47 protein-coding genes and 1 riboswitch (2 of these 48 cut by a window edge) are annotated in these 57,671 nt (G+C 62.8%); of the genes, 12 read left to right on the top strand and 35 right to left on the bottom strand.

Annotation, left to right across the window (positions count from 1 at the left end):
* The 3 genes from EKO19_RS22795 to EKO19_RS22785 all read right to left on the bottom strand — a co-directional run.
* Window positions 1-2,059 carry the beginning of a hybrid sensor histidine kinase/response regulator gene (locus tag EKO19_RS22795; RefSeq protein ID WP_175597159.1) on the bottom strand. It extends 2,408 nt beyond the left edge of the window, so 2,059 of the gene's 4,467 nt are visible here — the first part of the coding sequence; its start codon is at window positions 2,057-2,059; its stop codon lies beyond the left edge, outside the window.
* 99 nt (window positions 2,060-2,158) lie between these two features.
* The gene (locus EKO19_RS22790; protein ID WP_129778875.1) at window positions 2,159-3,991 is read right to left on the bottom strand and encodes a S8 family peptidase; all 1,833 of its coding nucleotides are present in this window, start codon (window positions 3,989-3,991) and stop codon (window positions 2,159-2,161) included.
* A gap of 155 nt (window positions 3,992-4,146) precedes the next feature.
* Window positions 4,147-5,709, bottom strand: coding sequence for a GGDEF domain-containing phosphodiesterase (locus EKO19_RS22785; RefSeq protein ID WP_175597158.1), 1,563 nt, complete (start codon window positions 5,707-5,709; stop codon window positions 4,147-4,149).
* Window positions 5,710-5,897: 188 nt separating this feature from the next.
* Between EKO19_RS22785 and EKO19_RS22780 the strand changes: the two genes are divergently transcribed.
* Window positions 5,898-7,583, top strand: coding sequence for an MFS transporter (locus tag EKO19_RS22780; RefSeq protein WP_129778871.1), 1,686 nt, complete (start codon window positions 5,898-5,900; stop codon window positions 7,581-7,583).
* 193 nt (window positions 7,584-7,776) lie between these two features.
* Window positions 7,777-7,955: riboswitch (yybP-ykoY riboswitch) on the top strand.
* A 5-nt stretch (window positions 7,956-7,960) separates the two neighbouring features.
* Window positions 7,961-8,548 carry a TMEM165/GDT1 family protein gene (locus tag EKO19_RS22775; RefSeq protein ID WP_129778869.1) on the top strand — a complete coding sequence of 196 codons (588 nt, stop codon included), beginning with the start codon at window positions 7,961-7,963 and terminating at the stop codon, window positions 8,546-8,548.
* A 10-nt stretch (window positions 8,549-8,558) separates the two neighbouring features.
* Here the strand turns inward: EKO19_RS22775 and EKO19_RS22770 are convergent, their stop codons facing one another.
* Both EKO19_RS22770 and sulP read right to left on the bottom strand, forming a co-directional pair.
* Entirely contained in the window at window positions 8,559-8,948 is a 390-nt protein-coding gene (locus EKO19_RS22770) for a YchJ family protein (RefSeq protein WP_129778867.1), read from the bottom strand.
* Window positions 8,945-11,077 carry a sulfate permease gene (gene sulP / locus EKO19_RS22765; protein ID WP_175597157.1) on the bottom strand — a complete coding sequence of 711 codons (2,133 nt, stop codon included), beginning with the start codon at window positions 11,075-11,077 and terminating at the stop codon, window positions 8,945-8,947. Before sulP ends, EKO19_RS22770 begins: the two co-directional genes overlap by 4 nt.
* 267 nt (window positions 11,078-11,344) lie before the next feature.
* Here sulP and EKO19_RS22760 point away from each other — a divergent pair, with 267 nt between their 5' ends.
* The gene (locus tag EKO19_RS22760) at window positions 11,345-11,656 is read left to right on the top strand and encodes an HPF/RaiA family ribosome-associated protein (RefSeq protein WP_157995400.1); all 312 of its coding nucleotides are present in this window, start codon (window positions 11,345-11,347) and stop codon (window positions 11,654-11,656) included.
* Between the two features lie 61 nt (window positions 11,657-11,717).
* Here the strand turns inward: EKO19_RS22760 and EKO19_RS22755 are convergent, their stop codons facing one another.
* The gene (locus EKO19_RS22755; protein WP_217705529.1) at window positions 11,718-12,854 is read right to left on the bottom strand and encodes a dipeptidase; all 1,137 of its coding nucleotides are present in this window, start codon (window positions 12,852-12,854) and stop codon (window positions 11,718-11,720) included.
* A gap of 103 nt (window positions 12,855-12,957) precedes the next feature.
* On the opposite strand from EKO19_RS22755, the gene arsC reads away from it, so the two are divergent.
* Window positions 12,958-13,323, top strand: coding sequence for an arsenate reductase (glutaredoxin) (gene arsC, locus EKO19_RS22750; protein ID WP_129778852.1), 366 nt, complete (start codon window positions 12,958-12,960; stop codon window positions 13,321-13,323).
* A 24-nt stretch (window positions 13,324-13,347) separates the two neighbouring features.
* Here arsC and EKO19_RS22745 read toward each other — a convergent pair whose 3' ends face one another.
* The 6 genes from EKO19_RS22745 to EKO19_RS22720 form a co-directional block, all read right to left on the bottom strand.
* Window positions 13,348-14,607, bottom strand: a complete 1,260-nt coding sequence (locus EKO19_RS22745; RefSeq protein WP_129778850.1) for an alginate export family protein — start codon at window positions 14,605-14,607, stop codon at window positions 13,348-13,350.
* Window positions 14,608-14,641: 34 nt separating this feature from the next.
* Window positions 14,642-16,318, bottom strand: coding sequence for an ABC transporter ATP-binding protein (locus EKO19_RS22740; protein ID WP_129778848.1), 1,677 nt, complete (start codon window positions 16,316-16,318; stop codon window positions 14,642-14,644).
* Between the two features lie 12 nt (window positions 16,319-16,330).
* Entirely contained in the window at window positions 16,331-17,455 is a 1,125-nt protein-coding gene (locus EKO19_RS22735) for an ABC transporter permease (RefSeq protein WP_129778846.1), read from the bottom strand.
* Window positions 17,455-18,843 carry a CmpA/NrtA family ABC transporter substrate-binding protein gene (locus EKO19_RS22730; RefSeq protein ID WP_129778844.1) on the bottom strand — a complete coding sequence of 463 codons (1,389 nt, stop codon included), beginning with the start codon at window positions 18,841-18,843 and terminating at the stop codon, window positions 17,455-17,457. The genes EKO19_RS22735 and EKO19_RS22730 overlap by 1 nt, the downstream gene beginning before the upstream one ends.
* Window positions 18,844-19,121: 278 nt before the next feature.
* A complete protein-coding gene (locus tag EKO19_RS22725) occupies window positions 19,122-20,285 on the bottom strand; it encodes a CmpA/NrtA family ABC transporter substrate-binding protein (RefSeq protein ID WP_129778842.1) in 1,164 nt (387 codons plus the stop codon).
* A complete protein-coding gene (locus EKO19_RS22720; protein WP_129778841.1) occupies window positions 20,282-20,887 on the bottom strand; it encodes an ANTAR domain-containing response regulator in 606 nt (201 codons plus the stop codon). The genes EKO19_RS22725 and EKO19_RS22720 overlap by 4 nt, the downstream gene beginning before the upstream one ends.
* 343 nt (window positions 20,888-21,230) lie before the next feature.
* Here EKO19_RS22720 and nirB point away from each other — a divergent pair, with 343 nt between their 5' ends.
* From nirB to EKO19_RS22705, 3 genes are read left to right on the top strand one after another with little or no spacing between them, the layout of a single operon-like run.
* Complete coding sequence (gene nirB / locus EKO19_RS22715) at window positions 21,231-23,765, top strand: nitrite reductase large subunit NirB (RefSeq protein WP_129778839.1); 2,535 nt, start codon at window positions 21,231-21,233, stop codon at window positions 23,763-23,765.
* Window positions 23,762-25,318 carry a nitrite reductase small subunit NirD gene (gene nirD, locus EKO19_RS22710; RefSeq protein WP_129778838.1) on the top strand — a complete coding sequence of 519 codons (1,557 nt, stop codon included), beginning with the start codon at window positions 23,762-23,764 and terminating at the stop codon, window positions 25,316-25,318. The genes nirB and nirD overlap by 4 nt, the downstream gene beginning before the upstream one ends.
* Window positions 25,315-27,960 (top strand): nitrate reductase, encoded by a 2,646-nt coding sequence (locus EKO19_RS22705; protein ID WP_246038944.1) that lies wholly within the window; start codon window positions 25,315-25,317, stop codon window positions 27,958-27,960. Before nirD ends, EKO19_RS22705 begins: the two co-directional genes overlap by 4 nt.
* Here EKO19_RS22705 and lexA read toward each other — a convergent pair.
* From lexA to EKO19_RS38895, 7 genes are all read right to left on the bottom strand, one after another.
* Complete coding sequence (gene lexA, locus EKO19_RS22700) at window positions 27,949-28,578, bottom strand: transcriptional repressor LexA (RefSeq protein WP_129778834.1); 630 nt, start codon at window positions 28,576-28,578, stop codon at window positions 27,949-27,951. The two genes, EKO19_RS22705 and lexA, sit on opposite strands and share 12 nt — an antisense overlap.
* Window positions 28,579-28,691: 113 nt before the next feature.
* Window positions 28,692-29,093: a type IV pilin protein gene (locus EKO19_RS39270; RefSeq protein ID WP_281281095.1), complete on the bottom strand. Its 402-nt coding sequence runs from the start codon at window positions 29,091-29,093 to the stop codon at window positions 28,692-28,694.
* Between the two features lie 45 nt (window positions 29,094-29,138).
* Window positions 29,139-33,593 (bottom strand): pilus assembly protein, encoded by a 4,455-nt coding sequence (locus tag EKO19_RS22690; RefSeq protein WP_157995399.1) that lies wholly within the window; start codon window positions 33,591-33,593, stop codon window positions 29,139-29,141.
* 32 nt (window positions 33,594-33,625) lie between these two features.
* Complete coding sequence (locus EKO19_RS22685) at window positions 33,626-34,192, bottom strand: pilus assembly PilX family protein (RefSeq protein ID WP_129778828.1); 567 nt, start codon at window positions 34,190-34,192, stop codon at window positions 33,626-33,628.
* 7 nt (window positions 34,193-34,199) lie between these two features.
* Window positions 34,200-35,279, bottom strand: coding sequence for a PilW family protein (locus EKO19_RS22680; RefSeq protein WP_129780220.1), 1,080 nt, complete (start codon window positions 35,277-35,279; stop codon window positions 34,200-34,202).
* A gap of 8 nt (window positions 35,280-35,287) precedes the next feature.
* On the bottom strand, window positions 35,288-35,785 hold the full coding sequence (gene pilV / locus EKO19_RS22675) for a type IV pilus modification protein PilV (protein WP_157995398.1): 498 nt from the start codon (window positions 35,783-35,785) through the stop codon (window positions 35,288-35,290).
* Window positions 35,786-35,826: 41 nt separating this feature from the next.
* Complete coding sequence (locus EKO19_RS38895) at window positions 35,827-36,408, bottom strand: GspH/FimT family pseudopilin (RefSeq protein ID WP_217705528.1); 582 nt, start codon at window positions 36,406-36,408, stop codon at window positions 35,827-35,829.
* Window positions 36,409-36,812: 404 nt separating this feature from the next.
* Here EKO19_RS38895 and EKO19_RS22665 point away from each other — a divergent pair, with 404 nt between their 5' ends.
* Window positions 36,813-37,124: an alanine-zipper protein gene (locus EKO19_RS22665; RefSeq protein WP_129647253.1), complete on the top strand. Its 312-nt coding sequence runs from the start codon at window positions 36,813-36,815 to the stop codon at window positions 37,122-37,124.
* A 205-nt stretch (window positions 37,125-37,329) separates the two neighbouring features.
* On the opposite strand, the gene EKO19_RS22660 is transcribed toward EKO19_RS22665, so the two are convergent.
* The 4 genes from EKO19_RS22660 to EKO19_RS22645 form a co-directional block, all read right to left on the bottom strand.
* Entirely contained in the window at window positions 37,330-38,319 is a 990-nt protein-coding gene (locus tag EKO19_RS22660) for a L,D-transpeptidase family protein (protein ID WP_129778822.1), read from the bottom strand.
* A gap of 123 nt (window positions 38,320-38,442) precedes the next feature.
* Complete coding sequence (plsX, locus tag EKO19_RS22655; RefSeq protein ID WP_407676663.1) at window positions 38,443-39,468, bottom strand: phosphate acyltransferase PlsX; 1,026 nt, start codon at window positions 39,466-39,468, stop codon at window positions 38,443-38,445.
* A 29-nt stretch (window positions 39,469-39,497) separates the two neighbouring features.
* Window positions 39,498-39,692, bottom strand: a complete 195-nt coding sequence (gene rpmF / locus EKO19_RS22650) for a 50S ribosomal protein L32 (RefSeq protein WP_129778818.1) — start codon at window positions 39,690-39,692, stop codon at window positions 39,498-39,500.
* 39 nt (window positions 39,693-39,731) lie between these two features.
* A complete protein-coding gene (locus tag EKO19_RS22645; RefSeq protein ID WP_157995397.1) occupies window positions 39,732-40,268 on the bottom strand; it encodes a YceD family protein in 537 nt (178 codons plus the stop codon).
* Between the two features lie 143 nt (window positions 40,269-40,411).
* Here EKO19_RS22645 and EKO19_RS22640 point away from each other — a divergent pair, with 143 nt between their 5' ends.
* The gene (locus EKO19_RS22640) at window positions 40,412-41,017 is read left to right on the top strand and encodes a Maf family protein (RefSeq protein ID WP_129778813.1); all 606 of its coding nucleotides are present in this window, start codon (window positions 40,412-40,414) and stop codon (window positions 41,015-41,017) included.
* 117 nt (window positions 41,018-41,134) lie between these two features.
* Here the strand turns inward: EKO19_RS22640 and EKO19_RS22635 are convergent, their stop codons facing one another.
* Entirely contained in the window at window positions 41,135-42,160 is a 1,026-nt protein-coding gene (locus EKO19_RS22635; RefSeq protein ID WP_129778811.1) for an RluA family pseudouridine synthase, read from the bottom strand.
* Window positions 42,161-42,648: 488 nt separating this feature from the next.
* Here EKO19_RS22635 and EKO19_RS22630 point away from each other — a divergent pair, with 488 nt between their 5' ends.
* Window positions 42,649-45,342: an Rne/Rng family ribonuclease gene (locus tag EKO19_RS22630; RefSeq protein ID WP_129778809.1), complete on the top strand. Its 2,694-nt coding sequence runs from the start codon at window positions 42,649-42,651 to the stop codon at window positions 45,340-45,342.
* A gap of 60 nt (window positions 45,343-45,402) precedes the next feature.
* Here EKO19_RS22630 and EKO19_RS22625 read toward each other — a convergent pair whose 3' ends face one another.
* Complete coding sequence (locus EKO19_RS22625; RefSeq protein WP_129778807.1) at window positions 45,403-45,900, bottom strand: low molecular weight protein-tyrosine-phosphatase; 498 nt, start codon at window positions 45,898-45,900, stop codon at window positions 45,403-45,405.
* 216 nt (window positions 45,901-46,116) lie between these two features.
* On the opposite strand from EKO19_RS22625, the gene EKO19_RS22620 reads away from it, so the two are divergent.
* Complete coding sequence (locus EKO19_RS22620; RefSeq protein ID WP_129778806.1) at window positions 46,117-46,308, top strand: hypothetical protein; 192 nt, start codon at window positions 46,117-46,119, stop codon at window positions 46,306-46,308.
* Here EKO19_RS22620 and kdsB read toward each other — a convergent pair.
* The 7 genes from kdsB to EKO19_RS22585 form a co-directional block, all read right to left on the bottom strand.
* Complete coding sequence (kdsB, locus tag EKO19_RS22615) at window positions 46,294-47,064, bottom strand: 3-deoxy-manno-octulosonate cytidylyltransferase (protein WP_129778804.1); 771 nt, start codon at window positions 47,062-47,064, stop codon at window positions 46,294-46,296. The genes EKO19_RS22620 and kdsB overlap by 15 nt on opposite strands.
* A 1-nt stretch (window position 47,065) precedes the next feature.
* Window positions 47,066-47,254, bottom strand: coding sequence for a Trm112 family protein (locus tag EKO19_RS22610; protein WP_129780218.1), 189 nt, complete (start codon window positions 47,252-47,254; stop codon window positions 47,066-47,068).
* 21 nt (window positions 47,255-47,275) lie between these two features.
* Window positions 47,276-48,298 carry a tetraacyldisaccharide 4'-kinase gene (lpxK, locus tag EKO19_RS22605; protein ID WP_129778802.1) on the bottom strand — a complete coding sequence of 341 codons (1,023 nt, stop codon included), beginning with the start codon at window positions 48,296-48,298 and terminating at the stop codon, window positions 47,276-47,278.
* 60 nt (window positions 48,299-48,358) lie between these two features.
* Complete coding sequence (gene msbA, locus EKO19_RS22600; protein WP_217705527.1) at window positions 48,359-50,113, bottom strand: lipid A export permease/ATP-binding protein MsbA; 1,755 nt, start codon at window positions 50,111-50,113, stop codon at window positions 48,359-48,361.
* A 31-nt stretch (window positions 50,114-50,144) separates the two neighbouring features.
* Complete coding sequence (locus EKO19_RS22595; RefSeq protein WP_129778800.1) at window positions 50,145-50,582, bottom strand: ExbD/TolR family protein; 438 nt, start codon at window positions 50,580-50,582, stop codon at window positions 50,145-50,147.
* Window positions 50,579-51,196 carry a MotA/TolQ/ExbB proton channel family protein gene (locus EKO19_RS22590; protein ID WP_129778798.1) on the bottom strand — a complete coding sequence of 206 codons (618 nt, stop codon included), beginning with the start codon at window positions 51,194-51,196 and terminating at the stop codon, window positions 50,579-50,581. Before EKO19_RS22590 ends, EKO19_RS22595 begins: the two co-directional genes overlap by 4 nt.
* A gap of 72 nt (window positions 51,197-51,268) precedes the next feature.
* Entirely contained in the window at window positions 51,269-53,551 is a 2,283-nt protein-coding gene (locus EKO19_RS22585; protein WP_129778796.1) for a DNA internalization-related competence protein ComEC/Rec2, read from the bottom strand.
* An 86-nt stretch (window positions 53,552-53,637) separates the two neighbouring features.
* On the opposite strand from EKO19_RS22585, the gene EKO19_RS22580 reads away from it, so the two are divergent.
* Complete coding sequence (locus EKO19_RS22580) at window positions 53,638-54,180, top strand: DUF2062 domain-containing protein (RefSeq protein WP_129778794.1); 543 nt, start codon at window positions 53,638-53,640, stop codon at window positions 54,178-54,180.
* Here EKO19_RS22580 and EKO19_RS22575 read toward each other — a convergent pair.
* The 3 genes from EKO19_RS22575 to EKO19_RS22565 form a co-directional block, all read right to left on the bottom strand.
* Window positions 54,151-56,151, bottom strand: coding sequence for a S8 family peptidase (locus EKO19_RS22575; RefSeq protein WP_129778792.1), 2,001 nt, complete (start codon window positions 56,149-56,151; stop codon window positions 54,151-54,153). The two genes, EKO19_RS22580 and EKO19_RS22575, sit on opposite strands and share 30 nt — an antisense overlap.
* A 146-nt stretch (window positions 56,152-56,297) precedes the next feature.
* A complete protein-coding gene (gene lolD, locus EKO19_RS22570) occupies window positions 56,298-56,978 on the bottom strand; it encodes a lipoprotein-releasing ABC transporter ATP-binding protein LolD (RefSeq protein WP_129778790.1) in 681 nt (226 codons plus the stop codon).
* A 16-nt stretch (window positions 56,979-56,994) separates the two neighbouring features.
* Window positions 56,995-57,671 carry the 3' portion of a lipoprotein-releasing ABC transporter permease subunit gene (locus EKO19_RS22565; RefSeq protein WP_129778788.1) on the bottom strand. It continues 571 nt past the right edge of the window, so the window shows 677 of its 1,248 coding nt (coding positions 572-1,248); the start codon falls outside the window, past its right edge; its stop codon occupies window positions 56,995-56,997.

The raw sequence follows: 57,671 nt of genomic DNA, 5'->3' as shown, positions 1-57,671 counted from the left end.
CGCTCAGCCGGGTCGGATCGAAGATGTTGAAACCACCCGGACCGCCGAAACACACGCGACCGTCGCTCAAGCGATGATAGGCACCGAATGCAAACTCTTCGCCCTGCAGACCGTGTTCGCGATGGAAGGTCTTGATCGCGCCACTCTCGGGATCCAGACGCATCAGGCCGGCATTGCCACTCAGCCACAGCGAGCCCGCGTCGTCGGCCACGACACCGTACAGCGTGTCGCTCGACAGGCCCTGCTCGCGCGTGAGGGTTTTGAAGCGAATCTGCTCCGGCGCCGCCGACGAGCCCTCGACCTGCGCCAGACCACCGCCATCCGTCGCGGCCCACACACGATCGCGTGCGTCGACGGTGACTGCATAGACGACGTTGGCCGCCAACGATGCCGTGTCGTTCGGATCGTTCTTGAAAACCCGCACGACCTGCCCATCGGCCCGCGCGAGATTCAAACCGTTCATGGTGCCGATCCACCAGTTGCCACGCGCATCCTCGGCAAGCGAGGTCACCTCGGGTGAACCGATGGCTCCAGGTTGAGCTCCAAACGGCAGCTGACGAATCGCGCCCGACGCCGGATCCAGCACGTTCGCGCCACCGCCGAAGGTGCCGATCCAGATCTGACCGCTGCGACTTTCCGCGATGCTCATGATGCCCGCGGCGCTCGTCGCACGCGGATCGCCCGCCTTCACCGGAATCGATTCGATGCGCCCGGCCGGAGTGAGTTTCTTCAGGCCACCCGACATCGTGCCGATCCACAGCGTGCCGAGATGATCGCGAAGCAGTGACATCACACGTTCGTCACGCAGCGCTTGATGATCACGCGTCAACTTGTCGAGCGGAGTCGCCTCGTTGGTTCGAGGATCGAACTGGCGCAGACCGCCATCGAGCGCCGCGATCCAGACACGCCCATCGCCAGCATCGGCAAATGCATTCACCGGCCCGCTGCCCACCCACTGTGGACGCTGACCGCCGAGTTCCCAGCTGCGCGGATTCCAGCGGCTCACACCCCCCGTGCGCGTGCCGATCCACATCACGCCGGCCTGATCTTCGTACAGCGACATGACGAACGAATCGAGCAGCGAATTCGCGTTGCTATCGTCGTGGCGGAAGTGCGTGAAGCGCCCGCTGGCGCGATCGAGCAGTTCGAGTCCGTCCGCGGTCCCTACCCACAAGCGGCCGGCCTGATCCTCGAGAACGCTGCGAACATCGTCGTTGCCGAGCGCATCGGGTGCGCGGCTCTGGCGATACGCAGCCAGCAGACGTCCTTCGCGATCCAGTCGCGTCAAGCCGACCTTGAAGCTGCCCACCCATACGGCGCCACTCTTGTCTTCGAGCACATGTGAGATTTCCTGTCCCGCCAGCGAGCCCGGCGCGCCGGCCGGCGGACCGAACGGAGTGATCGACTCGTCCTCCAGACGCCACAGGTCGAGCCCCGCCTGCGTGCCGATCCAGACATCTCCGGAACGGGCCAGAGACAGAGTGAAGATGCGGTCGCTGCTCAACGCCGCCCGGCCACGGCCGGTCGAGCGCAAGTGTCGAACACCGCCGGTCGCCGGATCGAGAATGTCGACACCCGCATCGCTGGTGCCGATCCAGACCTGTCCGCGTGTATCGACCAGGAGCGCGCGAACACTGTCGCTCGCCAGAGAGTCGGGCTTGTTGTCGTCGTGACGATAGATTGTGAATGTATCGGACTTGCGCTGCCATCGCGCCACGCCGCCGTCGCGAATGGCGATCCACAGATCGCCGCGGGCATCCTCGGCGATGTCCCAGATGTAGTTGCCCGACAGCGTGCCCGGCTCGCCGCGAACGGCGGCATAGCGATGCAGGAGGTGGCCGTCGTAACGGACCAAGCCATCCTCGGTCCCGAGCCAGACAAACCCCTGCGAATCCTGCAGGGTCGCCATGACGGTCGACTGCGGCAGACCCTCGACCGTCGTCAGATGTTCCAGAATGAGCGGAGGAGCATCGGCCGCCGTGGCGATCGCTGCTCCCGACAACAACCCTGCGATGATCAGTGACGCCCGCCAGGCGCGCGTCAGTGGATTTGCACTCACGGCCGCAGCTTGCCCGAGGTTTGATGAAGCAACCGTTGACTGGTTTGCCGAATCCATCGTCGCCGCCGAAGGACCGCACGACGCGCGTCACAATCCCAACTATTCGTTCGGCACCCAGGACGCGATCGACGCCGAGCGCGTGCCGGTGGCATAGCTCTGCGACATCGCATCCCACCACGCCAGCCCTTTGCTCCAGGTGTAGCCCTTGCTCCAGGTGAAGCCTTTCGACCAGGTAAAACCCTTGCTCCAGGTATAGCCCTTCGACCAGGTGAAGCCCTTGCTCCAGGTGTAGCCCTCGCTCCACGCGTAACCCTTGCTCCAGGTGTAGCCCTTCGACCAGGTGTAACCGTCGGCGTCGACGGTGTCGCCCCAGTCGGTGCTTTCCATGTCCATGATCACGTAATGACCGTTGTCGTCGATGTTGGCGGGGCCACCGAAGTGCGCGGAACCCTCCAGATCGGCTTGCAGATTCAGGCCGCGGTTAGCACAACCGGTCGCGGAGCTGTTGACCGCGGCGACTGCATTGATCAAGCCCGCGCCCTGCTGAAATACGCTGTAAGCCAGCTTGCCCTGAGCGGTGATCGCAGGCCGCGTCGACGCCAGCAGCCGGCACTTCACCGCGTCCGGCGTCAGGCTCGGATCGGCTTGTAACATCAGCGCCACGACGCCCGTGGTCACGGCCGCCGCTTGCGACGTACCCGACATGGTGAACAGATTGCTGGCGAGGTTCATCGAATCCTGGTCCAGCGTCGCGAGATAGCTGCTGCTCGGCATGGACGACGCGATGTGACCGCCCGGCGCCACCATCTCCGGCTTCACGAAGCCTTCGAACGTCGGACCGGCGGACGAGAACGAAGCGAGACGATCGTCGGTCGCATCGTACGGCGTGTTGTTGTCGGTCAACGCACCGACCGTGATCACGTAAGGAACATTGCCCGGCACGGAGATCGTCATCGGGCTCGGGCCTTCGTTACCCGCCGACACCACGACCACGATACCCGCCCGCCACGCGGCCATCACCGCCTGGTTCAACGGATCATCCCAGTAATACGACTGCGGAGGCGCGCCGAAGGAAAGATTCAGCACGCGGATCTTGTACTTGTCGCGATTGGCGACGATCCAGTTCACGCCGGCGATCACGTCGGTGTAACGACCCGCCCCCTCGCCATTGAAAGCGCGTACCAGCACGAGGTTCGACGACGGCGCGATACCGGAATAGCTGCCGTTGAGCGCCTGCGAGCCACTGGCTGCGATGGCAGTCACGTGCGTGCCGTGACCGTACGGATCGCCGGTGATCGGACGATTGCCGTTGGTCACATCCACCGTCGCCAGCACGCGGTTGGCGTAGTTCTGACTCACGTCCTGCCAGAAGCCTGTATCGAGCACGGCGATGGTGACGCCCTTGCCGGTGACGCCCGCGGTGTGCAGCGAATCCGCGCCGATCAGCGCCGGATAATTCGTTTCATAGAGCAGGCCCAGCGTGTTGAGGCCCTTGCCATCCTTCAGCTGCTGCTGAGCGCTCAACTGCTTCACCAGCGGCGAGGTGAGCGAGCTGGTCAGTTGGCTCTGTAACAGCGGAGCGACGATCGGTGTGGTCACCTGCTGAGTCAGCTTGATGACCGCGTTGTTGCCCAGGACACCGGCCAGCGAATCGAACAATCCGCCCCGCGGGCTCACCTCGCGGTCGTCGAACACGCGCACGCTCGCATCGGCACGCAGCGTGGCGACCTGCTCCGGCGTTAGATAAGCCGAAACTGCATTGATCACACTCAACTCACGTTCGGCCTGAACTCCCGCCGAACGCAAGCGTGTCGACGCGGCGTCGGCGGATTTGCTCTGGACGATATACAACGACCGGGCCGGCGCGTCCGCCATGGCGGTACCGGCGGCGACCAGAGCAGTCAATAACAAGGCTGTCGAGCGCATTCGCATGAGTGACTCACGAGTGCGGGACGGTGCGTGTCCCGTAATCGTTATTTCACTCGAATGCAGCTGTAACCGCGTTGGAGTAGTCGCTCGAAACCAGTCAGTACCTGTGACGCGGTTCCCATAACGTGGTGTTAAATGCCGCGCCGCTATTGGTTTTGTTATATCGCGGCAAAAACATCGCCACTGCCGTAGCGGCAGCCCATCTCCAGCAGGAGATCGCGAATTTCCTCGGTATCGACGCCGGCCGCGATCGGCGACAGATCGAGCGCATGAGCGATGCTCATGGTGGCGCGACATACCTTGCGAGCGGTCTCGTCTCTCAACAGCGCGGTCGTCCAGGAACGATCCAACTGCAGACCTGAAACAGGGGCGCTGGCCAGGGAAGGTAACGACGCAACGGCGCGCGCCGCTTCATCCACGACGATTTGCACTCCTCGCTCGTGTAGCGTGCGCAGAGGGTGGATTTCGCGAGCGACAAACGCCTTCTCGGCGATGCGCAGTTCCAGTCGTTCCGGTGGCAGTCTCGCGAGCACGCGCTCGACGTCGGCTGCGAACTCTTCGTGAAGAATGTGATCGCGCAGCGGACCGAATGAAACTCTCATATCCGGCGCGCAGTGCTGCAACTGGGCTGCGAACTCGTCCACGATGGAATCCAGAGCCATTCTGGAAAGATCCACCGCAAGCCCGGTGGCAACGGCGATGCGCAGGAACTCGGCGGGCGGAATCTCACCGCGCAACGGATGATGCCAGCTGAGATAAGCGACGGTCGCCACTTGCCGGCCGGTGGCCAGTTCGTGACGCCCCACGTAACGAAAACGAATGTCACGATTGGCGATGGCGTCGCGCAGCTCCCGACCCAGATCGAGCCGCGACAGCGAACGCACTTGCATGGCTTCGCTATAGAACGAGGGCCGCGTCGTTGCCGCCCGCCTCGCCTCCTCGACAGCGGTACGCGCATGCTCGAGCAGCGCCTCGGCTGACGATGCGTCCACCGCAGACAACGCAACGCCAATGTACGGGGTGAGTCTGAATTCAACGTCGCCCGAGGGAATCGGCGCTCGCAGATGCTTGGTCAGATCCTTGAGGCTCGCGCCGATGGCATCGCGATCGGTCGTGTTCAGCACGACCGATAGCTCATTCTCTCGGAGCTGGCCAGAGTAGTTGGTCTCGCTGGTTCCGAGCTGCTCGTTGACTCGGGCCATGACGGTGCTCATGACCTCTTCCGACACGCGCACCCCCAGAGTCCGCGCGATCTCCGATATTCCTTCCAGATGCACGACGGCGCAGGCGATGGGCATCTCCCGCAGCACCGACGTGGACAGCGAATCGTTCAAACGACGCAGGAACCCCCGCCGATCCAGACCCAGCCAGCGCGGCTCGTCGGCGATCACTTCGCCTGCGCGATCCGACTCCGACAGCACCGGACGAATCACGCCGATGGCGCGACTCGGACCCTGCGGGGAAATTCGCAGCTCGTAACCGCGCCCCTGCTCCTGAAAACGGGTTTCGACTGGAGCGCGACTGGTAATACTCCGGCGCAGCAGCCGCTTGATGAGCGCCGCCGTGGTCGGCGACCAGATCTGCTCGACCTTGTCGCCTGCATCCAGGCCATCGCGGCGAAAGTCGGGAACAGCCTGGCCTCCCGCGTGCGCCACGACCGAACCGTCGCGACGCATGAGGAACACCAGATCCGGCAGTAGATCAATGAGGACAGCGGACATTTGCAGGACGTTACCGTCCAGCACTGCTGCCCTGCCGTGAAGTGATTCCAAGCCACGCAGCGCCCGGCCGGGATCCTGTCGAAAGCGGGAACTGCGTCGCGAAGGCGGAGGTGCGGCCGGACGTGCGCCCGCCTGAAACAGCTGACATAAGCAACCGCGCGGCGGCAAGGTCGCGATATCATTGGCCGATGCTTCAGGCCACGACCTCCTCCGCCGACAGCACGCCGCCCGTGTCGGCGCTGTCGCCGTTCCGGTTTCCGGTGTTCCGCTCGATCTGGTTCGCGAGCGTGGCATCGAATCTGGGTGGATTGATCCAGACGGTGGGCGCGGCGTGGATGATGACGTCCATCGCGAAATCGGCCGACATGGTCGCCCTGGTGCAGACCTCGGTGGCGCTGCCCATCGTGTTGCTGTCGCTGTTCGCCGGGGCGATGGCGGACAACCTGGATCGCCGCAAGGTCATGCTCGGTGCGCAGATTTTCATGCTCGGCGTATCCATCATGCTGACCGTGTGCGCCTGGCAGGGATTGATCACGCCCTGGCTGCTGCTGATGTTCACATTCCTGATCGGCTGCGGGGCCGCGTTCAACGGGCCGGCGTGGCAGGCGTCGGTGGGCGACATGGTGCCCAGAGCGCATCTGGCGGGCGCGGTCGCCATCAACAGCATGGGCTTCAATATTGCTCGCAGCGTTGGCCCGGCGATCGGTGGTGCGATCGTGGCGGCTGCCGGCGCCGCAGCGGCATTTGCGGTGAACGCGGCAAGTTATATCGCGCTGATTACCGTGCTCTCGCGCTGGCGCCCGGTGCGCCCTCCCCAACTGCTGCCCAGAGAAACATTGGGAATCGCGGTCGCGGCCGGCATTCGTTACGTTGCCATGTCGCCGTCGATTCGACGCGTGCTGCTGCGAGGCTGTGTCTTCGGCATCGGCGCCAGCTCGGTGATGGCATTGTTGCCGCTGGTTGCGAAAGATTTACTCACCGGCGGCCCGCTCACCTACGGCCTGCTGTTGGGCGCGTTCGGATTCGGCGCGGTGCTCGGTGCGCTGAGCAGTGCTCGTCTGCGTCAGCGATTGTCGTCGGAAGGACTGACGCGCATCTCTTGCGTGGCCTTCGCAATTGCCGCGGCCATCGCCGGCATCAGCACCTTCTCCACACTCACCGTCGCGATGATGATGATCGCCGGCGCATCGTGGGTGCTGACGCTTTCAACATTCAACGTCTCGGTGCAGCTCTCGACGCCCCGTTGGGTCGTGGCCCGCGCATTGTCGTTGTATCAAGTGACCACATTCGGCGGCATGGCGGCCGGCAGCTGGCTGTGGGGTGTGATCTCCGAAAGCGATGGTGTGAGCCTCGCGTTGTTCGCCGCTGCGTTGGTCATGTTGATCTGCGCGGCGATTGGCCTGCGAGTGCCGCTATCGGAAACCGCCGATCTGAATCTGGATCCGCTGCGCCGATGGGAGGCGCCGGACACCGCCGTCCCGGTCGAGTCACGCACCGGTCCGGTCGTCATTACGGTCGAATACAGAATTCGCGAAGAGGACGTGCTCGAGTTTCTGGCAGTGATGGCGGAACGCCGACGCATCCGCAAGCGCGACGGCGCCATGCATTGGATGTTATTGCGCGACCTCGCCGATGCCAGCGTCTGGGTGGAGCGTTACACGACGCCGACATGGCTCGAATACATCCGGCACAACAATCGGATCACGCAGGATGACGCCACCATTCCCGAGCGCCTGCACGGGTTGCATCAAGGACCGGGCCTGCCCATCGTCAGGCGCATGATCGAGCGACAGACCGGAGCACTCCCCGCCGGCCATGTCTCGACACCGCACGACCTGGCCGAACCTCTGACCGATCCCTCGCGCGCCTCTTGAAGCATTCCGGAGAACATCTGATCAATTGCCACGACTCGACTTCATCGGCTTCGATCGGTGAAGCATTTCAATCAGTCGCAGATTTGCCGAGGCCAGGGAAGTCGATTGATCCGAGCTTCCTTAGGCCAAACCCTTAAATCGTCGACAGCAGCGCGGCGGCCCCTTGTATGTCGCCGCCCGAGTCGTTATCTTGCGCCCCGTCACTGGGGAGTAGCCGCCTTACGCAACGTAAGGAGCCGACGTCAACACACTTGGTCGAAGACCATGGCGTCGGCGGCATCAGCTGGGCGAGACCTTTGACTTTACGACCATGGCCGGGGCCGGCGGTGGGCGTGGAGTCATTGGTATTTGCGCCGCTGGCCCGGGAGTCCCGATTCGTGGAAGCTTTGCTCAGCTCGCTCGGCATGGTCGCATTCGCCGAGATGGGCGATAAGACGCAGCTGTTGTCTTTCGTTCTCGCCGCCCGGTTCCGGGGTCAGCACTGGCCCATCATCGCGGGCATTTTCATTGCCACCATCGTCAATCATGCGCTCGCCGCCCTGGCCGGCGATTGGGTCGCGATGAAAGTCAGCCCCGACGTGATGCGCTGGGTGCTCGGCCTCGCCTTCCTCGCTTTCGCCGCCTGGGCACTGGTTCCCGATACGCTCGATGAAGACGAACAAAAGACCGCCAGGCACGGCGCGTTCGTCACGACGCTGGTGATGTTCTTTCTGGCCGAGATGGGCGACAAGACCCAGCTCGCAACCGTCGCGCTCGGCGCTCAGTTCAACAACCTGCTCGCCGTCACGATGGGCACGACGCTCGGCATGATGATCGCGAACGTTCCGGCGGTACTGCTCGGTGAGACCCTGGCAAAACGCTTCCCGCTGAGCAAGATGCGCTTCGTCGCCGCGGCGCTGTTTGCGATCTTCGGCGCGCTCATCCTGCTCAAGGTGAACTTCGGCTTGGGATTGGGCGGCCTGTAGTCGCCCGAGATCAGCCGCGAATGTCGCCGTCGACATAGAACCAGCGGCCACCCTCTCTCACGAAGCGGCTGCGCTCGTGCAGCCGCGCCGCGGAGCCGCCGCCGATCCGGAATCGAGCGATGAATTCAACTTCCGCCGTGTCGGCGCCGGTGCCACGCGAGTCGACGATCTTCAGACCCAGCCACTTTTGGTTCGGATCGAACTCGATCGATTTGGGTCGCTGAGTGCCGTGCCAGGTGGCGAGCAGATACGGTTCGTTACGCATCACGAACGCCGAGTACCGTGACCGCATCAAGGATTCCGCATCGGGTGCCGGCTCGCCTGCGTGCCATCGCCCACAACAACGTTCATGGGCTTGCGACGATCCGCAGGGGCATGGAGTTTCAATGGGACGTTTCATCGCGAGGTCGTGCTCCGTTCCTGAAAGCGCCGGACCGCCGCATCGATGGTGAAAAAGAAATGATCGCCGCCGAGCGCACTGTACAGGCCGGAGCGTCGCATGACCTCTCGCACCGGCGCCTTCACGCCGGCGATATAAAAGGTGATGCCCTTCTTCTTGAACTCGTCGGACAGCTGATGCAGCGCCGTGTCCGCGGACGAATCGAGATCGTTCACCGCGCTGGCATCGAGAATCAAGGCCTGCAGCTCGCCCTCGTATCCATCGCAGATCTCGTGCAGGCGCTCCTTCAAAAAGACCACGTTCGCAAAATACAATGACGCATCGATGCGCAGAATCACCAGCCCGGGAATGGTTTCCGCTTCCGGAAAGTGCTCGACGTTGCGGAAGATGTTGGTGTTCGGCAGCCGGCCAAGAATCGCCGTGTAGGGTCGCGTGTTCAACGTGATGAACAGCAGGATCGAGGCGACGATGCCCAACAACAGCCCCGGCATCACGCCGATCACCAGAGTCGCGACGAACGTCAACACCAGCAACAATCCTTCCGTGATCTTCACATTGAACAGATAACGGATCTCCCGCGTATCGATCAGCCGCAGCGACGAGACGACCAGGATGGCGGCCAAGGCCACGTTGGGCAGATAGCTGAACAACGGCGTCAGGAACAAAGCGATCAGCAGCATGCACAGCGCCGTCACGATGGCGGCGATCGGCGTCCTCGCCCCTGCCGTTGCATTCAGCGCCGAGCGCCCCAGACTGCCCGAGACGGCATACCCCTGCGACACGCTCGCGCTGATGTTCGCCAGACCCAGCGCCGACAGCTCGCGATTCGCATCGATGTCGTAGCCGTATTTATTGCCGAGCGACTTCCCCACCGAAACGGTTTGCGCGAACCCCACGAGTGCCATCGTCAGCGCCAGCGGCAGCAGCTGTTTGATCTGCGCCCACTCGAAATCGGGAAGGCTGAAATGCGGCAATCCTCGCGGCACGTCACCGAGCACCGCGACGCCGTGCTGATCGAGCCGGAACACGAACGACAGCAGCGTGCACGCCACGACCATGGTGAGCGGGCCTGGCGCCTTCGGCGACAGTTTCGTGAATCCCAGCAACAGCAGAATGCAGCTGACGCCGATGGCGAGCGTCGCGAGGCTCGTCTGATCGGCACGCGACGCTACATCGATCACGGCTTCATACAGATAAGGGAACTGATGCTGAGGAATGCCGAGGATGTGATGCAGCTGACCCAGCACCGTGATGATCGCGATGCCCGACGTGAAGCCGGCCAGCACCGGATAGGAAAGAAAGTTCACCAGAAAGCCGAGCCGTAGCGCGCCCATCAACACCTGCGAAATGCCGATGACCGCGGTGAGCAGGACGGCGAGCGCGATGTAGGCAGCGGTGCCCGCCGTGGCAATCGTGCTCAGCCCGAGCACCAACATCAGCGAATCGACCGTCACCGGTCCCGTCGACGTTTGTCTGCCGCTCCCCGTGAGCGCATACATGATCATTGGCAGGATGGCCGCATACAAACCCATCACGGGCGGCAAACCTGCGAGCAGCGCGTAAGCAATGCCCTGTGGCACCAGCAACGCCGCGACAGTGATGCCCGCAACGACTTCGGTGCGCAGCTGAAAGTCGCCGTACAGCGCCTTCCCGCCCATGATCGGAAACAAACGTTTCGTCAACGTACGCCAGTCACGGGCTTCGATGCCCGGTTTCGCCGCGACACCGGTCTTCTCGATCGCGGCTTGCACGCTCGCGTCCTGCTCTTGTTCGTGGCGCTGAACGTAATGATCGGCGGCGGCGAACAAGGTTCGCTCGCTGGCGGAATTGGGCGACGGCACCTGGGCGGTTTGCAGCATCAACTCGTATGGACCGATCTTGATCCGCTCGCCAGGATGCACGACATGTCGCTGGACCCGATGCGCGCCGACGAAGGTGCCGTTGGAGCTGCCCAGGTCTTCGATGATGCAGCCACTCGCGTCGCTGATGAGCACGGCGTGCTTCCAGCTGACCTGCGAGTCTTTCAAGTGAATGGCGCTGGCCGGATCGCGGCCGATGGCCACAGTGCCGGCGGTCAGTCCATAGTCGCGGTGGGAGCCATCGACGCCTCGCACGCTGACCTTGTTCACACCCGCTCTCGTTATTTTCACCCAGCCCGGAATCATACGCCGGGGCTCGGAACGGCGCCTATGACCCTTTTATACAGCCAACGGCCGGCACCGCCTTGCGGCTTCGCCTTATTGAATCGTGACAGGGCCCACTTGCGTAATGTCCGCAACGGCCCCATCGTCCACCTGTGGGGCCGCTGTGGAGTTTTCACCGACAGGAACAACTCGACAGCCGCCTGAGTACTTTAAATAGGCCAATTAATGGCTTATGGGTCGAAGGAAGCTCGCATGCAGATACAAGTGAATCATGACAACCACGTCCGCCTCACCGGGGAAATCGCCGACCGGCTATCCCAGGCGGTCGAAAGCTCTCTAGCCAAGTTCGCCGACCGGATCACAAGAGTGGAAATGCACCTGGGGGACATCAACGGCGGCAAGGGCGGCCCCGATAAGCGCTGCATGCTGGAAGCGCGCATGTCGAATCTGCAACCCATCGCAGTGACTCATCATGCCGAGACCCTGCAACTCGCCATCGACGGCGCGTTGGAGCGGCTGGATCACGCCATCAGCCACGCCATCGGCAAACGCGAAGCGCACTGAGCGCGTCCGATATCGGCCGTGCGAGAGCCCCAGCTCTCGCACGGCATGACCTGATCGGCGCTCAGATCCAGGTCGATCCGAGCAACCGGCGGAAGTTGCCGCCGAGCACGGCGAGGACGTTCTGTTCGGAATAACCGCGACGGTACAGCGCTTCGGTCAGATCGAAGATTTTCTTCGGATGATCGAAGCCTTCGATGTCGATCTTGTCGCGGAAACCGTAGCTCGCCTTGTACGAGCCGCGCAGCATCTTGAGCTGGTCGGGCGGCATGTCGTCGTAGCCGTTGAGGTCGGCGTCCGAGCCGATGCCGACGTGCTCGATGCCCACCAGCTTCGCCACATGGTCGATGTGATCGACGATGTGATCGATGGTGGTCGGCTCCCGGTCCCGCACGAACATGCGCACGCCGGTGATGCCCATCACCCCGCCCTTCGCCGCCAGCTTCTGGATCGCCTCGTCGGTCTTCAGGCGCGGATGATTGAAAATGGCGCGGCAGTTCGAATGCGTGATGGCGATGGGCTTCGGCGATACCTCGATGGCGTCGAGCGTCGTCTTGTCGCCGCAGTGTGAAACGTCGACCAGCATGCCCACTTCGTTCATGGCGTTGACGATCTCCACGCCGAAATCGCTCAAGCCGCCGTCGACACGCTCGGTGCCGCCGCTGCCCAGCAGATTCTGGGTGTTGTAAGTGAGCTGCGAGCAACGCTGGCCGAGCTGATAATACGCCTTCACATCTTCCTTCTTGCGGAAGTGCTCGGAGTTCTGCAGGCCCGTGATCACGGCGATCTTGCGATCGGCTTTGGCGCGATCGATATCGACGGCGGTATTCACCTGCGTGAACACGTGCGAATTGCGTCCAACGTAACCCTGCCAGGCCGCGATGAAGGACAGCGTGTCTTCAACTGCGCTTGGACCGCCAGTGCCGATGGAATTGTGGAAGGCGGTGATGCCGCAGGTCCGAAACATCTCGGCCTCTTCATCGGTCATGCGTCCCGCATAAGCCTCGGGAGCGAAATTGATCTTCAAGGGCCCGAGCATGTCGATCACGATGGCGCGTTCCACCGTCTTCATGGTCTTCGCCGAGTATTTCTTGGGCGAATCCGCGAACGCCTGGTATTGACCCATGTTGATCATGGGCAAGCCCGTGCTGAGCACGGTGGCGGCAGCGGCGGACTTCAATACGGAGCGGCGAGTGATCACTGCAGGGTTCCCCAGGATATTTGTGGTGGCCCGAGCCTACCGCACGCCGGATCGCGACAGTGGCGAAATCGCGATCCTTGCGACTCGATGTTAGACTGCCGGCATGAGCTCCACCGACGTGACCCTCTATCACAACCCCGCTTGTGGGAACTCTCGTAACACCCTGGCGCTGATCCGCGAGCGCGGCATCGAGCCCACGGTCATCGAGTACCTGAAAACGCCGCCGGACCGGAAAACGCTGCTGGACCTGCTGAAAAAAACCGGGCTGACGCCTCGCGAGCTGTTGCGCGAGAAGGAAGTCGAGAAGTTGAATCTGGGCGACTCCTCGCAGTGGAGCGACGATCAGATCGTCGAGCGGATGCTCGAGCATCCCATCCTGATGAACCGCCCTGTCGTGATCACGCCGCTCGGCGCCGTGCTGAGCCGTCCGCCGGAAACGGTGCTGAAGATCCTGCCGCCGAAACAATAGCGACAGGATCCCGCGCTCGACGCGTTACCAGACGTACTCGAGCTGCACCCAGAACTTGGTCGTGTCCTGATACGCCGCCGGCGTGCGACCTTCGTGCGCCTCATAGAGCGCAACTTTCGCCAGCCCGATGAAGCGCTGATACTTGCCCTGGATCTGCAGATCGACCTCGTCGCCCAGATCCTGCGACAGCCGCTGCGATTCGAAGTCGCGATACACGACCGTCGCGGACAACGTATCGAGCATCGCGACGCCCTTCGCGAGATAACCCACGCTCACATATTTATCGTCGATGCCATTGGCCGGCGTGGTCAGGAACTTGTCGGCCCAGCCGTGAAAGCGATGCATGGTCGCAAGCGGCGTCGAGAAGCCGACGGTGCCATTGCCCTCCATCACTTCCTGACCCAGCGTCACGCTGTATTGGCGATACGTGCCGGTCAGTTCGACCGAATAATAATCGAGGTCGAAGTTGAGTGGATTGTTGCCATAGTCGCTCTGCTGGGCGTATGTGGCCGCGTACGCCAGCTTGATCCTGCTCAGCGGGCGCTCGCCCGCCAACCGGGCGCCAAAGGTTTCGCTGGACACCCGGATCGGGTCCATCGCCACCGGCACGCCATCCAGGTGATCGAAGTCCAGCCAGTAACCAAAGGCACTGAGCTTGCCGAAGCCGAACTGATACGCCGCGTTGGCGAGCACGCCATCGCCGTGATAACGGCCTTGCGGCGAGTCGCGACCGAAGATGCGATTGACCTGGGTCAAGTACGTCGCGTCCAGGGTGAGCGATGATGTCGGCTTGTTGACGATGCGGACCGCATCGAATGTTTGTTCGTTCTGTCGCCAGCCGACATTGCCCACGAAGCGCTGATCGTCGAGGTTGATGCGCTGTCGCCCCAACGTCACCGTCGTGCCGGGCAGCGAGGTATTCACCAGCTGCAGCCGATTGATCTCCTCGCCGGCCGGATCGGGAATCAGGGGATAGGCCGCGTTGCGGGGACGAGAGGCATCGTCACGGTAGTCGCCAGCGAGATCGACGATTGCTTCGCCTTCGGCCAGGAACGTCGTGTTCCACGCTTTGCCGGTTTCGAAGCCAAGCCGCACGCGCAACGTTTCCGCGTCCGATTCCTCCGCCAACGGCGTTTGATCCACATTCTCGTAGCGCAAGCGCGTATCGAAGATCGGCTTCGACTCCATGAGCGCGCCACCGATCACGCCAAAGTCCGCCGCCCCGGCAATGCATGGCACCGCCATGGCCACCGCCAGGCTCAACCGTCGACTCCAGGATTTCATCGTCCGCTCTCCCAGTGCATTCGCTTTTTTTCACTCATGCCGCATGAGTATGCTGACGCTCGCACGACTCCAGGAATGCGAGCAACTCATTACGATATCCGTAGTATCTCGGATGCTCGAGCAACTGCTTTCGAGTCCGCGGCCGGGGCAGATCGATATTCATGACGCGACCGATGCGCGCCTGCGGACCGTTGGTCATCATCACCACTCGATCGGCGAGCAGAATGGCCTCGTCGACGTCGTGCGTGACACAGATCGCGGTCACTTGATTGCGCTTCCACACTTCCATGAGCACTTCCTGCAGCTCCCAGCGAGTCAGCGCGTCGAGCATGCCGAATGGCTCATCCAGCAACAGCAGCTTGGGTGAGAGCGCGAACGCGCGGGCCAGTCCGACGCGTTGCTTCATGCCGTTCGACAACTCAGCCGCCTTTTTCTCCAGCACATCGCCCAAGCCGACCCGAGTCAGGTAGTACTCGACGATGTCGCGTCGTTCCTGTTCGGTCGCATGGGGGTAGACCTGGTTGACACCGAGCGCCACGTTCTCGCGGGCGGTCAACCAAGGCAGCAGGCTCGGCGCTTGAAACACGACACCACGATCCGGGCCAGCGGATGTGACTTCGCGTGCATCCAGAGTGATGCCGCCACTGGAAACTTCGCTGAGCCCGGCGACCATCGACAGCACCGTCGACTTGCCGCAGCCCGAGTGCCCGATCAAGGAAATGAACTCCCCTTTTCGAATGTCGAGCTGGAACCGGTCGACGACCGTCAGCGGCCCTTTCGGCGTCGGAAACACTTTGCTCACATCGTAGAACTCGACGAACTTGTCCAGATTCTCCGCGGGCTTCGGCCGCGTCGCCTTACGTAAGGTCTTCGGCACCGGCGGCTCGATGGGAACCACCGACGGCAGCGCTCGTGTGGAGCTCGCGGCCCCGCTGCGTTGCATGCTCAGGCTCATCAAGTATTGAGAGATCTGCGCACGCAGCCGTCGATAGGAATCATCTTCGTTGACCGCCCTGCGATCGCGCGGCCGGGGCAGATCCACTTTGAATTCACGACCCAGCGTGGCCCGCGGACCTGGCTTCAGGGCAATGATGCGATCCGCCAACAATAGTGCTTCATCCACATCGTTGGTCACGAGGATGACGGTCTTGCGCTGGCGCTCCCAGATCGCCTCGATCTCATCCTGCAAGCGGGCACGGGTGAGCGCATCCAATGCGGAGAGCGGTTCATCCAGCAGCAAGACCTTCGGATCCATCGCCAGGGCTCTCGCCACCGCCACACGCTGACGCATGCCGCCGGATAACTCCGCGGGACGCCGGTCGATCGCATGCGTCAAGCCGACCATCTCGATGTATTTGCGAACGTGTGCCCGCCGCTGCGCGGCCGGCCATTTTGGAAAGACACTGTCGACGGCCAGAGCGACGTTACTCTGGACCGTCAACCAGGGCAGCAAGGAATAGTTTTGAAATACCACGCCCCGATCCGGCGCCGGTCCGGTGACCGGCTGGCCCTGGAACAGCACCTCGCCCGAGTCCGGCGGAATCAAGCCGGCGATGGTCGAGATCAACGTGGTTTTGCCGCTGCCGGAAAAGCCGACGATGGCGACGAACTCGCCCTCTTCGATGCTCAAGTTAACGTCGCTGAGCACCTCGGCCTGTTGCTCCCCCGAGCCGTAACTCTTGCTGATACAGTTGAGCTGTAAAAAGGTCATAAGACTTCTCTTTCAACGACGCACGCCGAAGTCGAGCAGGCTCTGCACCGTGTGCATGATCCGATCGAGCAGGAAGCCGATGATGCCGATGGTCAAGACCGCCACCATCAGTCGCGCCAATGAATCGGAGCTGCCGTTCTGGAACTCATCCCACACGAACTTTCCGAGGCCGGGATTCTGCGCGAGCATCTCCGCCGCGATCAGCACCATCCAGCCCACGCCCAGCGACAGTCGCATGCCGGTGAAGATCAGCGGCAGCGACGACGGCAACACCAGCTTGAACAGCTTGGTGGTCCACTTCAGTTGCAACACTCGCGAGACGTTGAGCAGATCGCGGTCGATGGAGTTCACGCCGACGCCCGTATTGATCAGCGTCGGCCACAGTGAGCACAGCGTGACTGTGATCGAGGAGATCAGAAACGACTTCTCGAACATCGGGTCCGCCGTCACGTAGACCGCGCTCACGATGATGGTCACGAGCGGCAGCCACGCGAGCGGCGACACCGGTTTGAAGATCTGGATCAGCAGGTTCAGCGATGAGTTGATGGTGGCGCTGAGTCCGCACAGGATGCCGAGCGGCACAGCGATCAGTGTCGCCAGCAAGAAGCCGGTGAACACGGTCTTCAGGCTGGTGAGGATCTGATCGATGTACGTCGGCTTGCCGGTGTACTTCACGAACTTGATCCCGGCGTTGGGATCCTTCGCGAGTCTGGCGGCGTTGCGCTTTTCCTGCCGCTCATAGAATGCCGCCGCTTTCGCGCGCTCGGCTTTGTGGTCCGCCCACAAGCTCCGCGCCTGCCCGGCAACCGCAATCGGCCCCGGGATCTGGCCCAGGCTGGTTTGAATACGACTGGACGCCTGGCTCCAGGCGAACAGGAAGACTGCGACAGCCAGCAGTGGAACGCCGAGCTGGCGCCACAGCTCACGCATCTGCTGCTGTGGATTTTCGCCACGACACAGACGCACGATGGGATTGATGAAGCCCAGTCCGACCGTCGCGAACAGGCGCAGTAGGCGCTCGAGCCACAGCGGCGACTCTTTCAACTTCCGAGCTGGTGGCGACACTGCCGCGGGCGTACTCGATGTCGGCGCGGGCGGAGTCTGCTCGCGTGCGATAGCCAAGGTCGATGTGGGCATCAGGTGGCTCCCTGTTTGGTCGCGACATTGCCGCTCTCGACGATCTGACCCTGCTTCAAGCCGATCGTGAGCTTCTGCAAATAATCATTGGGCTTGCGGCCGTCGTACTCGACGCCGTCGATGAATTCCCTGGTCGGCGGGCGGTAGCCGTCGCTGTTCCAGGGGAAGTCTTCCTGCTTCGCCTTCTTCTCTTCGATCAGCAATTTTGCCGCGCGCAGATAGGGCGCGGTGAGATAAACCTTCTTCGCGGTGTCGTGGTACCACTGATCTGTCTGAGTCTGCGGAATCTGTCCCCAGCGGCGCATCTGAGTGAGGAACCACACCGCATCGCTGTAGTACGGATACGTCGCGTAGTAGCGGAAGAACACGTTGAAGTCCGGCACGCTGCGTTTGTCGCCGCGACCAAACTCGAACGTACCCGTCATGCTATTGGCAATCACGCGGTAGTCGGCGCCGACATACTCGGAGCGCGAAAGAATCTGCGCTGCCTCCTTGCGATTCGCGCCATTGTTTTCATCGAGCCATTTGCCGGCGCGAATCAGCGCTTTCAGCAGCGCCACATAGGTATTCGGATATTTCTCAGCCCAGGCCCGCGTGACACCGAGCACCTTCTCTGGATTGTTCTTCCAGATCTCCAGATCCGTGACGATAGGAACGCCGACGCCTTTGAAGATGGCTTGCTGATTCCACGGCTCGCCGACACAGTAGCCATTGACCGTGCCCGCCTCCAACGCCGCCGGCATCTGCGGTGGCGGTGTCACGGAAAGAAACACATCGGCCTTGATCTGGCCGGACACATCGGTGGGCGAATAGAACCCCGGATGCAGCCCGCCCGCGGCGAGCCAATACCGCAGCTCATAGTTGTGCGTGGACACAGGGAACACCATGGCCATCCTGAATGGCTTGCCCGCCGCTTTGAACGCGTCGATCGCGGGCTTGAGTGCGTCCGCTTTGATTGGATGAATCGGCTTGCCCTGCGCATCCGTCGCCAGCTTTGGCTTGATCAGATTCCAGACTTCATTCGAGACCGTGGTCGCGTTGCCATTCAAATCCATGCTGAACGACGTAATGATGTCGGCCTTCGTGCCGAAGCCCACCGCCGCGCCGAGCGGCTGTCCCGCGAGCATATGCGCGCCATCCAGCTCGCCGGTGATGACGCGATCGAGGACGACTTTCCAGTTCGCCTGCGGCTCCAGCGTCACATACAGCCCTTCGTCCTCGAAAAAGCCTTTCTCGTAGGCGATGGCCAGCGGCGCCATGTCGGTCAGCTTGATGAAGCCGAGCTTGAGTTGTTCCTTCTCCAGCGCGAGCTCCGCAGCCGGGGCGTGAGTGGCACTCAACGCGGCGACCGCAATCAGCCAGCAAGCCCGGAACGTTTTCTTCAGCATGGACCCGGTCACTCCCCAGACGATCTCCAGACCAAAAAAAAACGCCGCCGACTTCATTGCACGCGCATGGCATGCAGTGGAGTCGGCGGCGTTGCCCGGCCAGCCCGCTATTGGGCCGGCCCGATGGTTGGAGCGACGAATCGCCCCGTTGCCCTCAGAGTTGCAACGACCGTGCCAGCATCAATGCAGCCAGCCACCTCTCGACAGGACAACGACTTGCGTGTCTGGAGCCAATGGATGCGAGCCGCAATTGAGCCGCAACGGAGCAAACATCCGGTTCAGCTGCACGAAGGTAGCGCAGCGAGATAGCCCGGCAGATCGTCCGAATCGAAGCGAACGCCATCGAAGAGCTCATCGAGCTTGGTATCCGCCGAGGGAACGTTTGTTGTTTTGTCCAACGCGAGACGATACAGATCGGGCCGATAAGTCGCCCGCACCTGTGCAACGTGCTCGGGATCGAATGCGACCTGTCCCCAGCGCACCATTTGCGAATAGAACCACAGCGCATGGCTCACCCAGGGGAACGTGGCGGCGTGCGAAGCTGGCAAATAGAACCCATCCAGGCGCTCCACTTCCTCGCCTCGTTGCAAACAGAGCCGATTCGACAGGCCCCGCAAAAGGATTTCCGCCGGCGCACCGACGAAGCGCGGCTCAGCCAGCAAGCGGGCCAGCTCCGAGTGATTCTCCGGCTGCTCACACCACAGCGCTGCCTTATATAGGGAGCGCACCAGCGCCTGCACCCGGTCCGGATAGCGCTGTGTCCACTCCAGACGACAGCCGAGCACCTTCTCCGGACTCTGTTTCCAGATCGCGGTGGTCGGCAACGCGATGCAGCCGACACCGACCGAGACCGCGACACTATTCCAAGGCTCGCCGACACAGAAACCATCGATCTGGCCTTCACGCATGGCATCGACGAGCAAGGGCGGCGGAATCACGACCAGTCGTACATCCCGATCCGGATCGATACCCGATGCAGCCAACCAATACCGCAGCTCATAGTTGTGCGCGGAGAACGGATAGACCATCGCGAACGTGAACGGCGGCTTGTTCGCTCGTTCACGCGCGCGCACGACCTTGCGAAGGGCCTCACCGAGCGCACGTGGACCCGCGGACAAGGCAGCACCTTCCGCCATCATCAAATCCCACACCCGCAACGAAACAGTGATGGCATTGCCGCCCAACCCCAACGACAGGGGCGCGGCCATGGGCACTTTGAGATGACCGATCCCGAGCGTCGAGGCGATGGCCATGGGACCGAGCATGTGGGCGGCATCGAAATGACCGACGACCACGCGGTCACGAATGTTGGCCCACGACGTCTCGCGCACCAGACGCAGGTCGAGGCCTTCCCCGGCGGCAAAGCCTTTTTCGACCGCGACCGCCAGCGGCGCGCAGTCCATCAATGGAATGAATCCGACGACGGTGGTCACATCACTCATTTGAACAGACTCGACGCAGTCACGACGCTTTGCGCCACCTCACTGATCCGGCGATTCTCATTCATCGCGGCCTTCCGCAGCAGTGCATAAGCGGCCTCCTCGCTCATGCCCCGCTGTTTCATCAGAATGCCCTTGGCCCGCTCCACGATCTTGCGTTCGTCGAGCGCCTGACGGGCGCTGTCGAGTTCCTCACGCAACTTGTTGAAGGCGTGGAACCGGCTGATCGCCATGTCGAGCACGGCCTTCACCCGCTCCTTCTTCAATCCGTCGACCACATAGGAGCCGACGCCGGCATCCACCGCCGCCACGATCATGTCGGTATCGGACCGATCGACGAACATGGCGATGGGCCTGCGCACCACGCGCGACACCTGGAACATCTGCTCCAGCACGTCGCGATTGGGATTCTCCAGGTCGATGACGATGACGTCGGGATCGATGTCGACGATGCGTCGCATGAGGTTGTGCATCTCACGCAGCACCGTCACGTTGTGATAGCCGGCCTCCCGCAATCCCTCTTCGAGAATGCTGGCTCGCATGACGTTCTGATCGACGATCAGCACGCGCAGGGAGGCTTCGGTTTTTGGCCTGACATCGGGCATCGATGGGTCACGGTTGCAATGCCTGTGCCATGCCCACGGCCCTTGCACCATCAGGAGGCGCGACCGGAATCGCACCACTTTAAGCGCGCCCTGCGGGCCGCACGCACCACATCCGCGCATTCAGACGCATGAAGGTCGCCAAAATAGCGGGCAAGTCGCCTCACAAGTCGTGGCATAGCGTTTGCAGCATTGGAAGCATCTTGGCTGCTCCAATGACGGGCGCAGCACCAGTGACTGCCGGTACTCACCTCCGCCACGCGCGGCCTGACGCAGCTCGCTGTCCCAACCACCCTCATCAAACGATCCGGATGCCCTGCTCGGGGCGGTCCGTCATGGGTGCAAGATGTCTGTTAAAAAGCTGGTCGTCATCGGCAATGGCATGGTCGGGCAACGCCTCCTCGAGCGGCTCGCGGACGCGACCGCCTCGTATGAAATCAGCGTGCTCTGCGAAGAGCCGCGCGCTGCCTACGATCGCGTGCAGCTCACGAGCTTCTTCAGCGGCAAGCGCGCGGAAGATCTTGCCCTTACGAGTGAAGACTTCTTCGAGCGCAACGACATCGCGCTTCATCTGAATGACAAAGCCATCGGGATCGATCGCGACGCGCGCTGCGTGCGAACGGCGGAGGGTCGAACCCTCCCCTACGATCAACTGGTGCTTGCCACCGGTTCATATCCTTTTGTACCTCCAATCCCGGGACGAGAACGCGCGGGGTGTTTCGTCTATCGTACGATCGAAGATCTGGAAGCCATTCGCTCGGCCGCCGCGCACAGCACAGTCGGCGTGGTCATCGGCGGTGGTTTGCTCGGCCTCGAAGCGGCCAAAGCGCTGCGCGATCTCGGTTTGAAAACACACGTGGTCGAGTTCGCGCCGCGCCTGATGGCCGTTCAGGTCGACGATAGCGGCGGTCGCGTGTTGCGACAGAAGATCGACGAGATGGGTGTCGGCATCCACACGGGCAAGAGCACGACTGGAATCGTCGACGGCGAACAGTGCCGTCATCGCTTGAACTTCGCCGACGGCAGCGCGCTCGAAGCGGACATCGTGGTCTTCTCCGCCGGCATTCGACCACGCGACGAACTGGCCCGCGCATGCGGACTGAGTGTCGGTGAGCGTGGCGGCATCGTCATCGACAGCGACTGTCGCACCTCCGATCCGGACATCTTCGCCATCGGCGAGTGCGCGCTATGGAACGGTAAGCTGTACGGCCTGGTCGCGCCCGGCTACCAGATGGCCAGCGTCTGCGCCGCGCGCTTGCAGGAGACCGCCGACCCGATTTTTACGGGCGCGGACATGAGCACGAAGCTCAAGCTCATGGGCGTCGATGTCGCGTCGATCGGCGATCCGCACTGCTCGAGTCCGGGCTCGCGCGCCTACGCCTTCGTCGATGAGCGCAAGCAGGTTTACAAAAAGCTGGTCGTGAACGACGACGGCACCCGACTGCTCGGCGGCATTCTGATCGGTGACGCGGATGACTATGGCGTGCTGCTGAACATGATGCTCGACGGCACGGCGCTGCCGTCGAATCCCGAAGAGTTGATCGTCCCGAGCTTCGGCAGCTCCGAACAACCCAAGCGCGCCGGCGTCGCAGGCCTGCCCGCCACCGCCCAGATCTGTTCCTGCAACAACGTCAGCAAAGGCATGATCTGCTCTGCCATCGATGCCGGCTGCAAGACCATCGGCGCATTGAAAAGCTCGACCAAGGCTGCAACGTCCTGCGGTGGCTGTACCGCCCTCGTCACTCAGATTCTGAAAGCGGAGCTGGCGAGCCGAGGCGTCGCGGTCAACAACCACCTTTGCGAGCATTTCCGTTACTCGCGCCAGCAATTGTTCCATCTGGTGCGCGTCGGTCAGCTGAAGAGCTTCGACGAAGTGCTCGGGAAGCACGGCCGCGGTCTGGGCTGCGACATCTGCAAACCCACTGTCGCCTCCATCCTGGCGTCGTGCTGGAACGAGTTCGTGCTGAAGCGCGACAAGGCCACGCTGCAGGACACGAACGACTACTACCTCGCCAACATGCAGAAGGACGGCACCTACTCCGTCGTCCCGCGCATCGCCGGCGGCGAAATCACGCCAGAGAAGCTGATTGTCATCGGCGAGGTGGCGAAGAAGTATGGCCTGTACACCAAGATCACCGGCGGTCAGCGCATCGACTTGTTTGGCGCGCAGGTTCACGAGTTACCACTGATCTGGCGCGAGCTGATCGATGCGGGCTTCGAATCCGGTCACGCTTACGGCAAATCCGTGCGCACCGTGAAGTCCTGCGTCGGCTCGACGTGGTGTCGTTACGGCGTTCAGGACAGCGTCGGTTTCGCCATCGACATCGAAAACCGCTACAAAGGTCTGCGCTCTCCTCACAAGCTCAAGTTCGCAGTCTCGGGCTGCACCCGTGAATGCGCCGAAGCGCAGAGCAAGGATGTCGGCATCATCGCCACCGAGAAAGGCTGGAACCTGTACGTGTGTGGCAACGGCGGCATGAAGCCTCGTCATGCCGACTTGCTCGCCGGCGATCTGGATCGCGAAACGTTGATCCGCTACATCGATCGCTTCCTGATGTTCTACATCCGCACCGCCGACCGCCTGCAGCGCACGTCGGTGTGGCTCGACAATCTGGAAGGCGGACTCGACTACCTCAAACAGGTCGTCATCGAAGACAAGCTCGGCGTCGGCGCGGAGCTGGAAGCGGACATGGCGCGCATCGTCAACACTTACGAGTGCGAATGGAAGAAGGCCGTGGAAGATCCGCAGACGTTGAAGCGCTTCCGCCACTTCGTGAACAGCGATCGTACCGATGACAACGTCGTGTTCGTGCAGGAGCGCGGGCAGATCCGCCCCGCGACCAACGAAGAGCGCGCTCAGCGCCAACGAGAGGCTGTATGAAGCACGCACACACCTGGAGCAGCGCCTGCTCGTTCGATGACTTGCTGCCCGAAAGCGGTGTCGCCGCGTTGGTCGACGGACGGCAGATCGCCGTCTTTCGGGTCGGCGACGCAATCTACGCACTCGACAACTACGATCCCCACAGTGAAGCCAACGTGCTCTCGCGGGGGCTGGTCGGCGATCTGAACGGCGAGCCCGTGGTCGCCTCCCCGGTTTACAAACATCACTTCAATCTTGCCACCGGTCGCTGCGTCGAGGACGCCGATTACTCGGTACGCGCGTGGCCGACGCGAGTGAGCGACGGCAAGATCTGGATCAAGACCCAACCGCTGCGCAAAACCTCGCGTCGCAAGCTGGTGGTGGTCGGCAACGGCATGGCCGGCATGAAGGTCGTCGAGGAATTGCTCGGCATCCCCGGTCAGCCGTATGACATCATCGTGTTCGGCGCCGAGCCCGTCCCCAATTACAACCGCATCCTGCTGTCCCCGATGCTGGCGGGCGAGAAACGATTCGACGACATCGTGCTCAATCCCATCGAATGGTATCGGGACAATGGCGTCACACTGCATCTCGGCGATCCGGCTGTAGCGATCGATCGAATCCGTCGTCGCGTACGCTCTCGGCACGGGATTGAAGCTGACTACGATCGGCTGCTGCTGGCAACGGGCTCCAATCCCATCGTGCTGCCCGTGCCCGGCAAGGACCTGCCCGGCGTCGTGACGTTCCGCGATCTGCAGGACGTCAACACGATGCTCGCGGCTGCCCGCACGCATGAGAAGGCGGTTGTCATCGGCGGCGGACTGCTGGGCCTGGAAGCCGCCAACGCACTTCTGAAGCAAGGCATGCAAGTCACTGTGGTGCACTTGCTGGAAACATTGATGGAGCGGCAACTCGACCCGGTGGCCGCACAGCTGCTGAGGCAGTCGCTCGAAAAACGCGGACTGCGATTCCACATGCCGGCCAAGACCACAGCCATCCTGGGCACCGATCGAGTCCGAGGCGTGCAGTTTGCCGATGAGACCGTCATCGACGCGGATCTGGTCGTCATGGCCGCCGGCATTCGCCCGAATACCGATCTGGCCCGCGCGGCCGGTCTGCGATGCGACCGTGGCGTGCTGGTCGACGACACCCTGCAAACCTTCGATCCTTGCATATATGCAGTCGGCGAATGCGTCCAGCATCGAAACAACACGTACGGCCTGGTCGCCCCGCTCTACGAGCAGGCCAGCGTCTGCGCGACTCATCTCTCCGAGCACGGCGTCGGTCGATATCGGGGCTCGATGTTGTCCACGCATCTGAAAGTCACCGGCATCGATCTGTTCTCGGCCGGCGATTTCATCGGAGGGCCCGGCAGCGAGGCGCTGGTGTTACGTGATGCGAAGCGCGGCGTTTATAAACGCATCGTCATCGAGGACAACAAGGTGCGCGGCGCCGTGTTGTACGGCGACACTCGCGACGGCGCCTGGTACTGCGAGCTGATGAGCGAAGGCCGCGATGTCAGTCCATTGCGTGACAAGCTGATATTTGGCGAAGCGGTGGCTCGTCGACAGTGAGCATCAGGACGACGTGTCCGTATTGCGGCGTCGGGTGTGGAGTCATCGCTCAATCCGATGCTGCGCGCGGCACGGTCACCATCAGCGGCGATACGACTCATCCCTCGAACTTCGGCAGACTGTGCTCCAAAGGGTCGGCGCTGGGTCAGACGCTCGGCATGGACGGCCGGCTGCTCCATCCGGAGATCAACGGCCAGCGAGTGAGCATGGAGGCGGCGCTGACTCACGTTGCCGCTGGATTCAATCGCATCATCGCCGAGCATGGCTCCGACGCCGTCGCGCTGTATGTCTCGGGTCAATTGTTGACCGAGGACTACTACGTCGCCAACAAGCTGATGAAAGGTTTCATCGGCACTGCGAATATCGACACCAACTCCCGGCTGTGCATGTCATCGGCCGTCGCCGGGCACAAGCGTGCCTTCGGTGAGGACGTCGTGCCGGTGTGTTACGAAGATCTGGAGCTGGCGGATCTGATCGTCCTGGTCGGCGCGAACGCCGCCTGGTGTCATCCCGTCCTGTTCCAGCGCATCGCTCAGGCGAAACAGCAGCGGCCGAAAATGAAGATCGTGGTGGTCGATCCGCGGCGAACCGTAACGTGCGAGATCGCCGACTTGCACGTGCCGGTACGCAGCGGCAGCGACGTGTGGCTCTTCAACGGTCTGCTCGCGTATCTGCACGAGCATGGCCGAGTCGCGAAGGACTTCATCGCGAACCACACGGAAGGACTCGATGAGGCGTTGAGCGTTGCCCGCGAATCCGCCGGTGACGTGAATCGACTTGCCGCCGTCTGCGGGCTCGACACCGAGCGGGTGCTCGAGTTCTATCGAATGTTTGCCGACCATGAGCGCGTCATCACCGCGTTCTCGATGGGTGTGAATCAATCCTCGGCGGGCACGGACAAGGTCAACAGCATCGTCAACTGTCATCTGCTCACCGGGCGTATCGGTCAGCCCGGCGCGGGGCCCTTCTCCATCACCGGCCAGCCGAACGCGATGGGCGGTCGGGAGGTGGGCGGCCTTGCGAACATGCTGGCCGCGCACCTGGACCTGGAAGATGCGAGCCATCGCGAGCTCGTACAAAACTTCTGGCGCAGCCCACGCATCGCCGAACGCGGCGGACTCAAGGCAGTCGAGCTGTTCGATGCCATTCATGACGGCAAAGTGAAAGCCGTCTGGATCATGGCGACCAATCCGGTGGTGAGCCTGCCCGACGCCGACAAGGTCAAGGAAGCGTTGCGACGGTGCGAGCTGGTCGTGGTGTCCGATTGTTTCGCGGGCACCGACACCAACGCGCATGCGCATGTGTTGCTGCCGGCTGCGGGCTGGGGCGAGAAAGATGGCACCGTCACCAACTCGGAACGTCGCATCTCACGTCAGCGGGCCTTCCAAGCATTGAGCGGCGAAGCGCGCCCGGACTGGTGGTTGATCTGCGAAGTCGCACGGCGCATGGGCTTCGACCACGGCTTCAACTACGACAGCGTGCACGAGATTTTCATCGAGCATGCCGCGCTGTCGACCTGGAACAACGACGGCGAGCGCGCCTTCGATATCGGCGGCCTGGCGAAAATCACCTCGACCGAATACGACGAGCTCGCGCCCATCCAATGGCCGGTGCCTGGGCGCAATCATCCCGGGACACCTCGCCTGCTCGAATCCGGGCACTTCTACAGACGCAATCGTCGCGCGCGTTTCGTTCCGACCGCGACACGCGCGCCGGAGCATCGAACCGACGCAGAGTTTCCATGGGTGTTGAACACCGGTCGTATTCGCGATCAATGGCACACGATGACCCGCACGGGTCGCGCGCCTCAACTCAGCGCGCATCTGCCCGAGCCTTACGTCGACATGCATGCGCAGGACGCATTGCTGGCGGCGGTGAGCGACGGTCAGCTCGCGCGCGTTGAAACTCAGTGGGGCGCGCTGGTCGCACGTGTGAAGACCAGCGGTGAAATGCCGAGAGGCACGATCTTCGTGCCCATTCACTGGAGTGGCGCTGTTGCATCCGATGCGCGCGTGGGCGCGCTGGTCAATCCAGTCGTCGATCCGGTGTCGGGCGAGCCGGAGTTCAAACACACGCCGGCGCGCGTCACCCCGTTCCCTGTCAATTGGCATGGATTCGTGCTCACGCGCGCGCCCATCCAAAAGCTGGATGCGGTCTGGTGGACGGCCATCCGCGGCGCGCAGTTCATGCGATATGAGATTGCCGGACGTGGCCACGCACCCGGCTCCACGTGGGCGCGCCAGGCATTACAGGCGATTCATCCCGATATGGATTGGGTGGAGTTCTCAGATCCGGCGTGCGGCGTATTTCGAGGGGCGCTGCTGGTCGAGGAACGACTCGAGGGCTGTGCGTTCATTTCGCCTCGCAGCGATCTGCCCTCACGAACCTGGCTGTCCAGTCTGTTCGCGAAAAAGCGCATCGGTAACGTGGACCGGGTGTCGTTACTCAACGGCGGACCGCCGTCCTCGGCGGAAGATCCTGGCCCGTTGGTGTGCTCGTGCTTTGGCGTGGGACGAACCACGCTGTGCAAGGCCATCGCCCAGGATCAATTGAAGACGCCGCAGGAGGTGGGCCGGAAATTGAAAGCAGGCACGAACTGCGGCTCGTGCCTGCCGGAGATCAGGCAGCTGTTACTGAAATAGCCCTTTGGACTTGCCGCCCTGGCGCAGCACGCCGACCACGATGCCTTCGATGATCAGCGACTGTTCCTTCAAGTCGACCCGGATGGGCTCGAACTCTTCGTTCTCGGGCAACAGCCAGACGATCTTGCCGTCCTGCTTATAGCGCTTCACCGTCACTTCGTTGTCCAGACGCGCGACCACGACCTGACGATTGCGCACTTCCGGCGTGCGATGCACGGCCACCAGATCGCCATCCATGATGCCGATGTCTTTCATGCTCATGCCGCGTACCTTGAGCAGGTAATGCGCGCGCGGTTGAAAGATCTTCGGATCGATCTGATAACGGCCTTCGATGTGCTCCTCCGCGAGCATGGGCCTGCCTGCTGCAACTCGACCAATCAGCGGCAGACCCATCTGCTCACGAAGAGAATCCTTCAATTGAATGCCGCGCGAGGCGCCCGGGATGATGTCCAGCACGCCTTTTTTCTGGAGCGCACGCAGGTGCTCCTCGGCGGCATTGGCTGACTTGAAGCCCATGGCGGTCGCGATCTCGGCCCGCGTCGGCGGCATGCCGTTATCGCGCAGAGACTCCTGAATCAGCTTGACGATCTCACGTTGCCGGGGCGTCAGTTCGGACATGGCGGTTGTATATGCATCCAACGACTGTGCCTATATACAGGTGCACAGCCGCGAAAGCAAGCGACCTCCTGGAAGGAGGTCGCTTGCCGCATCAAACGGGAGTTATTTCGACGTTACCAGCATTTGGCGGCGTCGTTGATGGAGTCGCCTCGCCTGCCGGTTTGGTCGAGTGTCAATGTGCCGCAGACGTCCTGGGCTTGAGCAGCCCGCGGCTGCGCCTGGATCGAATACTGCACCGTGGGGTCGTCGACTGCAGCAAACGAAAGCTGGTAGCGGTCACCCGCGCTGTTGACGCCGGCTCTGAGTCTGCCGAACGCCACGCAATCGTCATGGTTGTAGCGACCGTAGCGCGTGAAGCATTTCTCCAGGTCCTGCGACGCCTGCATCATCGCCGTCTTCGCCTCGGTGCGATTCCCCCGCAGCACATACTGACGATAGTTCGGATAGGCGATCGCGGTGAGGATACCGACGATCGCCACCGTGATCATCAGCTCGATCAGCGTGATGCCGCGCACCGAGCGACGCGATGTTCCCACTAGCATACAAATGTCTCCTTGACCTTACCGGATCTGGCGCCACGACTGGCGGCCCTGCAGGCCGCGCGTGGGCGCACCGGCCCGTTCGGTGAGCGCACCGCTGCTACCGGACGACAACAGGCTGTCGTACTCGCAGTTGCTGCCGTCCAGACACAATTGGGATTCGACGCGCGACTGGATGTCCTCCGTGCCGACACCGGAGGTATCCGCATCGGCCTGGTCGATGTCGCCATCGCCGTCGCTGTCCACCTGCCCATCCGGCAGCCGGCCGCCGCTCAGCAGGTCCAGAATCATCAACCAGCTGCGGCCGCCGAAGTCGCAAGGCACGCTGTTCGGAATCAACGTGGTGAAGAACACGCGATCGCCACGAATGGTCGGATCGGTGACCGCGCGCTCGCCCCGGATATTGTTTTGATACACCAGATCCAGGTACCAGCCGTTGCGATTCATCGCCGTCATCGAGGTGCTGCGCCGGAGCGGCGCCGCGTTCGTTTCCGAGGTGATGGTCTGCTGCACCAGGCGGTTGCGGACCACCTTGTCGTTGGGGTCGTAGGTGTTGGTGGCGGCGGTGTAATTGTCCCGGTCGACCAGGCCGTAGAAGCTCTGCTTGGTCGTCGAGCCCGCCGGCAGGTCCTTGTCGCCGATCTCCAGGAACTTGCCGGTGCCGAACACGACGATCGTGCCCGCGCCATACGGCCCGCGGGCCACTTCCGGACGCACCGTGATGGGTTGGATGTTGCCGCCCGCCGCGTTGCTGTCGGTGGCCGCGAAGATCGGCGCCGGATTGCCGTTGGTATCGGTGAAGGCGACGCCCCACTGCGAGCTTTCGGTGGGACGCAGGTTGAACTTCCAGAGGTTGCCGAGCAGATCGCCGGCATACGCGAAGTCGACGATGCGGTCGCCATCGATGTCCACCATGGTGGGCGTAGCCAGGCCATTGGGTTTGCCGCCGGCCCGCGGATCGCTCATGCCGACGCCGGTATCGATCTTGCGGATCAAGGCGCCGGTCTCGATGTTCACGATGTACAGCACGGCGTTGCCGGTCGTGCTGGCGCGTCCATCCGTAACGGTGTTGTTGTAACCATTACCGAAGACCGCAGCCCAACTGCCGTCCTTCAGACGCACGATGGCGGGCTGGCTATAGGTGTAGCCGAGATCGCGATCGTTCTCGTCGGTGAACTCCCAGAGGTGGATGGAACCGGCATTCGCCTCGGCGCTGGTCAGTGCCGAAGTATCGGTGATGTCCAGCGCGTAGATGCCCTGGCCGCCCAGGTTCAAGCCGCCGACCAGCACGGTGCGCCACTCATTGGCGTTCCTGAAGAACACGTCGTTGGAATTCGGCGAACCGTCGACGTAATAACGATGCGAATAGGGCTGCCGGGGCAGCAGTCGCAGGTTCGGGAAGACCGACTTCGGAATGTACGCGAACACTTCCCTGCCGCCGCTCGGATCTTCGATCATGTCTCCGGGAGGACCGGACGGATTGGCGACCAGGCCACCCGCTTCGAACGCGTGCAGCATGCCGTCATTGGCACCGGCGAACAGCAGTGGCTTACGCGTTTGCTGTTCCTCGGCGAACTCCGAATATGGCGTCGTGCCCGGCATGTTGTCCGCGTAACGGGCGCGCGGTGCGCCGACGTACAGCGGCGCTGAGGACACGATGTCGCCAAGCCTCGACGCGCGCTCGCGAAGGTAGTTAGTGCCCGAGCCCTCGTTGGTCTGATCGCCGCGCAGATAATTGACGTAGGTCTGCTGCAGCTGTTCGGTATCGGCGAGCTGAGTGCGGCGCGTGGCGTCGAGGTTATCCCACCGGAAAGGCACGGCGGTGTTATCGCTATTGACCGTGAAGATCTTGCGCGCATCCGGCGCAGGCATCCTGTCGCGCGCATTCCACAGCGGCGTCGTACTCACAAGGGAGGTTGCGGGATCGCGCCCGAAGGCCATCAGTTCGCCATCCCAGTTACGCGTGTTGAACCGAGCCTGGTACACACGCGAGTCCGTGGAAATGGCGCCGCTGTTGACGGACGCCGAGGACGCCGAGGCATTACGCGCAAGGATTTCAGTAAACGCCTCGCGCAGCTGCTGACTCAACGTCAAGGCGTTGGTCACGAGGAAATAATTGTCGGGCACGCCGGCCTGACCCGAGCCACGATCGCTATCCCACTCGGACTCCAGGTCCGGAAGGTTGTTTTCATTGGTGTCGGTGAAGCCACCCCACTTGGCTGCGTACCACAAAGGGTCGTTCAGCAGGATCGCGCCGGGGCTGGTGCCCGCGGAGAACGTGCGTTCGTGCACGAAGGGCAACGCCGCGCCGTCGTTCCAGCGACCGACGCCGGAGTTTGGCGCCGGCGGTGTGCCGGTGAATGCCTCCGGGGTATCCAGGAAGTAATCGGTGTCGTAGGACACGTCACCGCCGCGCTGATCGAGCACTTCCAAGTAGATACCGTCGTGGGTCGTACCGGAGATCACATAGCCCATGTGCTGAGTGATGCCGCCATACGCGTATTCTGACGTCACTTTGACGTTCACGGTGTTACCGGTCACCGTGTATTCGTAGATGGCGATCGCGTCCATATCGTGGTCGGCGCCCTGCTCCACGTCTTCGAAGTTGACGCGAAACTTACCGTAGGTATCGCTCAGCGTATCGACGTAGAAATCGACGATCTGGTCGGTGGGCTGGAAGCTTGCGGTGGCGGAGATGCCGGAACCGTTCACCGACTTCGCGAATGGCACCAGCGTCACTGTTCTGACATTGGCGCCGGTACCGATCGGGATCCTGATCTTCGGCAACGGCGAAGCAAGCGCGACCGCGAATGTCTGCACGTTCTGTGTGCCGCGCGCGGAGCTGATATCGTTGGTGCGACCGTAGTAAGCGACGCTGCCAGCGTAATAGCCGCCACGCTTGGTCGGTTCCTCGGGCGACAGGCCGCGGATATTGCCGAACGATGTAACCGTCTTGGGGGTCGGTGCGCCATCGGTCACGTTCCCCGACTGACCGATGAAGACGTTCTGCGAGCCGCCGAATTCATTGTCCCAGATGGTCTGGCCCAGCGCCGAGACATTCAGCGTGCCCAGGGTGCCGCTGAACGATCCGAACGCGGTGCCCGGCAACTGATCGGTGTCGTACGACGGATTGATGTCGCTGACGACGGTCTGGAACGGCTTGGCGCAGTAAGGATGCGCGCCGGTGCCCGAATACGGATCGTTCCAGGTCGCCACCGGCAAGCCGCCGCCGGCCAGCTGACTCTCCTCGCCGGCGCCGAAAGCGATGGAATATGCGCTGGTGGGCGCACTCTGACCGGCGAAGTAACGCAGACTCTCATACATCATTTCGGCGATCGGGTTACCCCACATCTGACACTCGCCTTCGTTGATGGTGCGCGCGGCCGCGGTCCATCCGCAGTTGTATTGATGGCTGCCGCTGTTGAAGCCGGTGACTCGCATCCGGTTCAACGTGGCGATGATGCCGGCATTGGAATTGCCGGTCTTGAACGTGCCGTCGTCGTTGATCTCGCTGGCGATCGAGTCCATCCGACGTCGCAACACGCCGCCGCTGGTGTTCTTGCTGTACGAGCCGGTGATCAGGCCGAAGTACATCGAATCGTTGCCGCCGAACTCCTGCAACAAGCCGATCGGCTTGTTGCCGCCGCCGGTGTACGCCTGGCAGTTCGACTCGAGCAGACCGGTCTTACAGACACGGACCCGGACGTAGTAGTCGGTGGGCGCGGGCGAGATCAACGGGCCGTTGTCGCCGTTGAACATGCGATCGTTGGCCACCGGGCGCTCGATGCTCACCCAGTTCCAGATCCGTTCGGCGCGATTCGTCAGCACGCGCATCAGCGGATTGGAGCTGTCCGGCGTGGAGGTTATCGTAGTGTTGGCGAACAGGTGCCGATTGTTGGCGGTCGGCAACGCGAGCGAGGTGTAGTCAGCGATGTTGTAGCCGTCGACCGCGACGCTGGTGTATTCCTTACCCCAGCTGTGCGCGTCTTGCGGCAGATAAGTCCGCTGCAGGACCGTCTCGGTGGCGGTATCGGTCGAGCGAAAGCCGCCGTAAAGGACCTTGCGTAGCGCGTCGATACGCGCGGTGGTCACGTAGTTGAGAAAGTTGCCGCTCCACTCGGAGTCCACCGCCGTACAGGTATTGCCGGTGCCTGCCGTACGCGTCGGGTCGAACACGCCGTCGGCACCGTAGGCGTAGCACTTGGTGGAATCGAAATAGCCGTAGTACGTGATGCCGGGTTTGAACCGCATGTCGAGCGTACCGTCGCCGTCCAGGTCGGTGTAGTCGTTGTAGGCCTCGTAATAGAGCTTGTGATCGCGGCCGACCACCAGCATGTTCAGAGGCGCGACCGTCGGGCTGAGGAACAGCGGCTGCTGACTCAGGGCCAAGTCGACCGCGCTCGCCGGAATCGACAGCAGCATCGCGGCTGTCGTCGCCAGCAGAGTCGACACTCGGGTGATGTATTTTTTGAACATGTAAGGACCTGCCTCGGCCATGTCGATGAGAGTTATTCGAAGACCACGCGCGAGTACGTGCTCTGGACCACGACCTGCGCACTGTCGGTCATGCCGCGCGAGCGGCCCGTGGAACGGTAGAAGTCGCGCACCACGTTGATGTAGGAGCTGCCAACGGTCAGCGAGTCTTTGACTTCGCCGTAGTACTCGTTGACGTACTGAGGCGCTTGCTTGAGCGTCGTGAAGCGGGCCGCTTCCTCGTAGATCTGGGAGTTGTCGGTCCACCATTGGTCGATCTGCTTGCCCAGATCGAGCGGCATGTTGCTGTCGTTGAGCAGCAGCGAGTCGAAAGTGACACAGTCGATCGACGGCGTCTGGCACATGCGCTCGTTGACGTTCATGTTCGGTCGCAGCTGATATTCCGCCGCGCGCAACGCCGATTCGGCGCCTTGCAAGGCGAGCTCCAGATCGCGCTGGTTGCCCGCCATGCGCTCCTGCAAGCGCGTGCTCTGGCTGGCGCCGAGACCGAGCAGCGTCATCACCAGCAACAACAGCAGGCTCACGATCAGCACTGCGCCCCGTTGCTGCCGCGCGCGCGGCAATGTCAGATGTTTGTTCATGAGTCGCCTAATCGATGATCTGGTTGCGCAAACCGACCGTGGCCGTGAACACCTTGCGCTGGAAACGATCGTTGTACGGCTCGGTCGTGACCAGATTGGGTGAGCTGAACAGCACGTATTCCTGAGTGTCGAGATCGGTGCCGTAGGCTTCCGGCGCGCGTGCCAGCACCGCGATCTGGACCGTCAGAACGTTGTCCCAGTTGGTGACGCCGGAGGCGTCCACGTAGCTGATGGCGCCGCCGCCGGCGTCGATTCCATACTGCACTTCCAGCCGATCGATACCGTCGGCGATCTCGTCGCTGACCGCAGCGTTGCCGGTCCTGCGATACAACGACAGCCGCACCGGGTCGGCGTCCGGATATTGCGAGCTGCGCGCCAGGTAATAAATGATGGTGTCGACGGGCACGATCTGCGAGAAGGCCCGGAACGGATGAAACAAATCGCCGTCGACGTTGCCCGGGCTCCTGCTGCCGGCGCCGCTCGCCGCATGCCCGATGACGCCCGCTGCGTAGCTGGTGACTGAGAACCAGGCGCGCGCCTCGCAGTCGGTCACCATGACCGTGTCACCCACTTCGAACGGCGCCGGAGTGACATTCGCAACTTCGAGCGGAGCGGTGGCACCGGCTGAGTTCACCGTGTACATGGTCTGGGCTTCGCGTCTCGGGATCCGCAGCACCAGCACGTCGCCCCCTGCATTGGGCTCAGGGGAAATGCCAACGGAGGCCGCGTCCAGCGCCGGCACGAAGGTGCCAGTGGCGCCCTCGAAGCCTTGCGTCGTCAGCCCGAAGTTCCAGGTCAACAAGTTCGAACTATTGAGTCGGTTGATCGCATAGTCGACCCGACGGGACGTATTGACCGCCCGCGAACAGCCTTGAAAGCCGGCAGCCCGCGCGTCGTTGACCATCTGGTCGAGCGCGAACCGGCCGTTCTCCTGGATGCGCGACAGACGTTCCGTCGTTTCGTAGCTCTGGCGCGAGCTGACGAACAACGCGATCACGCCCATCAGCAACAGCAAGCTGATGGCCATGGCCACCATCAGCTCGAGCACGCTGAAACCCTGCACGGAATGTTTGGATGGTGTCGGCATGGCGATGCTCAGATCTGGCTCGACGTGACGAATCGCAGCGTGTTGTCTTCATCACCCGCGTTACGCTCGCCCCACTGCACCGTGATGGTGACGATGGCGCGCCGGGGCGGCGTCCCCGGCCCCGTCGGAGGAGCGAGTTGGGTGACCGTGATCGCGCCGTCGCCGCCGACCAGCTGCGCCGCCAGAGTGGCCTTCCAGTCCACGATGTCGCGCGCCGGTTGCGTGCCGCTGGCGGTTACCGGGCCCAATGCGACGGTGTACGGATTGGCGTCGCTCAACGCCACTGCGCGGTTGACTCGCATCCGATCGAGCATGTCGGCCGCCAGCACCGCGGCCTGCGAACGAACGTACGAGTCGTAGTTGTTACGCACGGTGGTCAACTGCAGAGCGGCCACACCCAGCAGACCGACCGAGATGATGACCAATGTCACCAGCACTTCGATCAGCGTCATGCCGGCGCCGTGTCGCCTGGCGCGCCAGCCGCGATTTGTGAAGTTTGCTTTCATGCCAGATGTCCGGAGGTCCTGACTCGTATCGACGCCGCCCGTCATGGGCAATCGCGCTTGGACGCGTTGACGCGCCCGGTCGTCGTGACCGTCACACTGCGCGCCCCGTCCGGGTCCTTGCAGTAGTCGCCGGTAGGCGCGACCGTGAAAGTGGTGTCGCCGCCCGGCCCGAGCGTCGTGCTGCCGTCGCCGCGATAAGTGACCGCCGCGACGGCCTCGTTCGTGATGGTCATGCGCCGGAGCGTCGAGGCCGGCCAGCGTTGGATGAGCGTGTCGGCGCCGTCGTCGTACTCGCCATCGCCGGCGTCGTCACTGAACAGCAGCCAGCCATTGCTCCATGAAGAATCGCCGGCGCATTCATCGGCGTTGCCGGTCGAGACTGGACAGATGGAAACGGTGGCTCCGCGCTTGACCGCTTCGCTGCGAGCCATCGCCGCCGTCGCCAGCAGCTCGTTGGTCTGCGCGGCCAGCCGGTTCTGGCGAATGATTCCCTGGAACGCGGGCACGCCGATGCCCAGCAGGATGCCGAGCACCGTCAACCCGATCATCAGCTCCAGGAGGGTGAAGCCGCGCGATCGGTGCCGTGCCCGGCAGGCGTCGACCTGGGAACGTGCTTTTTTCATGGCGCGCAAATTGCCCACCGCCCGGACCGGGGGCAACTGCAGCCGACCGGCGGCTTGCGGACCGAGACGGACGGCTGGCGCATGCCGATTCTGTGAAATCGCCGAACCTGCCCCGCGAGGGGGCATCCGGCCGGTGCGATCCGCCGAAGAATCGGCAAGGCAGCCGCTGGCGAACCTCTCAAATCAGTATGTTTGTGTCGCGCTGAAACGACGTATGGCTACATAACCTTTATCGGTCGACGCCAATCTTGTATCCTCCGCGCTCGGCCAAGCTGGCAGCTTTTACAACAAAAGAAGCTGGCAAGCCTGAACCACGGGAACCAGCCATAACTCTCGTGTATTAAGAGGCCGTGAAAATTTGTCGCTCTGGTCCTTTTTTATCCGACCCGAAGGGGAAAGAACTCATGAAGAACACCATCTCCACCTCGCTCAAGGCAGGCATTGCTGCGTTGGCGCTCGTTGCTGCCAGCGGTTGCGTCTCGCAGAAAGCCGTTGACGAAATCAAGGCCACTGCCGACAAGGCTGTGCAGGACGCCGCTGCCGCCAAGGCTGCTGCCGACTCTGCTGCCAGCGCCGCGCAGTCCGCTCGTTCCGCTGCTGACAGCGCGCAGAGCGCTGCCAACCAGGCGCTGCAGGCCGCTCAGGCCAGCCAGGCCTGCTGTGACGCGACCAACGAGAAGATCGATCGCATGTTCAAGAAGTCGCAGTCGAAGTAATCGACTCAGCTTCGAGATCGCAAGATCAAGACAGACGCCGCGGAGCAATCCGCGGCGTTTTTCTTTTGGGGGCGGAAAAGGCGATAGAGGCGGACCCCACAGCTTTGGCCATGGACTAACTCGGTGGTTTAGGTGACCTCGGCCGCGAGGTCCGCTTGCGCAGTTTAGCAGTGCACCCCACTGCGCGTGGGAGACGCTAAGAAGACTATCGTCCGGCGGTGTCGTTGATGACCTGGACGGTCGAGGGCACCGGGGCGGGATGAAGCATCACCGGCTCGGGAATGCCGCTGGCACTTTCGAACGTGCGCTCGGCCTTGGCCCAGTCGATCACGCCGGAGCTGACCACATCCGGACGTTCCTGGGTCGCGGCCACCAGCAGCTTGGTGATGTTGGTGAGACTGTGCGAATCGGCACTATCGGTGCCTTCCAGCGGCGTGTGCACTTCCATGAACAGCTCATCGCCGCGCCAGCCCATCTTGTACGGCTGGTCGACCAGACGCACCGGCGTATTCACCGGCACCATCGGATAGAGCTCCTTGATGTCTTCGGGGAACATGCGCACGCAGCCGTGAGTGACTTGCATGCCCACGCCCGAAGGACGATTGGTGCCGTGGATCAGATACGCACCGCCAGGGATTCCCAGGCGCATCGCGTACTCACCCAACGGATTGTCCGGCCCCGGCGGCACTGCTTTCGGCAGCGGACGACCGTCGGCCGCGTGTTCGGCGCGCACGGATTCCGGCGGATACCAGATCGGCTTCTCGCGCTTATTCACGATGCGCGTGAGACCCAGCGGCGTATGCCAATCCATGCGTCCGACGCTGATCGGATAGGTACGAACCACCGCGGCCTCGCCCTGCTTGTGCGGCGGAAAATAAAACAAACGATGTTCGGACAGGCTGACGACGATGCCATCACGCGGCCCGTCGGGAAGAATGTAACGCGACGGAATCAGCACTTCGGTGCCCGCGCCCGGCACCCAGGCATTCACACCGGGATTGGCCGCGACGATCTCTTCATAGCCCACGCCGTAGCGGCGGCCGATGTCCAGCAGCGTGTCTTCGTGCGCGGCCACCACCTTCTGCACTTCGCCGATCACGGTGTCCTTGCCGATGGGCAAGGTATAGGTCGCGGCGAAGGCGTTGGTCGTGGCTGCCAGCAGCAGCGCGGCGCGGATCAGAGAACGGATCTTCATGGTGAGCGAAAAGTCTAGCAGTTGCGCACGGTCAAGAGTGTGAGCTGGACGGCGTCCCAGCCAAACGTAAGCAGACCTGTCAACGTCTCAACTGGTTCAATCTTAGGGGGGCCGTGGGCGATTTCAAGCCACGGCGGGCGTGTGTGCCTTGAGCAGGTTGACGATCTGGGTGGGCACTCCCTTACGTGCCTCGACCAGACCCACCGCGATGGCATTGGCGAACGACACTGTGTCGGCGCTGCCATGACTCTTGATCACCACGCCGGTCAGCCCGACCATGCTCGCACCATTGTAGGTGCGCGGATCGAATTCTTTACGTAGCGACCGCAGGACCGGCCACGAAGCCAACGCTCCTACATAGCGCATGGGATTGCGCGTGTATTCGGTCTTCAAGGCGCCGACCAGCATGTTGGCCAGCCCTTCCATCGTCTTGAGCGCGACGTTGCCGGTGAAGCCGTCGGTCACCACGACGTCCACTTCACCCGAAAAAATATCGTCGCCTTCCACGAAGCCGATGTAGTTCAGCTGGCTCGCCGAGATCAATCGCGCGGCGTCCTGCACGACGCTGTCGCCCTTGGTTTCTTCTTCGCCGATATTGAGGATGCCGATTCGCGGCCGGGCGATGCCATGCATGTCGGAGGCGACCACCGACCCCATCACCGCGAACTGAAACAAATGTTCGGCGCTGCATTGAGAGTTGGCGCCGAGGTCGAGCATGTGCGTGTGGCCGTGACGGGCACGGATGCGGGAGATGATGGCGGGCCGATCGATGCCTTCGATGGTCTTGAGCACGAAGCGCGCCGTGGCCATCAGTGCACCGGTGTTACCGGCGCTCACACAGGCGTCGGCCTCGCCTGCTTTCACCAGATCGATGGCGACGCGCATGGACGAGTCTTTTTTCTTCCGCAGGGCTTCCTGCGGTTTCTCGTCCATGGTCACGACTTGAGAGGCTGCGCGCAGCTGAATACGCGACAGCAACCCCTGTTCTGCGCCGTTCAACAATGCTTGAACGGGCTCTTTCAGGCCGACCAGCGTGACTCGCAGGTCGGCGTCTCTCTGCAGGGCCGCGAGCGCCGCAGGCACGGTGACCGAGGGGCCGTGATCGCCCCCCATGGCGTCGACCGCGATGGTGACCGGTCGGTTGCTCAGATACGGTCCTTCGGAGCTGACGACGCGGATTATTCGTCGCTATCGGACTTTTCTTTGGTCGCGATCACTTTCTTGCCGCGATAGAAACCATCCGGCGAGATGCGGTGACGGGAATGAGTTTCACCCGAGGTCGGATCGACCGACAGCGCCGGGCGGGCGAGGCCGTCGTGCGAGCGGTGCATGCCGCGCTTGGACGGGGTCTTTCGGCTTTTCTGAACAGGCATGACTGATCTCCAAACTATCCAATATCGACTTCGGGCAGCTCACTGCTTACGCAGCAGATCCCGCAAATTCTGGAACGGATGATGAGTCTTGCCGGCCGCGTCCTGCGCGTCCTCGACCTCATCCTCTCGTTCCTCCGTCGATGCAATTTCACCCGACGCCACTGCGGCGGCACAGTCCTCGCTCTGGTGCATCGGCACCAGCGGCAAGGCCAGCAACGCCTGCTCTTCCGCCAGCCAGGCCAGATCGAGCCGCGAGGGATTCGTGACTACCGGCTCGTAACCGCCCGGCTCGTCATTGCGCTCCTCCTCGACCAGTATCACCTGAAAGGTGTCGTCGAGCTCGATCTGCGCCGGCTGCATGCAGCGCTGGCAGGTCAGCACAGCTACGCCATGCAGCTCGCCGGCCACGGCAGGCTTGCCATCGAACAGCGAAAACTGGAATTCCGCCTCGATCCACGAACCATCCTGCCCGCCGGCCTCGCGCAGGCGCGGCAGCTCGGCAGCGGAAAAACGTCGTGAAATCGTGCTTCCCGCCCGCGCGCAGACCGACGCATCAACGATTTTGTCTGCGGCCACAGCTATCTCTTGGGCCGGGGGTCGCGGCATGGGGCGCGTATACTAGCGGCGCCCCCCCATGGTGTCAAAAAAAGAAAGGCGTAAATGTTTGTTTTCTCACAGCTTGTAATCCGGCCCATGGCCGGGTTCGTCAAGGTTTGGCCATGACCCGCCCCGCTCCCCCCGCCAATGGGCTGCGGCTGGTGCTCGCATCCACCTCCACATATCGACGGCAACTCCTGGAACGGCTGGGTATTCCGTTCACGGTGGCGGCCTCCAATGTCGACGAAGAACCCCTGCCCGGTGAGTCGGCCGTGGACCTGGTGCAGCGACTGGCACGGGCCAAGGCTGAAGCGGTCGCCCGCCGCCATACCAACAGCCTGATCGTCGGTTCGGACCAGCTGGCTCTGTGCGGCCGGGATGTACTGGGCAAACCGGGGTCCGGCGATCGCGCCATCGCCCAGCTCAAATCCCTCAGCAACCAGCGGGTCGTGTTCCACACAGCCGTGCATGTGATCAACACCGCCACGGACAGCAACGTGGGTCACGTCGATCTGACGACGGTGCATTTCCGTTCGCTCTGCGACGACGAGATCAAGCGCTATGTCATGCGGGACAAGCCGTACGACTGCGCCGGTGGCTTCAAGGTGGAAACACTGGGGATCTCGCTGTTCAACCGGATCGACTCGCAGGATCCGACCGCGCTGATCGGCCTGCCGCTGATCTGGCTGGCCGGCGCGCTGAGAAAGAACGGCTTCGATCTGCCCTGATCGATATTAGGGATCGGGCATCTTGCCACGACCCCATGGCGAGGCGGCACAAGGCGCGACTTTTGCCGCTCGCCCGCCGCCCATGGCGGCGAGGTACATCCATGTACCCGGGCAACTCTATTTCAGCCCTTCTTTCAATTTGTCGATCACCGCCTGCCAGTCGGGCGGTGGCGGCGCGCTCACGGTGAAAGGCTTTGCGCCCTTGCGTTCGAATGTCAGCGACTGTGCATGCAAGAACATTCGCTGCAATCCATAGGGCTTGAGCTTCGCATCCCGCTCGCGATCGCCGTACTTCTCGTCACCCGCGATCGGGTGCCCGGCATGCGCGGCATGCACGCGTATTTGATGAGTGCGGCCCGTGCCCAGCTCGATATCCAGAAGCGTGGCCAGCTTGCCGAAATGCTGAATCGGCTTGAACGTCGTGATGGCCTGCTGCCCGTCCGCATGCACGCGGACGATCCGCTCTCCGCCCTGCTTCATATTGGTCTTCAAGGGCAGATCGATGGTCTTGGTACCGAACGGCCAGCGCCCGACCACCAGCGCCAGATAACGCTTGTCCATGTCGCGCTCTCTTAATAGGGCGTGCAGCTCGCGAAGCACCGCCCGGCGCTTGGCGATCATCAACACGCCGCTGGTGTCCCGGTCCAGTCGATGCACCAGCTCGAGCTCCTTCAGCTCGGGCCGCTGGGCTCGCAGCGCCTCGATCACGCCCGCATTCAGTCCGCTGCCGCCGTGAACCGCCACGCCGGCCGGCTTGTTCACGACGATCAGGTCCCGATCTTCATGAATGATGGCGCCAGCGACGAACTCACGCAGCGAGCGCGACGGCGCGCTCCGCTCGGCCGCGCGCTGCTCGTCAGTCTTTCGCTGCAGGGGCGGCAGACGAATCCGATCGCCCTCGGCGAGCCGCGTTTCCGGCTTGGCGCGCTTGCCGTTCACCCGGACCTCGCCCGTTCGCAAGATCCTGTAAATCAAGCTCCGCGGCACATCCTTGATGATGCGGCTGAGGAAATTGTCGATGCGCTGTCCGGCATCGCCCTCGCCGGCTTCAACATAGCTGACCCCCGTGCCTTGCCCGGTCTTGGCGGCGGACCGGGGAACGGAAGCATCGTCGGGAGATTTTGGGGGGGCGGAACCTGGCATGCGGGTCGGACTTGAGAAGCGCTCGTAACTTATTGATTGACCATTGATTGGGCAAATAGCCTGTGATATGTTCCGCGACGATTTCAGGTTCGCGCGCGTCCAACCACAGATCTGAACACCGATCAGTCGAAGCGGCGCACGCGTACCGATACGCGGCACATTCGTGGGCTTCGCTTCCGAAGGCGCCGCATCTTAGTTGGTTCTGCTCAGACCTGCCCGCTCAAGACCGGACAGGGTCGCAGACCATCGCTCGGCCGCGCGAACGGCGATGCCGGAATGACGCACCTCGTATTCCGGGTCGACGCTCACGCCTACGAGCGGGACGCCAAAGCGACAGGATAAAAAACGCGCCGGATCTTCCCGGTATTACACCAGGGGTCCGCGCAGGCAACATCGGATGAAGACATTCCCCGATCGCTCCTCCCTGCCTTTATGGCTCGCGCCCGCCGTGCGTGCTCGCCCGGCCCTTGATTCCTTAGAAGGGCCTCATGAAGAGAATGTTAGTCAACGCGACTCAGGAAGAGGAGTTGCGCGTAGCACTGGTTGATGGACAACGCATTTACGACCTGGATGTAGAAGTCCCGTCACGGGAACAGAAAAAAGCCAACGTATATAAAGGACGCATCACCCGCGTCGAGCCCAGCCTGGAAGCTTGCTTTGTCGACTACGGCGCGGAGCGCCACGGCTTCCTGCCGCTGAAGGAAGTCTCTCGCGAGTATTTCAAGGACGGATCGTCGCCCGGCGGTCGCGGCAACATCCGCGATCTGTTGAACGAAGGCCAGGAAGTCATCGTCCAGGTCGAAAAGGAAGAACGCGGCAACAAAGGCGCCGCGCTCACCACTTTCATCAGCCTCGCCGGCCGCTTCCTGGTGCTGATGCCGAACAACGCGCGCGCCGGCGGTGTATCGCGCCGGATCGAGGGTGAAGATCGCGAGCAACTGCGCGAAGCTCTCGACCAGGTACAGATTCCCGACGGCATGGGCGCCATCGTGCGCACCGCCGGCGTCGGCCGCTCCGCCGAAGAACTGCAGTGGGATCTGGATAACCTGAAAGAAGTCTGGAATGCAGTAGCCGGCGCCGCCGAAGGCAAGGCCGCACCGTTCCTGATCTATCAGGAATCCAAAGCCATCATCCGCGCACTGCGCGACTACTTGTCCGACGACATCGGCGAGATCCTGATCGACAGCCAGGAGATCTACGCCGAGGCGCAGCAGTACATGCAGCGCTTCATGCCCGCCGGCCTGCGCAAGCTGAAGTTCTACGAGGACAGCGTGCCGCTGTTCACGCGCTTCCAGATCGAGAATCAGATCGAGTCGGCGCACTCTCACAAGGTCAACCTGCCCTCGGGCGGCTCGATCGTCATCGACCCGACCGAAGCGCTGGTGTCCATCGACATCAACTCGGCCCGCGCCACGCGCGGTGGCGATATCGAAACCACCGCGACCAACACCAACCTCGAAGCGGCCGATGAAATCGCCCGCCAGTTGCGACTGCGCGACTTGGGCGGCCTGATCGTCATCGACTTCATCGACATGGAGTCGCAGAAGAATCAGCGCGCGGTCGAAGATCGTCTGCGCGACGCCGTGAAGCAGGATCGTGCGCGCATTCAGATCGGCCGCATCTCGCGCTTCGGTCTGCTCGAGCTGTCACGTCAGCGCCTGCGTCCGTCGATCGGCGAGTCCGCCAGCATCAACTGCCCCCGCTGCAGCGGCATGGGCTCGATCCGCAGCGTCGACTCGCTCGCGCTCGCCCTGCTCCGCCTGATCGGCGAAGAAGCCCGCAAGGACCGCACCGTCAAAGTCATCGCGCAGCTGCCGGTGGAAGTCGCCACGTATCTCATGAACGAGAAGCGTGAGTGGCTCAACAACATCGAGCACAAGAGCGCCGTGCAAGTGGTGATGGTGCCGAACAAGTACATGGAAACGCCGGCGTACGAAATCCGCCGCGTGCGTGACGACGAGGCCGGTCTGCCGGAGAACTCGACGATCAGCCATCAGATCCCGGTCGCGCCACAACCGTCCGCCGAAGAGATCGCCAAGCGCGAAGAGCGCGCCGCTGCCGCTCAACCATTGGTTGTGACTTCGACGGTGCCGACGGTCCCGCCGCCGCCGACGATTGCGATGGAAACGACCATCGCCCCGCCGCCGAAGCCGGAGCCCGTCGAGCAGATCGGCATCTTCGTGAAGATGTGGCGTTACTTCTTCGGCACGGGCACGCCGCCCGCGCCGGTTGCTGAACCCGCGCGTCGCGACGCTGGGCAGCGCCCCGCTCGCGCCGACGGCGGTCATCGTCGTGATCGCGACCGTCATGGCCGTGACCGCGGCGGCGATCGTGATCGTCAGGGACGCGGCTCGCGTGATCGCGATCGCGGTGGCAAGCAGGATCAGCGTTCTGACAAGCCGGCGCAGGAAGCTCGCCGCGACGGTCAGCAACGGCAAGATCGCAACAAGCCGCGCGAACAAGGTGCTGACGGCGGTCGCCATCACGAAGGCGGCGGTCGGCAGCAACAGCAAAAGCATCAACATCAGCAACCTCCGCGCGCACCTGCCGCTCCCGCCCCGGCAGCGTCTACTGAAGGCGCAGCTCCGGCAGCATCTGGAGCAGCTCAAGGTGGCGACGCTCAACGTTCCGGCGAGCGTGGTGACAAAGGTGAACGCGGCGAGCGCGGCGGACGCGGTCGTCGTGGCCGACGTCGTCGTGGTCGTGGCCGCGGCGGTGACGATGGCAACGCCGGTGGTCAGGGTGGTGGCGAAGACCATCACGCTCACGGCGGCAGCGAAGGCGACGCTCACGGCGGCGATTCGAGCGGTGACGGTTCTTCAGGCGCCGCGCCCGCGGACCACGCTCCGGCCGCGCCTCGAGAGTCGAACTCGGGCGGCGGGGCTCGTGGTGGTGACTTCGGTGGCGGCGCCCCGAGCCGACCCGACTCGCAGCCTCACTTCGAAGCGCCTCGATCCGAGGCACCGCGTGAACATGCACCTCGTGAACAAGCAGCGCCTCGTGAGCATGCGCCTCGTGAACATTCGAGCGAGTCGTCCCCACCGCCCGCGCCGAAGCCTCGCGAGTCGGACGGTCAGGCGCCGGCCGCGTCGAGCGGTGCCGACAAGTACACGGTGTGGAGCTCTTCGCCGTCCAGCGGCAGCAGCTCGTGGGGTGGTTCGGGCACGCGTCGCGAGGAGTAATCCAACGCGCTTTGATTGAACCAAGGGCCAGCGGGTGACCGCTGGCCCTTGTGTTTGTTCTTACATTTCAGTGGGGGGCATCGAGCGCAGCTCGGCCAGCAGGCCCTGCGCCGCTTCCTCCAACAGGTCCAGCACGTCCTCGAAACCCTGCGCGCCACCGTAGTACGGATCGGGCACGAAGCGCGACGGCGCGTCTGGCGCGAACTCCATCATCAGACGAATGCGCTCATGATGAACCGCCGGGGCGCGACGACGCAGCTCCCGCAGGTTCTCCTCGTCCATGGCCAGAATCAGATCGTAGAGCGCAAAGTCCTCGGCGGTCACCATACGCGCCCGGAGCGACGACAGATCGATGCCCCGCCGCCTGGCGGCCGCGATCGAGCGACTGTCCGGCGGCGAGCCGACGTGAAAATCGTGCGTGCCCGCCGAATCGATTTCGATCTGCAGATCCGGGGCGTCGCTCGACAGGATCTGCCGAAACACCCCCTCCGCCGTCGGCGACCGGCACAGGTTGCCCATGCAAACAAACAGGATGCGCTTGACGCTGCGAGTTCCCATGCTGGTACGGCTCGACGCCGCCCTCCGGCGCTTGATTACGGAGCATTGTAATCGTCCCGAGACCGACCGCGTGATCGGAAATATCTGCGCGCCTCAGCGGTTTGCTGATGCGATCCCTCGCATCTGCCCCTAGTCGGAAATGCTGATGCGCGTCTATTGCGCGCCTGCGTACAAACTTCGGCACATCGGCCGGGGGCGGCCAAACCATGGCCACTCATGCCGAAGTCAGCTCATCACTTCGCGGAAGGCGATCGCGTGCGAGCCACTCGCCGCACTGAATTTCCCGACGGTACGGTCCTGAGGTTGATGGACCTGGGTTATTTACTGATCCGCTGGGACAGCGATGTGCTCGAGACCGCCCATCATTCCGAGCTCACCAAGTTGCGCGACGACTCAGCTCGCGCCTAGCACGGCGCGCACTCTGATGAGATCGCTCTCTGTGTCGACGCCCGCTGGCGGCGTCTCCGCAGCGACCGCGACGACGAGTTTCATTCCCGCCTGTAACGCGCGCAGCTGCTCGAGCTTTTCCGTGAGCTCCAGCTCCGCCGGCGGCAGCGCCGTCACTCGCTGCAAAGCTTCGACTCGATAGGCATAGATGCCCAGGTGACGCTGCGCGCCCGCGAAGCTGACCTGGCTCGCGAGCCCTTGCAGAGCGCCGTCGCGGGTCCAGGGAATCGGCGCGCGACTGAAATACAACGCGGTGCCGTCCTTGGTGGTCACGACCTTCACCACGTTCGGATCCAGGAACTCGTGCAGGCTGGTGATGGGCGTGGACAAAGTCGCGATGGCGGCATCGGGATGCTGTTCCAACAGGCTCGCCACCTGCCCCACCAGCGCCGGCGGCAACAGCGGTTCGTCCCCTTGCACGTTCACGACGATGGTTCGTTTGTCCCAGCCGCGCCGGCCGGCCACTTCAGCGATGCGATCCGTGCCCGACAGATGGTCGGCATTCGTCATCACTGCGATCGACTGCTGCGAACGCGGATCGATAGCCGCGCCGGCAATGCGCTCGTCGTCCGTGGCGACCAGGACTTCGTCGGCACCACTGCGCGCCGCCGCCGAAATCACCCACTGAATCATCGGCCGACCGGCGATATCCAGCAGCGGCTTGGCCGGCAGGCGCGCCGACGCGTAGCGCGCCGGAATGACGACTTTGAAGGTCACATCAATCCTTCAGCAACGGGTCCATCGGATCGAGCGTGCGCGCCTCGTCTTCGAGCATCATGGGAAAGCCGTCGCGAATCGGATAGGCGAGCCGATCGGCGCGACAGATCAGCAGTTGCTCCGACTTCACGTACTGCACGGGGCCTTTGCAGAGCGGACAGGCGATGATGTCCAGGAATTTGGTGTCCAGCATGAGGTGGGCTCCGAGGAATCAATGAGACGGCAGCAGACGATCGAGCAGACGATCGATGGCTTGCGCATCCGCCTCGCCGATCGCGACATCCAGGCGCACGGCCCAGCAGTTCGCGAGGCGCGCGGCAGCCACGCCAGGCGGGCATTTTACTGCATCCTTCTCGGTCATAAGCACTGGCGCGCCGTCCGGGAACGAAATGTGCTCCTCGGTCAGTCGAACATGGTCCGGCAAGGCGTGCGCATCGACCGACAGGCCCGCGGCGCTCAGCGCATCGAAAAACGCCTGGGGATTGCCGATGCCCGCGATGGCGTGCACGGGCGAACCGACGAAGCTCTGCAAAGAGCGTTTCTCGCCGGTGCCGAGCGACACGGCATCGCCGAGCACTGGCATCGTCACGATCGCGTTCGGGATCGCCCGGACAGAGGTTGGCGGGGCGCGTCGGGTGAGCACCCTAAGGCCCACGCTATCCAAACGACTGGGCGGCTCACGCAGCGGCCCGGCGGGCAGCAGCCGACCATTGCCCAGACCTCGGCGCTCATCGACCACGGCGATCTCGAGATTGCGCACGAGGCGATAGTGTTGCAAACCGTCGTCGCACACGATCACTTGAGCACCGCGTTCGATGGCGCGATTCGCGGCCGCGACTCGATCGGGACCGGCGACGACCAGCGCCCCGGTTCGTCGCGCCAGGAGCACGGCTTCATCGCCGACTTCTGCAGCGGTGGTTTGGCTGGTGACATCGCGTGGCCACTGCGTCGATGTACCGCCATAGCCACGTAACACGATGCCGACTCGCACGCCCCGCGCTTGCAGCCGCTCGGCGAGCCAGATCGTCATGGGAGTTTTGCCCGTGCCACCGACCGTGATGTTGCCCACCACGATGACCGGACGTGCCACTCGAATGGATTGCGACCAGCCGCGTCGATAAGCAACACGCCGCACGCCCGCGACAGCCCCGAACAACCACGACAGCGGCAGGAGCAGCAGCGAGAACCACTGCGATCGCCCCTCGTACCAGACTCGCTGCAGGAACGCGTCCATCAGCCGCGCCCCTTCACCTGTCGGACTGCGAACGCGATGAGCGTTGGCGACCCGCCAGGCTCATGCGTTGAACTGCATCGAGTGCAGCTTCGCGTACTGACCTTGTTGCGCGATCAGCTCGGCGTGCGTGCCGCTCTCGATAATGCGGCCCGCTTCCATGACCAGAATGCGGTCCGCGTTCTCGACCGTCGACAATCGATGCGCGATGACCAGGGTCGTACGGTTTTGCATCAGCTGTTCGAGCGCCGCCTGAATGGTCCGCTCCGACTCGGTATCGAGTGCGGACATGGCTTCGTCGAGAATCAGAATCGGCGCATCTTTCAACAAGGCGCGTGCAATCGAAATACGCTGCCGCTGGCCGCCCGACAACAACACACCGCGATCTCCAACCATCGTATCCAGTCCCAACGGCAGCTCGCGCACGAAATCCATGACCAGCGCCGCTTGCGCCGCGCGCTCGATCTGCTCGTCCGTGACCTTGCGACCGAACGCGATGTTGGCGCGAATCGTATCGTTGAACAGCACCACGTCCTGACTGACGACCGCAATCTGCTCGCGCAGGTTGCGTAGCTGATATTCCGGAATCTCACGGCCGTCGACGCGAATGCTGCCCGCATCCGGCTCGTAGAAGCGCGGCAACAGATTCACCAGCGTGGACTTGCCGCTGCCGGAGCGGCCGACGATGGCGATCATCTCGCCCGCCGCGACCTGCAGACTCACATCGTGCAGAGCCGCGCCCTTGCCCACCGGATAGGTGAAAGAAATATTCCGGTACTCGATATCGCCGCGGACCCGCTCGGCAATGTAGTGACCGCCTTCGGGCTCGACTGTTTCATCGAGCATCTGAAAAATGCTCTGCCCCGCCGCAATCCCCTGCTGCAGCGGGCCCGACACTCCCACCAGCGCACGCAGCGGCTGCGCAATACCCACCAGCGCGACGAAGAACGCGAGCAGATCGCCCATGCTGGTACGGTCGTTGATCGCGTCCGAGATAGCGATGGATAGCACGATGGCCGAGCCGGTCGCGGTGACCATCTGCACGACCGGATTCGACAGGCCCTTGGTGAGCACCAGTTTCATGTGCGAACGACGGTTGTGCTCGTTCACGCCTTCGAATTGCGCCGTCTGATAGTCCTCGGCGTTGTAGACCTTGATGACGCGCGGCGCCTCCAATGTTTCCTTGGCGATGCGCGTGATGTCGCCCATCGAATCCTGGATGCGATGACTGTAACGGCGGAACTTCTTGTTGATGATGCCGATCAGCCACGCCACCAGCGGGCCCATGATCAAGGCGATGGCCGCCAGCCGCGCATTGAAATAAAACAAGGCGACGATGGAGCCGATGATGGTCAGCGCCTCGCGCAGCGTGATCAGCACCGAATCGGTGGACGCCTGACCGATCTGCTCGGTGTTGTAAGTGAGCTTGGTCAGCAGCACGTTGCTGGAGTTGCGATCGAAGTAGCCCACCGGCAGGTGCACGATGCGCTCGAACACCTGACCGCGCAGACGCTTGACGATCTGCCGGCCGACATAGCCCATGCAATACGTCTGGGTGAAGTCGCCCAGGCCGCGCAGCAGGAACAGCCCGATCAGCGCGATCGGCAACCAGACGATGGTGCGTGGATCGCGATGCTCGAACGTGCCGTCGCCGAACACTTTGGCGAACGCGGTGAAGCTCACCATGCTGATCGAGAACACGATGGCGCCGAGCATGCCCAGCGCGAACATGCCGCGATGAGGCTGCAGATAACCGATCAGACGCTTGTAGGTCTGCCAGGCGTCGTCTGGCATGGCGGCCTTGGCGGAACGTGACATGGTGGCCGGGACGTTCTTCTGGGGGACGTCGTTACTGGGCTGTGCCCGAGGTGCTCTGATCGTTGACTGTGGCAATGCTGATAGCCTTGAATCCGAGCCGGCCGAGCACGTCCATGGCTGTCACCACCGACTGATGCGTGCTACGGGCATCGGCACGGATGGTGACCGGCAGGTCGCGTCGCTCGCCGGCGAGCTTGGAAACCGCCGCCGACAAAGTCGCGGGGCTGGTGTTGATCAACACCTGACCGTTGACACGATACTCGCCGGTGGCGGTCACGGCCACCTCGATGGGATCCTTTTTCTGAGCCGCCGCCGGCTCGTTGCTGGCCTGAGGCAGTTGCAGCTTGATCCGCGACTCGTCGACGAACGTGGTCGAGACCATGAAAAAGATGAGCAGCAGCAGCACCACGTCGATCAGCGACGTGAGGTTCATCTCCGGCTCTTCATGGTCCTTGGGGCGCAGGTTCATGCGGCTTCCCGCGCTTGGGCTTCCAGGGCCTCGACCAGCTTGATGGCTTCTTTTTCCATCTGCACCACCAGCGTCTGCACGCGGCCGCGCAGGTATTTATAGGCCAGCAGCGCCGGGATGGCGACCGTGAGACCCGCGGCCGTGGTGATCAGCGCTTCGGCGATGCCGCCGGCCAGGCTGGCGGGATTGCCGATGCCGGACACGGTGATGGCGTTGAAGGTCCGGATCATGCCGAACACCGTGCCGAGCAGCCCCATCAGCGGCGACAGCGAGGCAATGGTGCCGAGCGTGCCGATGAACCGGTCCAGCTCGTGGACCACGTGCCGGCCGGTGTCCTCGATGGCCTCGCGGATCACCACGCGATCGCGATTGCGATTGGTCAGGCCCGCCGCCAGGATCTTGCCCAGCGGCGAGTTCTGCTGAAGCGCGGCGATGTGCTTGTCCTGGATCTGCCCCTGCTCCACCCAGCGCCACACCTTTTCGGTGAGCTCGGCCGGCAGCACGCGCTTGGTTTGCAGGGTCCAGAGACGTTCCAGAAAAATGGCTGCGGTCACGATGGAGGCGAGGATGATGGGCCCCATCATGAGACCGCCGGCTTTCACGATTTCGAACATGACAGTGTTTGCTGTGACCGTGTGTGGGGCCGGGTTATTCATCGCATACTAGCAGCTTTCGCCGTACCGGCATCATTGCCGGGTCCAGTAACGTCGCTGTGTGTGACGCTGCTCGCGAACTTGCAATCCGGTCGGCTCGAACGTGACGGTGATGGCGCCGCTCGCAGCGGTTTCATAGCAGCGCGCGCCCACCTCCCGCCAGCGGGCCAACACCGCCGGACGCGGGAAATTCCAGCGATTCCGATAGCCGGTGGAAAAAATCGTCACATCCGGTCGCACGGCGGCGACGAATAGCGAACTCGACGAAGTGTCACTGCCGTGGTGAGGCGCAACCACGACCTCGGCCCGTGGCAATCCCCGCGCGAGCAGTCGTCGTTCGGCATCGATCTCGATGTCGCCGGTCAGCAGCGCATTGCCGCCGTGTCCCTGAATCAGCAGCACACAAGAGCTGTCGTTGCCGCTGCGTGCGAGCGTCTGCCCTTCGGAATCCGGATGCAAAACCGTGAACCTCACGCCGTCCCACTGCCAATGCTGGCCACGATGGCAGCCAATTCTGGCGGAATCGTGGAACGCCACCGACGGACCGGTGGCCACTGCACGCACCGGCATTGCCGCCAGCAGCTCGGACAAACCGCCGCTGTGGTCCTGATCGCCATGACTCACCATGAGCAGGTCGATGCCGCGCACATCGCGATTGCGCAGGAACGGCAGCACCGCCAGCTCGGCAGCGCTGCGGCCCGATGGATAGGCCGGCCCCGTGTCGTACACCAACGTGCGCGAGTGTGTTCTCACGACCGCCGCCAACCCCTGCCCCACATCCAGCACCGTCAGCTCGAATGTGCCGGGCGCCGGCGTCGGCGCGCGATAGAACATCATTGGCAGACACAGCAGCACGCCCGTGAAACGCAGCGGCCAGATCGTCGGCAACGACAGCAACGACACACCCGCGAGCAGCGCGAGAAACACGGGCAGCGACGGCTGCGGCGCATGCCAGACTGCCAGCGGCCGCTGTGCCAGCCATTCCAGGACTGGCCAGCCCGCATCGAGTAACAGCGCCGGCAACTTCAGCAACGGCGCGCCGAGCGACGGATCGATCATTGCCGCCACCGTGCCAATCAGCGTGCCCGGCACGACCAGCAAAGTGAACGCGGGAATCGCAAGGACGTTCGCAACCGGCGCCAGCAGCGACAGGTTGCCGAACGACGCCAGCAACACCGGGATCAAGCCAATCGTCACCGCCCATTGCACGCGGCTGAAGCTCGCGATCATGCCTTCGCGCACCAGCCGGCCCGCGGTCGCCATGAGAATCACCAGCACGGCAATGAACGACAGCCATGCGCCCACCGACAGCGGTGCGAATGGATCGACCAGCAGAATCGCGATCAGCGCCAGGCTCAGCGACCGGCCTATATCCAGCGTCCGCCGAAATCCCCGCAAACCGAAATAAATACACAGCATGACGAGAGTACGCTGCGTGGGAACAGACAGCCCCGCGAGTACCGAATAGATCACCGCCGCCGACACACCGGCGAGCACCTGACCGTGCATGGCCGTCAACCCCAACGACTGCGCACGACGCCAACGAACTATGCAACCACCACCCCACGCCGCGAGCATCGCGACCATGCCGATGTGCAGACCGGAGATCGCCATCAGATGAGTCGTACCCGTCGCAGCGAACACTCGCCACTGCTCTGCTTTCATCGCGCTCGTATCGCCGATCGCGAGGCCTTGCAGTACACCGAGCATCCGATGATCGCCAACCGCGGCGGCAATGCGCGAACCTATCCATGCGCGTGCTTGCACGATCACATATCGAAACGACGTGACAGACACTCGACGATTGCCCGCATCCGCGCGCACGTATCCAACCGCGCCGATGTCCTCACGAAACAAATGCCCCTCGTAGTCGAAGCCACCGGGATTGGCGAACCCATTGCGACGTTTCAAACGAACGTTGAGCTGCCATTGCTCGCCCGGTTGCAGCGGCGCCGGCGCGCGATACCACGTCAGCCGCAGATGCGGTGGCACGTCGGCGGCCGCGTCGACCACATCGAACGTGAACTGCGGATCGACTTTCGAATCCGGCAACGAGGCAACGAAGCCCCGCACCGTCAGGTCCTGGCCTTCGAGCGCCGGCGGCAGATCGTTCGCCAGTCGCCAGGCTGCATGGCCCCACGCCGACAGGACCCCCAACAAAACCGCAATGCCGATCCTCGCCGTTGCACGGTGTCTGCCTACGAGCAACAACGAGACGGCCGGCACGATCGCCGTCAGCCATGCAAGCGCCGGCAATGCGGGCAACGCGTGAATGAGGCCGTGGCCTACGAGAAATCCCAGAGCGATCGCACCCATCGCGCCTCCTTGCGCGTGAACAAATCCGTCGCGGCTGAGGCGCGCGACTGAGATAATCCGCCGTCCAGTCCACCCCGCCGTATCGAATGCCCCGACGAGTCTTCAAAACCCTCAGCCGCCAGCGCCATCGCTGGAACGATCGCTGGTTCATGCGGCCGTTCCGGCTGCTGCTGGAAGAATCGGTGTACTGGAGCTTGAACCGGCGCAATGTGACGCGAGCGTTCGCGCTCGGCCTGCTGATCGCGTTCATCCCCATCCCGGTCCATTTCCTGCTCGCGACCGTGCTGGCACTGAGCTTGCGCTTGAACGTGCCCGCCGCGATCTTCGGCACCTTCCTGGCCAATCCGTTGACCATGGTGCCGATGTACATGGGCGCCTACTGGCTCGGCAGCCACATGCTCGGCATCACCACGCATCCCATTGCGTTCGCAATGACCTGGGAATGGCTGACCACGCAGCTGCTGCCGATCTGGAAACCGTTCCTGCTGGGCTGCCTGGTGCTGGGCGCGATCTCAGCCGTGCTCGGCTATGTGATCGTCGGCGGCATGTGGCATCTGAGCCTGGTGCTCAAATACCACGAGCGCAAAGGCGGAAGTCAGCTAAAAACGTCGGCGAAAGCCGAGAAATGAGCCGAAGGCGAGCAGCGTCAGCACACCGATCGCACCACCGCCACCGCCGCCGGAGTTACGTAAATCCCCGGAGCCGCTCGAAGGCGCGGGCGGCGGGGTAACCGTCCCGTCCGTCGTGGTGCCGCTCGCACAAGCGGTCGTACCGGCATTCGACGGCGCGGATGTCGTCGCGGCGTTGGAACTCACCACAACGTCAGCGGTGTCCTGCCGTCCCATATTGTCCGTCACCGTGAGTCGCACGGTGTACGAACCTGATGAAGGTGCGATCACCGTAGCCGTATCCGTGCTGCTGCCTACGATCGAAACGGCGCCGCTGACGACGGTCCATGCATACGACGCGATCGTGTAGTTGCAAGCCGCGGCGCTGCCCGCAGCCTGCAACGCGAGACTCTGCCCAGCACTGACACTTGACGGCGTTGTGACAGCGGCAATCGGACGCAGCGCCGCCTGCACGGCGCCGTTCGCATCAGCCATGCCCACGCCGCAGGTCTGCGTCGTGCAACTGCATTCAGTGGTCTGCAGATCGTTCGCGCTCACGGGAACGTGACATTGCGGAATGCTCGGATCGCTCGACACCGGGAACGGTGTGGTCGCGCCCTCCTTCAAACGAGCCAGCAACTGAATGGAATCCAGATTGGCGTTCGCCGAGACCATGAGCCCAGCGATGCCGGCAACGATCGGCGCGGAGAAACTGGTTCCGACGTTGTAGTCGCTTTGATCGGTGTAGGCGTTGGCACCGGCTGTCGTGGCGCCGATGTTATACGTCGTATCGATCGAATACAGACAAGGCTGACCCACACCGGTATTGACGCAATTGCCGCCCGGCGCGCCGAGTGCGATCTCCGTGCCGAGACTGCTGAAGCCCACCTTCGTGCCCGCATGACGCAGCCCCGCGATAGCCGCGACGCCATCGCACCTCGCAGGCACGCCCACGGGCCCGCCTTCGTTCCCAGCAGATGCCACGACGAGCACACCGGCCGCGGTGAGTTGATCGACGACGTCTTGATAACTCGCGGGGCAAGTCGTGCCGGTCGCACCGAGACTCAGGTTCTCGATCTTCGCGGGATTGGCATTATCGGGCACGCCGTCGACGTGAATGCCGCCCGCCCACAGCATCGCGGCGAGGATGTCCGAATCATATCCGCCGCATTTGCCCAGCACGCGCACCGGCAGAATCGAGCTGCTCCAGGCAATGCCGGAAACGCCCGTCGAATTGTTGGTCAGCGCACCCAGGATTCCCGCGACACGTGTGCCGTGCCACGAACTGTCCGCTACCGAGCAATCGCTGAACGCCGCGGAATTCGCGTCCGCAGTGGTGACCCAGTCGCCGGGATCGGTGGGATCCGAGTCGCGTCCGTTGCCGTCGTTGGCCACCGACGTATCGGAGATGAAATCGTAGCCCGGCAGCAATTTTCCGCTGGCGGCCGCGCGCAACAGATCCGGATGGCTGAACAACACCCCCGTATCGAGAACCGCAATGACGACACCCGACTTGCCGGTCGTCACATCCCAGGCGCCCTCGGCATTGATCGCGCTCGGCGTCGAGGCTGCGTTCTGCAAATACCACTGCCCCGTATACAGCGGATCGTTGGGCACGGCATGCGGATAACGCAGCTGATCCGGCTCCGCGTACTCGACGGAGGAATCTGCACGGAGACGCGCCAGACTCTCGTCGAGCGACTCACCCGACGTCTCCGACTCGAACTGCATGACGTGCATGTTCGAGGCGATCTGACTGGTTTGTTTCAAGGTGAGTTGGTTTCGCCCCGCCAGCGCCGCGACCGTGTTGCTGGTGGACTTCGCCTGCACGCCCGGTGACGCACCGGCAGCTCGAAACTTGACGATGACGCGCTTGCCATTGGCGCCGGCGCTCGCGGGTTGTTTGCGAACGGGATTGTATTCAGCGGCACCGACGCTGAAACCGATCAAGGCCGCGACCGACAGACCCAACAGGAGATGGCTGAAACGCATGACGTTCCTTTTGTCCTGAGCGTTGACTCGATCTTGAGCGCGGCCGGCAGTCTACGTCCGGACTTCCTCCGCAAATGTAATCAATCGTTGCGCGTCGCGAGCTCGCGACGGCTCGAGATCAGTTCGCGAATCGGCGCTGAATGGAGTCAGGCGGAATGCAATCTGCCGTCGGTCAACGTGAGCGATCGTTGTAGTTGTGCGGCCAGCTCGGGCGCGTGAGTCACGATGATCAGCGCCGTGCCGAGCTCCCGGTTCAGTTCCAGCATCAGCTCGAATACCTGGCGCGCGTTCGCGCCGTCGAGGTTTCCAGTGGGCTCATCCGCCAGGACCACGGGCGGACGTGTCACGAGCGCACGCGCCACGGCGGCCCGTTGACGCTCACCGCCCGACAGTTGCCCCGGCCGATGCTCGAGACGCGCCCCCAAGCCCACACGTTCCAGCAATTCGCGAGCTTGCCTGCGCGCCTCTTCCACCGACACGCGACGGATCAGCAGCGGCATGGCGACGTTCTCCAATGCCGTGAACTCGGGCAGCAAATGATGGAATTGATAGACGAAGCCCAGCGCCCGATTGCGCAGATCGCCCCGTTGCTTGTCGGACAGCTCGCTGATCTCCTGACCCGCGATCCGCACCGTGCCGGACGTGGGCAGATCCAGCCCGCCCAACAGCTGCAGCAACGTGGTCTTGCCCGAGCCGGAGGCACCGACGATGGCAACGCGCTCGCCGGGATGAATGACCAGATCGATGCCCTTGAGCACTTCCACGCGGGTGTCGCCCTGCTGGAAATATTTGGTCAAGTTGCCGCAAGCCAGAACCGGATCGGACATGAATTTCTCTTGGTTCTCAATCGTGACGCAACGACTGCGCGGGCTGGGTGCGCGCGGCACGCCACGCCGGATACAAGGTCGACAGTGAACACAGCAGGAACGTCGTCACGCTGATCTTGATCACATCGGGCCACTCCACCGTCGCCGGCAGATCGCTGATGAAATACACCTTGGCATCCAGGAAATGCACGCCCAGCACAGCTTCCAGGCCGTGAATCAAGGTTTCCAGATTGACCGAGATCAGCACGCCGAGCATCACGCCGGCCACCGTGCCGATGAAGCCGATCGCGGTTCCCTGGGTCATGAAGATCGTCAGGATGCCGCGCGGTGACGCACCGATGGTACGAAGAATGGCGATGTCGGTGCGCTTGTCCTTCACGACCATCACCAGCGTCGACACGATGTTAAACGCCGCCACGGCCACCACCAGCAACAGGATCAGAAACATCGCCGACTTCGTCAGCTGGATGGAACGGAAGAAATTGGCATGCTTGCGTGTCCAGTCGTCGATGTAATAGCCGCCGCCCAGCGACAGCGCCAGCTCGCGCACGAGCTGCGGTGCGAGCATCATGTCCGTGAGCTTCAGACGTATCCCGGTCACGTCATCGCCCATGCGATACAACTTCGCCGCGTCCTGCAGATTGATGTAAGCGAGGTTGCGATCGAATTCGTACATGGCGGCGTTGAAAATGC

The sequence above is a fragment of the Peristeroidobacter soli genome, assembly GCF_004138485.1.
In the GTDB taxonomy this organism is placed as follows: Bacteria; Pseudomonadota; Gammaproteobacteria; order Steroidobacterales; family Steroidobacteraceae; genus Steroidobacter; species Steroidobacter soli.
The sequence above is the reverse complement of the archived record's forward strand: the minus strand, read 5'-3'. Positions and strand labels throughout refer to the sequence as shown.

Bases quoted from the DNA above. Each gene is read 5' to 3' on its own strand.
- EKO19_RS22790 (WP_129778875.1), bottom strand. From the start codon at position 3,991: ATGCGAATGCGCTCGACAGCCTTGTTATTGACTGCTCTGGTCGCCGCC.
- EKO19_RS22785 (WP_175597158.1), bottom strand. From the start codon at position 5,709: ATGTCCGCTGTCCTCATTGATCTACTGCCGGATCTGGTGTTCCTCATG.
- EKO19_RS22780 (WP_129778871.1), top strand. From the start codon at position 5,898: ATGCTTCAGGCCACGACCTCCTCCGCCGACAGCACGCCGCCCGTGTCG.
- EKO19_RS22770 (WP_129778867.1), bottom strand. From the start codon at position 8,948: ATGAAACGTCCCATTGAAACTCCATGCCCCTGCGGATCGTCGCAAGCC.
- EKO19_RS22760 (WP_157995400.1), top strand. From the start codon at position 11,345: ATGCAGATACAAGTGAATCATGACAACCACGTCCGCCTCACCGGGGAA.
- arsC (WP_129778852.1), top strand. From the start codon at position 12,958: ATGAGCTCCACCGACGTGACCCTCTATCACAACCCCGCTTGTGGGAAC.
- EKO19_RS22745 (WP_129778850.1), bottom strand. From the start codon at position 14,607: ATGAAATCCTGGAGTCGACGGTTGAGCCTGGCGGTGGCCATGGCGGTG.
- EKO19_RS22740 (WP_129778848.1), bottom strand. From the start codon at position 16,318: ATGACCTTTTTACAGCTCAACTGTATCAGCAAGAGTTACGGCTCGGGG.
- EKO19_RS22735 (WP_129778846.1), bottom strand. From the start codon at position 17,455: ATGCCCACATCGACCTTGGCTATCGCACGCGAGCAGACTCCGCCCGCG.
- EKO19_RS22730 (WP_129778844.1), bottom strand. From the start codon at position 18,843: ATGCTGAAGAAAACGTTCCGGGCTTGCTGGCTGATTGCGGTCGCCGCG.
- EKO19_RS22725 (WP_129778842.1), bottom strand. From the start codon at position 20,285: ATGAGTGATGTGACCACCGTCGTCGGATTCATTCCATTGATGGACTGC.
- EKO19_RS22720 (WP_129778841.1), bottom strand. From the start codon at position 20,887: ATGCCCGATGTCAGGCCAAAAACCGAAGCCTCCCTGCGCGTGCTGATC.
- nirB (WP_129778839.1), top strand. From the start codon at position 21,231: ATGTCTGTTAAAAAGCTGGTCGTCATCGGCAATGGCATGGTCGGGCAA.
- nirD (WP_129778838.1), top strand. From the start codon at position 23,762: ATGAAGCACGCACACACCTGGAGCAGCGCCTGCTCGTTCGATGACTTG.
- lexA (WP_129778834.1), bottom strand. From the start codon at position 28,578: ATGTCCGAACTGACGCCCCGGCAACGTGAGATCGTCAAGCTGATTCAG.
- EKO19_RS22690 (WP_157995399.1), bottom strand. From the start codon at position 33,593: ATGTTCAAAAAATACATCACCCGAGTGTCGACTCTGCTGGCGACGACA.
- EKO19_RS22685 (WP_129778828.1), bottom strand. From the start codon at position 34,192: ATGAACAAACATCTGACATTGCCGCGCGCGCGGCAGCAACGGGGCGCA.
- EKO19_RS22680 (WP_129780220.1), bottom strand. From the start codon at position 35,279: ATGCCGACACCATCCAAACATTCCGTGCAGGGTTTCAGCGTGCTCGAG.
- pilV (WP_157995398.1), bottom strand. From the start codon at position 35,785: ATGAAAGCAAACTTCACAAATCGCGGCTGGCGCGCCAGGCGACACGGC.
- EKO19_RS38895 (WP_217705528.1), bottom strand. From the start codon at position 36,408: ATGAAAAAAGCACGTTCCCAGGTCGACGCCTGCCGGGCACGGCACCGA.
- EKO19_RS22665 (WP_129647253.1), top strand. From the start codon at position 36,813: ATGAAGAACACCATCTCCACCTCGCTCAAGGCAGGCATTGCTGCGTTG.
- EKO19_RS22660 (WP_129778822.1), bottom strand. From the start codon at position 38,319: ATGAAGATCCGTTCTCTGATCCGCGCCGCGCTGCTGCTGGCAGCCACG.
- rpmF (WP_129778818.1), bottom strand. From the start codon at position 39,692: ATGCCTGTTCAGAAAAGCCGAAAGACCCCGTCCAAGCGCGGCATGCAC.
- EKO19_RS22640 (WP_129778813.1), top strand. From the start codon at position 40,412: ATGACCCGCCCCGCTCCCCCCGCCAATGGGCTGCGGCTGGTGCTCGCA.
- EKO19_RS22635 (WP_129778811.1), bottom strand. From the start codon at position 42,160: ATGCCAGGTTCCGCCCCCCCAAAATCTCCCGACGATGCTTCCGTTCCC.
- EKO19_RS22630 (WP_129778809.1), top strand. From the start codon at position 42,649: ATGAAGAGAATGTTAGTCAACGCGACTCAGGAAGAGGAGTTGCGCGTA.
- EKO19_RS22625 (WP_129778807.1), bottom strand. From the start codon at position 45,900: ATGGGAACTCGCAGCGTCAAGCGCATCCTGTTTGTTTGCATGGGCAAC.
- EKO19_RS22620 (WP_129778806.1), top strand. From the start codon at position 46,117: ATGCCGAAGTCAGCTCATCACTTCGCGGAAGGCGATCGCGTGCGAGCC.
- lpxK (WP_129778802.1), bottom strand. From the start codon at position 48,298: ATGGACGCGTTCCTGCAGCGAGTCTGGTACGAGGGGCGATCGCAGTGG.
- msbA (WP_217705527.1), bottom strand. From the start codon at position 50,113: ATGTCACGTTCCGCCAAGGCCGCCATGCCAGACGACGCCTGGCAGACC.
- EKO19_RS22595 (WP_129778800.1), bottom strand. From the start codon at position 50,582: ATGAACCTGCGCCCCAAGGACCATGAAGAGCCGGAGATGAACCTCACG.
- EKO19_RS22590 (WP_129778798.1), bottom strand. From the start codon at position 51,196: ATGTTCGAAATCGTGAAAGCCGGCGGTCTCATGATGGGGCCCATCATC.
- EKO19_RS22585 (WP_129778796.1), bottom strand. From the start codon at position 53,551: ATGGGTGCGATCGCTCTGGGATTTCTCGTAGGCCACGGCCTCATTCAC.
- EKO19_RS22580 (WP_129778794.1), top strand. From the start codon at position 53,638: ATGCCCCGACGAGTCTTCAAAACCCTCAGCCGCCAGCGCCATCGCTGG.
- EKO19_RS22575 (WP_129778792.1), bottom strand. From the start codon at position 56,151: ATGCGTTTCAGCCATCTCCTGTTGGGTCTGTCGGTCGCGGCCTTGATC.
- lolD (WP_129778790.1), bottom strand. From the start codon at position 56,978: ATGTCCGATCCGGTTCTGGCTTGCGGCAACTTGACCAAATATTTCCAG.